Source organism: Pseudomonas sp. TH04, assembly GCF_016651355.1.
GTDB classification, from domain to species: domain Bacteria; phylum Pseudomonadota; class Gammaproteobacteria; order Pseudomonadales; family Pseudomonadaceae; genus Aquipseudomonas; species Aquipseudomonas fluorescens.
Window position 1 is genome coordinate 3,328,880 of record NZ_JAEKEA010000001.1, and the last position, 57,671, is coordinate 3,386,550.

At 60.7% G+C, this 57,671-nt stretch carries 35 protein-coding genes and 1 pseudogene (2 of these 36 running past the window's edge); 4 read left to right on the forward strand and 32 right to left on the reverse strand.

Annotated elements, in window-relative coordinates:
- The 3 genes and pseudogenes from JFT85_RS14980 to JFT85_RS14990 form a co-directional block, all read right to left on the reverse strand.
- A protein-coding gene (locus tag JFT85_RS14980; RefSeq protein ID WP_053253756.1) for a CsgG/HfaB family protein crosses the window boundary here: on the reverse strand, positions 1-117 show its beginning. Its footprint begins 564 nt before the window's first position; only the first 117 of its 681 coding nucleotides appear in the window; the start codon lies at positions 115-117; the stop codon falls past the left edge of the window.
- An 89-nt stretch (positions 118-206) separates the two neighbouring features.
- Entirely contained in the window at positions 207-371 is a 165-nt protein-coding gene (locus JFT85_RS14985) for a hypothetical protein (RefSeq protein ID WP_155512274.1), read from the reverse strand.
- A 1,623-nt stretch (positions 372-1,994) separates the two neighbouring features.
- A pseudogene (locus JFT85_RS14990) lies at positions 1,995-4,543 on the reverse strand (autotransporter domain-containing protein).
- Positions 4,544-5,221: 678 nt separating this feature from the next.
- On the opposite strand from JFT85_RS14990, the gene JFT85_RS14995 reads away from it, so the two are divergent.
- Entirely contained in the window at positions 5,222-5,476 is a 255-nt protein-coding gene (locus JFT85_RS14995; RefSeq protein WP_017136667.1) for a hypothetical protein, read from the forward strand.
- Between the two features lie 283 nt (positions 5,477-5,759).
- Here JFT85_RS14995 and JFT85_RS15000 read toward each other — a convergent pair whose 3' ends face one another.
- The 25 genes from JFT85_RS15000 to JFT85_RS15130 form a co-directional block, all read right to left on the reverse strand.
- Entirely contained in the window at positions 5,760-6,179 is a 420-nt protein-coding gene (locus JFT85_RS15000) for a hypothetical protein (RefSeq protein WP_017136666.1), read from the reverse strand.
- A gap of 75 nt (positions 6,180-6,254) precedes the next feature.
- Positions 6,255-7,043 carry a signal peptidase I gene (gene lepB / locus JFT85_RS15005; protein ID WP_053253754.1) on the reverse strand — a complete coding sequence of 263 codons (789 nt, stop codon included), beginning with the start codon at positions 7,041-7,043 and terminating at the stop codon, positions 6,255-6,257.
- Positions 7,044-7,169: 126 nt separating this feature from the next.
- Positions 7,170-7,766: an imm11 family protein gene (locus JFT85_RS15010; RefSeq protein WP_053253753.1), complete on the reverse strand. Its 597-nt coding sequence runs from the start codon at positions 7,764-7,766 to the stop codon at positions 7,170-7,172.
- A 490-nt stretch (positions 7,767-8,256) separates the two neighbouring features.
- Positions 8,257-8,742 (reverse strand): hypothetical protein, encoded by a 486-nt coding sequence (locus JFT85_RS15015; protein ID WP_053253752.1) that lies wholly within the window; start codon positions 8,740-8,742, stop codon positions 8,257-8,259.
- Positions 8,743-9,155: 413 nt separating this feature from the next.
- Positions 9,156-9,746, reverse strand: a complete 591-nt coding sequence (locus JFT85_RS15020) for a transposase (RefSeq protein ID WP_232005437.1) — start codon at positions 9,744-9,746, stop codon at positions 9,156-9,158.
- Positions 9,747-10,351: 605 nt separating this feature from the next.
- Positions 10,352-11,020, reverse strand: a complete 669-nt coding sequence (locus tag JFT85_RS15025) for a hypothetical protein (RefSeq protein WP_053253751.1) — start codon at positions 11,018-11,020, stop codon at positions 10,352-10,354.
- Between the two features lie 411 nt (positions 11,021-11,431).
- The gene (locus JFT85_RS15030) at positions 11,432-11,749 is read right to left on the reverse strand and encodes a hypothetical protein (protein ID WP_073637953.1); all 318 of its coding nucleotides are present in this window, start codon (positions 11,747-11,749) and stop codon (positions 11,432-11,434) included.
- Complete coding sequence (locus tag JFT85_RS28475) at positions 11,746-22,170, reverse strand: hemagglutinin repeat-containing protein (protein WP_242486540.1); 10,425 nt, start codon at positions 22,168-22,170, stop codon at positions 11,746-11,748. The genes JFT85_RS15030 and JFT85_RS28475 overlap by 4 nt, the downstream gene beginning before the upstream one ends.
- Before the next feature lie 31 nt (positions 22,171-22,201).
- On the reverse strand, positions 22,202-23,926 hold the full coding sequence (locus JFT85_RS15050; protein ID WP_069553215.1) for a ShlB/FhaC/HecB family hemolysin secretion/activation protein: 1,725 nt from the start codon (positions 23,924-23,926) through the stop codon (positions 22,202-22,204).
- A gap of 449 nt (positions 23,927-24,375) precedes the next feature.
- A complete protein-coding gene (pgaD, locus tag JFT85_RS15055; protein ID WP_201230071.1) occupies positions 24,376-24,858 on the reverse strand; it encodes a poly-beta-1,6-N-acetyl-D-glucosamine biosynthesis protein PgaD in 483 nt (160 codons plus the stop codon).
- A gap of 2 nt (positions 24,859-24,860) precedes the next feature.
- On the reverse strand, positions 24,861-26,201 hold the full coding sequence (pgaC, locus tag JFT85_RS15060) for a poly-beta-1,6-N-acetyl-D-glucosamine synthase (protein WP_017136591.1): 1,341 nt from the start codon (positions 26,199-26,201) through the stop codon (positions 24,861-24,863).
- A gap of 2 nt (positions 26,202-26,203) precedes the next feature.
- Positions 26,204-28,201 (reverse strand): poly-beta-1,6-N-acetyl-D-glucosamine N-deacetylase PgaB, encoded by a 1,998-nt coding sequence (gene pgaB, locus JFT85_RS15065; RefSeq protein ID WP_201230072.1) that lies wholly within the window; start codon positions 28,199-28,201, stop codon positions 26,204-26,206.
- A gap of 12 nt (positions 28,202-28,213) precedes the next feature.
- Positions 28,214-30,694, reverse strand: coding sequence for a poly-beta-1,6 N-acetyl-D-glucosamine export porin PgaA (gene pgaA / locus JFT85_RS15070; RefSeq protein ID WP_201230074.1), 2,481 nt, complete (start codon positions 30,692-30,694; stop codon positions 28,214-28,216).
- Between the two features lie 300 nt (positions 30,695-30,994).
- Complete coding sequence (locus JFT85_RS15075) at positions 30,995-32,491, reverse strand: YdgA family protein (protein ID WP_053253745.1); 1,497 nt, start codon at positions 32,489-32,491, stop codon at positions 30,995-30,997.
- 147 nt (positions 32,492-32,638) lie between these two features.
- Positions 32,639-33,271, reverse strand: coding sequence for a hypothetical protein (locus tag JFT85_RS15080; RefSeq protein WP_053253744.1), 633 nt, complete (start codon positions 33,269-33,271; stop codon positions 32,639-32,641).
- 96 nt (positions 33,272-33,367) lie between these two features.
- The gene (locus JFT85_RS15085) at positions 33,368-34,816 is read right to left on the reverse strand and encodes an efflux transporter outer membrane subunit (RefSeq protein ID WP_053253743.1); all 1,449 of its coding nucleotides are present in this window, start codon (positions 34,814-34,816) and stop codon (positions 33,368-33,370) included.
- Positions 34,813-35,721: an efflux RND transporter periplasmic adaptor subunit gene (locus tag JFT85_RS15090; protein ID WP_053253742.1), complete on the reverse strand. Its 909-nt coding sequence runs from the start codon at positions 35,719-35,721 to the stop codon at positions 34,813-34,815. The genes JFT85_RS15085 and JFT85_RS15090 overlap by 4 nt, the downstream gene beginning before the upstream one ends.
- Positions 35,718-35,927, reverse strand: a complete 210-nt coding sequence (locus JFT85_RS15095) for a DUF1656 domain-containing protein (RefSeq protein WP_016969155.1) — start codon at positions 35,925-35,927, stop codon at positions 35,718-35,720. The genes JFT85_RS15090 and JFT85_RS15095 overlap by 4 nt, the downstream gene beginning before the upstream one ends.
- A complete protein-coding gene (locus tag JFT85_RS15100) occupies positions 35,924-38,002 on the reverse strand; it encodes an FUSC family protein (protein WP_053253741.1) in 2,079 nt (692 codons plus the stop codon). The genes JFT85_RS15095 and JFT85_RS15100 overlap by 4 nt, the downstream gene beginning before the upstream one ends.
- Complete coding sequence (locus JFT85_RS15105; protein ID WP_053253740.1) at positions 37,999-38,418, reverse strand: MarR family winged helix-turn-helix transcriptional regulator; 420 nt, start codon at positions 38,416-38,418, stop codon at positions 37,999-38,001. Before JFT85_RS15105 ends, JFT85_RS15100 begins: the two co-directional genes overlap by 4 nt.
- Before the next feature lie 290 nt (positions 38,419-38,708).
- Positions 38,709-38,954, reverse strand: coding sequence for a DUF2789 domain-containing protein (locus JFT85_RS15110; RefSeq protein ID WP_069553223.1), 246 nt, complete (start codon positions 38,952-38,954; stop codon positions 38,709-38,711).
- A gap of 90 nt (positions 38,955-39,044) precedes the next feature.
- The gene (locus JFT85_RS15115; protein ID WP_069553224.1) at positions 39,045-40,559 is read right to left on the reverse strand and encodes a TolC family protein; all 1,515 of its coding nucleotides are present in this window, start codon (positions 40,557-40,559) and stop codon (positions 39,045-39,047) included.
- A gap of 41 nt (positions 40,560-40,600) precedes the next feature.
- Complete coding sequence (locus tag JFT85_RS15120; RefSeq protein WP_201230075.1) at positions 40,601-48,502, reverse strand: Ig-like domain-containing protein; 7,902 nt, start codon at positions 48,500-48,502, stop codon at positions 40,601-40,603.
- Between the two features lie 51 nt (positions 48,503-48,553).
- Positions 48,554-49,396: a sulfotransferase family protein gene (locus JFT85_RS15125; protein WP_053253796.1), complete on the reverse strand. Its 843-nt coding sequence runs from the start codon at positions 49,394-49,396 to the stop codon at positions 48,554-48,556.
- A 109-nt stretch (positions 49,397-49,505) separates the two neighbouring features.
- Positions 49,506-51,119: a glycosyltransferase family 39 protein gene (locus JFT85_RS15130; RefSeq protein ID WP_201230076.1), complete on the reverse strand. Its 1,614-nt coding sequence runs from the start codon at positions 51,117-51,119 to the stop codon at positions 49,506-49,508.
- 201 nt (positions 51,120-51,320) lie between these two features.
- On the opposite strand from JFT85_RS15130, the gene JFT85_RS15135 reads away from it, so the two are divergent.
- Complete coding sequence (locus JFT85_RS15135) at positions 51,321-51,908, forward strand: phage tail protein (RefSeq protein WP_053253731.1); 588 nt, start codon at positions 51,321-51,323, stop codon at positions 51,906-51,908.
- Between the two features lie 50 nt (positions 51,909-51,958).
- Positions 51,959-52,267, forward strand: a complete 309-nt coding sequence (locus JFT85_RS15140; RefSeq protein WP_053253730.1) for a hypothetical protein — start codon at positions 51,959-51,961, stop codon at positions 52,265-52,267.
- Here JFT85_RS15140 and JFT85_RS15145 read toward each other — a convergent pair.
- From JFT85_RS15145 to JFT85_RS15160, 4 genes are read right to left on the reverse strand one after another with little or no spacing between them, the layout of a single operon-like run.
- Positions 52,243-52,758, reverse strand: coding sequence for a GNAT family N-acetyltransferase (locus tag JFT85_RS15145; protein ID WP_187602488.1), 516 nt, complete (start codon positions 52,756-52,758; stop codon positions 52,243-52,245). The genes JFT85_RS15140 and JFT85_RS15145 overlap by 25 nt on opposite strands.
- Before the next feature lie 15 nt (positions 52,759-52,773).
- On the reverse strand, positions 52,774-54,870 hold the full coding sequence (locus tag JFT85_RS15150) for an HlyD family efflux transporter periplasmic adaptor subunit (RefSeq protein WP_201230077.1): 2,097 nt from the start codon (positions 54,868-54,870) through the stop codon (positions 52,774-52,776).
- The gene (locus JFT85_RS15155) at positions 54,870-56,189 is read right to left on the reverse strand and encodes an efflux RND transporter periplasmic adaptor subunit (protein ID WP_053253727.1); all 1,320 of its coding nucleotides are present in this window, start codon (positions 56,187-56,189) and stop codon (positions 54,870-54,872) included. The genes JFT85_RS15150 and JFT85_RS15155 overlap by 1 nt, the downstream gene beginning before the upstream one ends.
- Positions 56,186-56,959 (reverse strand): efflux RND transporter periplasmic adaptor subunit, encoded by a 774-nt coding sequence (locus JFT85_RS15160; RefSeq protein ID WP_069553055.1) that lies wholly within the window; start codon positions 56,957-56,959, stop codon positions 56,186-56,188. The genes JFT85_RS15155 and JFT85_RS15160 overlap by 4 nt, the downstream gene beginning before the upstream one ends.
- A 163-nt stretch (positions 56,960-57,122) precedes the next feature.
- Between JFT85_RS15160 and JFT85_RS15165 the strand changes: the two genes are divergently transcribed.
- A protein-coding gene (locus JFT85_RS15165; RefSeq protein ID WP_053253725.1) for a hypothetical protein crosses the window boundary here: on the forward strand, positions 57,123-57,671 show its start. Its footprint extends 1,608 nt past the window's final position; the window shows 549 of its 2,157 coding nt (coding positions 1-549); the start codon lies at positions 57,123-57,125; the stop codon falls past the right edge of the window.

Below are 57,671 nucleotides of genomic sequence, written 5' to 3' on the forward strand. Positions count from 1 at the left end.
GGCGCTGGCGACTTGTTCCACCGGCATCGCGCGATTGCTCTCCGTGGCGCAACCGGCCACGGTCAGCAGCGCTGCGGCGGCAACGCCCGACAGCAGGATTTTGGACAGTGTTTTCACAGGGTGCTCCTAGGGTGAGAGGTCCGTGGTTGCAGCAGGTGAACCAGCGGGAGGGACTGTTGTGTACGTCATCTACGCTGTGGCAGCGATCAGAATTTGCTGAAAAAATGCGCGATCTTGCCCAGCGCCGCAACATCGAACGTGTCGGGCCAGCAGGTAGGTGTTTTGGCAAGGATGACCGGCGCAGAACAGCCCGGTTGGACAGTGCAGCCCGCCATCAGGCAGGTGACTGGGAGAAAAGCAGAAATGCGCATTGCTTGATTCGTCCTTGAAAAATGCGGTGTAGCCAATGCCGCGACATTTTACGGGGTTGCCCGGTGTACTCAAGCGGTTTTGCTGCCAAGTGGGCGTTCACCGCCCAACGGCAACGCCCGCCTCGTCGGCGGTTCTAGCCAGGCGCACCAACATTTTGCGGTGGCCAACGGGCCGAACAACCTGCGGCCCCCCCGCGGCCGAGCACAGTGGAGTGCGGCCAATCTGACAGACACAGATACAAAAGTGGGAGCGGGCTTGCTCGCGAAGGCGGTGGGTCAGTCACGTGAGGTATCGACTGGTCTACCGCTATCGCGAGCAAGCCCGCTCCCACAGGGGTTTGGCGCTGGGGCTTAGAACGCGTAACGCACTGTCGACAGCTGCGCTGAAAGCAAACCCAAGCTACCTGAAACACCCACATCCAAATGTGGGAGCGGGCTTGCTCGCGAAAGCGGTGTGCCAGCCAATGCATAGATCGACTGACCCGCCGCCTTCGCGAGCAAGCCCGCTCCCACAGGGGTTTGGCGCTGGGGCTTAGAACGCGTAACGCACTGTCGACAGCTGCGCTGAAAGCAAACCCAAGCTACCTGAAACACCCACATCCAAATGTGGGAGCGGGCTTGCCCGCGATAGCAGTGTGTCAGCCAATGCATAGATCGACTGACCCGCCGCCTTCGCGAGCAAGCCCGCTCCCACAGGGGTTTGGTGGTGTTGGCTTGGAGCGCGTAACGCACTGTCGACAGCTGCGCTGAAAGCAAAACCCAGCTACCTGAAACACCTCTATCCAAATGTGGGAGCGGGCTTGCTCGCGAAAGCGGTGTGCCAGCCAATGCATAGATCGACTGACCCGCCGCCTTCGCGAGCAAGCCCGCTCCCACAGGGGTTTGGTGGTGTTGGCTTGGAGCGCGTAACGCACTGTCGACAGCTGAGCTGAAAGCAAACCCAAGCTACCTGAAACACCCACATCCAAATGTGGGAGCGGGCTTGCCCGCGATAGCAGTGTGTCAGCCAATGCATAGATCGACTGACCCGCCGCCTTCGCGAGCAAGCCCGCTCCCACAGGGGTTCGGTGGTGTTGGCTTGGAACGTGTGCCGCACTGTCGACAGCTGCGCTGAAAGCAAAACCCAGCTACCTGAAACACCTCTATCCAAATGTGGGAGCGGGCTTGCTCGCGAAAGCGGTGTGCCAGCCAATGCATAGATCGACTGACCCGCCGCCTTCGCGGGCAAGCCCGCTCCCACAGGGGTTCGGTGGTGTTGGCTTGGAACGTGTGCCGCACTGTCGACAGCTGAGCTGAAAGCAAAACCCAGCTACCTGAAACACCTCTATCCAAATGTGGGAGCGGGCTTGCTCGCGAAAGCGGTGTGCCAGCCAATGCATAGATCGACTGACCCGCCGCCTTCGCGGGCAAGCCCACTCCCACAGGGGTTCGGTGGTGTTGGCTTGGAGCGCGTAACGCACTGTCGACAGCTGCGCTGAAAGCAAAACCCAGCTACCTGAAACACCTCTATCCAAATGTGGGAGCGGGCTTGCTCGCGAAAGCGGTGTGCCAGCCAATGCATAGATCGACTGACCCGCCGCCTTCGCGGGCAAGCCCGCTCCCACAGGGGTTTGGCGTTGGGGCTTAGAACGCGTAACGCGCTTTGAGCATCACGCCATCGGCGTCAAAGCCACTGCGCGCCTGGCGGGTGTAGCTGGCGCCCACGGTGAAGTCCGAGACCTGGTAGTTCACGCCCACACTCGCCTCGTAGCTGTCACGCGCCACCGACGCGCCGGTGGTGGTGAACGCCGCACCACCCGCCACAAAGTTGGAGGTTTGCGCGACGCGATCACCCATCAGGTCGTGGTACGCCATCAAGGTCGCTTCCGGTTGCAGGCTACCCGCGCCCATCGGCAGGTTGCCGGCCAGGCGAAGACCGGCGCCCAACTCACCCACTTCATAACGCTGCGAACGGGTGCTCAGTGCCGCCGCCGAACCTTTCTCGTCGAAGCCATCCATGCGCACGTTGGCATAACGCGCCGCCACGCGCGGTTCGATTACCACGGCCTGCGACGGCTTGAAGCTGTAGCCGCCGATCACGCTGGCTGCCAACACATTGCTGTCGTAACTGCCCTTGGCCGTGGTGCCTGCCACATGGCGTTTGCTGTCGTTGTCGTTGTGGCCGTAGCTGAGGCTGCCGTCGACAAACCAGTTTTGCAGCGCCCAGTTGCCATACAGCGACAGCGCGTGGCCCTCGACGTCGGTCTTGTTGCCGAGGTCCGAATGGATGTTGGAATTGAGGTAGCTGTAGGCCATGCCCAAGGTGGTGGTGTCGTTCAAACGACCGTCCACACCCACCGCCATGCCGCTGCTGTTGGCCGAGTAGCCGTTGTTACCGCCGCGCCCGTCCTGGTCCATGTTGCTGCTCAGGCCCTGCACCCACACGCCGCCGGTTTGACGGCTTTCGCGCTGGTCGGTAAGGCGGTTGAAGATTGCGCCATTGATAACAGTCTGCCCCGACAACGCCACATCCAGCGCGCCACGGTTGACGTCCGGCTTGAGCTGCTCGCTCACTTGAGCAAGCTGTTGCGCAGTCCCGGCGTTGGCGAGGGACTGGAACACTGGGTCGTTCTGGTTCAGCCCGCCGAGCACCTCGTTCTTGAACGTATTCACCGCCGTGGCCGCTGCGGCGCTGGCACCTGCACCGGCAAGTTCCTGCTGCACTTGCTGGTTGTCTTTAACTGCGACGACAGCCTTGACCGTTTGCGCATCCGCCGAGTAGCTCAGCACGTTGAGCAGCGATGACGAACTGGCAACCGACAGGCCGTTGTTCTGCACACTGGTGGCCTGCAACAGGGTGTATTGAGTGCCGTTATTGGTGCGCGCAAAGTCGCCTGGCTGCGCACTCACCGTGAGCTTCGACGCCTGGGCGAAATTAGCCGTACCGTTGACCGACAGATACGGCGTGGTCGGCACCACGCTGTCGGCCAGGTGCATATCAATGCCCGCACCGCTGGCGACGTTAAGGTTGCCGCTGATCGTGGTACCGGGCGCGGCCAGGTTCAACGAGCCGGAATTAATCGAGACCGGCGCGATGATGCGCTGGCCGGCAAAATCAGCTTGGCCGGCGACATTCACCGCACTCAGGTTGAGCAAGTCGCCGGTGATTTTGCCGCCCGTCCAGTTCAGCGTGGCAAGGTTGGCGGCGTCGATGGCCGTGCCGGATTTGCTGCGGATCTCGCCTGCTTGCTGGTTGATCTCGAAGGGCGAAGTCTGGTCGCGGGCATTGACCAGGATCGCGGTGCTGTCGGCACTGATCAGACCCCGGTTGATAACGCCGCGCGCGCCCGACTGCGGGTTCTGGGTAAAGGTCGCCCCAGTCAGATGCACAGCCACCGCATTGGCGCCGTTGGCTTCAATCGTGCCGGTGTTGAGCAAGTAATCGAAGGTGCCGGAGTTGAACTGTACGGCCCTGGCCATACCACACCGCTGTTTTCTATACGCAGGTCACTGGTGTCGGTTTCAACTTCAATGCCCAACGCCTCTTCGCCCGTGACGCGGATGGTGCCGGAGTTGAGGATTTTGCCGCCGACGGTCACCGGCATGTTGTTATGGGTGTCCAGGATCAGGCCGTAGCCGTAGATGGAAGTGACATCAATCAGGCCGGAGTTGATCACGTCACCACCGACGGTCGTGCCATTGAGGTACATGCCCTCGCCGTCACTGTCCGACCCCGGCACGTCAACGGTGACGATAGTTCCGGAGTTGATCACGCTGCCGCCGATGTTCGCGGCGCCCACCTCAAAACCTTCGGCCCAGGTCTGGTTGGTGAGCCTGATCGTACCGGCCTGGATGACATCACCGGTGATCGTGCCGCCACGGGCAAGCAGATCAGAGTCCAGCGCGCCATCCACCACAAAACCACGGATGTTGAGGCCACTGCCATCGATGTTGTAGTCGGCGCGGTTGATCAGCGAACCCTGAACATTGGTCTCGGCAACACTGGCCCCATCGACATTACGCTGGGTAGCCACCACATTGCGCGACCCGACCAAGGTGACAGGCTCGTTGAACACCTGGCCTTTCCACTTGTTCTCGCCGCTGCTCACGTCGAATTCCACCGCAGCAACATGCGCGGCGCCTGCGCTGACCATCAGGGCCAGCAGGGTTTTCTGGAACGGCTTGCGCTTCATTTCAAACTCCATGAACTACAGTCAAAGCCGCCAATACGCCCGGCGGCTGTAGGTGTGCTGAGCGAGGGACCAGATGATCCGAATGTATTCCCCCAAGGCGCCCTGCTGAACCCCAGGCGCGAGCAATCGCACCGCAGCCGGTGGTGGCAGAAAAGGGATTGGGGAGGCGAAGTTCACATTAATCCTTAATGTCGTTTTAAAACGCTGCAGTCCATGCAGCCCGACCGGTTGCGGGTGGGCGGGGTAAAGACCCGGACTTGAGGGAAATGGTTCCTTTAGCGGTAGGACGCTTCCCCAAACTACCGAGGATTTGCCTGATATCCGTGAGCGGACGGCAGAATGCGTTGGGGATGGTGGGGTTGGGGATCGGCGAAAGGGGGTTGAGTCAGGGCGTTGGTGCCTTGCGTGGGTTTGGGTGGGGGGCTTATAGTCCGGCCCGTCGCCCAACAAGGGCGATCGGATTTGGCGATCCGTTGACCGTATGCGAAAGCTTTCTGCTTGCTTGCAGGGGCTTCCGTACCCGCATCGCTGCTTTATGGCAGCTGTGCGCGGGAGACCTTCGGGTCTGCCGGAACTCGGTCCCGGTTCGCCAACCTGCGTACAGCTGTCACCCATTCGTTTGGCGACGATAGGTGACAGCTTCACTCTACTGACCGAGGTTTCACCATGAACCAATACATGCCCCTAACGGGCCACGACTGCACCGTCCCCGCTCTGCTTATCGACACCAGCGCGCCCCTCGACGTACTCCACGACGCCGCCGCGTACCGGATTCGCGCCGTCACGCAACTGTTGGAAAACCTGGCCTTCCGCGAACAGCTCAGCAGCGATGCTGTGGTGCTTCAAGACTTCGCCCAACTACTGGCTATACCGCTGCGGGATGGGTGTGATTTGCTGGATGTCATTATTCGCAGGCTTAACAGCGTCAACTGACCGCGACAGGGCGGCTGACGAGTTGCCCTGTTAATGGTGAGGCAGTGAATAGGTGCGGGCCACGCTTGGGCAGTAAAAGTGGCCTGTCGCCTATGCAGCCTTGGCGCTGTGAAAAGCATGCACTGGGGGAAAAGGGAACGGATTTATTTTATAGCCCTTAAATAACTCTATCCGCTTTGTACCCTGATGCCGAAACGTTCGGTGGCAAGGGCCGAAATCAGAAAAAATGGCCACTCTACGAAGATTAAGTAAGTGCCATTCAAATCCGTGCCCTTTTTCTGCTCTATTTCCTCCCGGCGCAAATCTGCTCCCAGCCTTTCACGATGGTGCCGGTGTACTTGCCACAGGTCGCCCCTTCCAAATTCGCGTCGAGCGCGTCGCGCTCAGGCGCAAGCCATACCGCGTCGGCCAAGTACACCGCGCCCGCTGCCAGCAGCAGAACCACGGCCACCCGCGTCACCATGTAGCGCGCCGTGGCCCGAGGCGTGCGCAAGCGCTCGAACACAAATGCGAACAGCAGCCCAATGCCACACATCAGGAAACCGCCCAGCGCCGCTCCGAAAGCGCCGGCGGTAGAGCTGTCGAAGGAGCCCCACGCCAACATACAAACGCTTGCACTGACGAACATCAGCAGCAGGCACAACCCCTGCACCAACCGCCATCCGACTACCGCTAAACCTGCCATCTGAACCTCACGTGTCATGGGAACCTCGTACCTATATGCGCCGGCTCATTCAAAAAACGTGGTCTGACCCCAATATCTCACCAATATCTCTCTTCAAGGGAACGTGGTACCGATGCGCCCCAGGTCACCCGAGAACCAGATGCCGGTCACTTTGCCGACCACATCCTCATCGGCCACCTGGCCCATGAAGCGGCTGTCATTGCTCACATCGCGGTTGTCGCCCAATAAGTACACATGGCCTGGCTCGACGCGCAGAGGCGCCAGCGTAAGGGAATAGTCCTTTTTGACGCGCTCGGCCGGTGCATGGAACAACCCCAGGTTCTCGCCGTTGCGGATCAACTCGCCATTGACGATCGCCAGCGTGTCGCCGCCAATGCCCGCCACGCGCTTGACCGCCTCAGTGCCGTCCCAGCGGTACACCACGATATCGCCCACCTTGGGCGCACCTGGCCGCAGGTCAGAGATGATGTAGTCGCCAACCGACAGCGTAGGTGCCATCGAGCCCGACGGTATGAAGTAGTTTTTGAAGCCTAGCAGCGGCGCGCGAAACACCTCGAATAGGAGCAAGGTGATCACGATCAGCACACCCACGTAGAGCACATGGAAACGCTTGCGTGGCAGGCCTGGCGGGCCGTCGTAACGGCGGGCAAGCACAGCGGAGGCAATCGCGGTGGCCAGCTTGAGCGTGATGATAAAAGCGATGAATACATACAGCCCGACAGGCGTGGCGGCCAACCCGCTCACCCCCATCAGCACAACGCCGATATACATCAGCGCCGCCACCCGGATGGCCCATTTGATACGGCCGACGTACACCAACCCCCAGCCTGCAAACAAGCAGGACATCAGAAAGGCGAGGAGCGAGAACTTGCTGGATTTCATTGGTCATCCTTGATGAGAGGCGAAAAGGGGCAGATTTATTTAATTAACAAAGCACTCGAAAAATCAAATAAATCCGTCCACTTTTTTCTTTTGGCTGATGCCTATTTTTTGCTCTTCTGATTTTCTTTATGCAACAGTAACCTTATCGCCATTAACCGACTCAAATACCGCCCCCACCACTCCTGCTGCCTCAAATCGAAGTTTCACATCTTCGCTTACTACAATCGCGCCCAAATATTTTTTAATCCTAAAAATATGAAAATCACCTACTTTTGACTCATCTATGGCCAAATTATAAAACGCGCGGTATTGACCAGCCATGTCTGGGCGCACAGGATCATTCACTGAAAACTTTGTAAACCTTGAAGACTCTTCATCTACACAATCTATTTGTGTTTCTATGATCATTAGAAAATAATTTTGCGAAACGTGTTTCCCTTCGATATCAACGGGCTCAAAGACCACATTATGATAAGTTTGATCGACTTCAGACAAACCTATGAGTGAATTTCGAGCTCTCTCACTCAGAACAGGAACACTCGCGTAGCCCGCTAGAGAATAATCAATTTCAACGCCGTCGAACCTGACATCGAGCGTATATCTGCCAGGCTCCATGAAATTAAGGGGTGGATTACTAAAGTTCCAATTATCCACGTGCCTCACATCGCCGAGCACCCACTTTCCGGAAATAGAAAGATCCTGACGCAGCAAATAATATTTCATATCAATCCCTAGTCAGCTACTTATTAACTTCACTACCCACTATAGGAAATAGGGGTCAGACCACTATTCTTAAACTTTTAACACACACTTTTCCGGGCGTCCTGACACACTCGGCGAAACTCCTTTACCTAATATCTGCGCAATCTCTGACGCAAACTTCTGATCGCCCAAAACATAATTGCCGTTTGTAGAAGATCGAATTTGTTCTATCAACTCAGGTGAAAGCCGATCCAGGAATGTTGACCGGTAAGCTTCGGCTCGTTGCGCGGCGCCGCTACCTAAGTCGCTATAAACTGCATGCGGACTTATAAAGCCTGATAGCTCGCCCTGTGCGTTTGCCCTATAGCTGGTCCAACGGTAGTCGCCCGGATGAGCAACCATACCCGCTCTGACCGGGTTCATTTCGATAGGGCGGAAAGGGGACAGATTTATTTAATTAACAAAGCACTCGTAAAATTAAATAAATCCGTCCCCTTTCCCCTCCATCAAATCACACATTAGAAAGCTTCCACAGTATCGCGTAAGGCAGCTCTTCATCAACAATATCATGCAAGCGAAAATAATAAACAGCCAATGAGCTTTCTAAGCCCTTATGAACAAATGCACCATCAGACATAACACGATAGGAGGCGTACTCAATAAATTTGTCAGAACCAAGAGAGCCAAGAGCATTTTTTATCTGACTATAGGTCTCCCCCGCCCCAACTGGAAGCAATTCAGGCGGCGGCCGGCATACGGCCATGTCATCATTTTCAACATCCCTGTAGTAGGCTCTTCTAAATGCAGGCTCACTGCAGGCCCAGTAGAGGGATAGCAAACGAAGTTTTTCCTCTCCCTCATCAGAAAAAGCGTCAGCTAAAAAATACTGATCGTCTGAAATTTTGTATGCACCGTCGCCCATAGCGATAACGCATTGCTCCCGTTCAACAACGACGTCCCCTACCTTTGACTTGCACAGCGATGACCATTCTTTCATGTTAAATACCTCAAGCCTACTGTGGCCATTTGAATATTCGACCTTCGACCCTGCCAGCCTTAAGCGCGCTCTCCGCGGCTGCTTTGGCCGATCCCTCCGGCATATTTTTAACGGAGTTTATGATCTCTGACTGCCAGGCCTTTAACTTTGAATCTGGTAAGGAAGTCGGATAGCTTCCGCCAGGAGCACGATACTTGGCGTCCCAGACGATCACAGATCGCGATGATGGATCATACGTAATGTAATCTGCACCTGGAAGTGACGCTTTCCCAGGTCCGGAAATTGGTGTTTGCCCCGATTCAATAGCCTGACTCCAGCCACGAGCCTCCCCAATTGCTCCGTTTAACTCAGAATATGGGCTGCGTCCGTTATTAACTTTTGCAACGGAAAATAGGGGTCAGACCACTATTCTTCTATTCTTTTAACTCATACTTTTTTGGGCGTCCTGACACACCCTGCGAAACTCTTTTACCTAATGCGTGCGCGATCTCGGACGCAAACTTCTGATCGCCCAAAACATAATTACCGTTTGTAGAAGATCGGATTTGTTCTATCAGCCCAGGTGAAAGTCGATCATTGAATAAAGACCGGTAAGCTTCGGCTCGTTGCGCGCTGCCGCTACCTAAGTCGCTATAAACTGCATGCGAGCTTATAAAGCCTGATAGCTCGCCCTGCGCGTTTGTCCTATAGCTGGTCCAACGGTAGTCGCCCGGATGAGCAACCATACCCGCTCTGACCGGGTTCATTTCGATATATCGATAGCAAGCTAAAACATAGTTGTCTTGTTGAACCAAATAGGAGCGGAAACGGCCTTCCCACAACGTGACCGTACGTTGATATGTTCGATTGACATATTGAACGTAGCGTTGCCCCAGCCCCTTCATAAGCAGGCCAGCCCCCGCGCAGCAGGTCGGAGTCAACAACAAGTGAACATGATTTGTCATCCAGCACAATGCGTGAACTTTACAGCCATACAGTTCAGCAAGCACGGCTAATGTATCCATGTAAAAATATAGTCTTTATCTGAATAAAAACACGCAACCCGATTGTTTCCCCGCTGAATAATATGCAACGGGATATTCGGCATTAAAACCCTAGAACGGCGAGCCATATAAACCCCTAATTGGATAAGAGCTTACAGCTTAGTTGAAATTACTAGGCCAACGAAATAAAATAATCACAAAAAATAAATCATGCTTTTAAAAGAGCAACTCTACAAAACTCTAAAAAAGTAAAACCGTGGTCCACCCTATTTTCCAAAATATAAAACATATTTTTAAAGAACAACTTCACTGAACTCTAAAAAACTCAAACGTGGTCTAACCCCTATTTCCCCATCTGAAGGCGAAAAGGGTCAGATTTATTTAAGTAAAAAAGAACTTGGACAATTAAATAAATCCGTCCCCTTTTTCTACAGTCCCTTTTTTGTATGCTGCTGGGGTTATTAGGCCCTTGAAACATCCTTTAATCTTGGTCGACTGGTCTCGAGTTGTCTTACCAGTTTGCCAAGCGTGGAGGTCACGTGCGGACAGCAGGCAGGGCAACAAGTCGTCATTGTTGGGAGTGCGCCAGTTGGCCCCGGCTCTTCTGGACCTAGCCTCCCCTCGCATCACCCAACCAAAAGTTCTTTTAATCGCTCTCCAGCAGTAGCTATCTCGCTGGTGGTCAGCGGCGTATAGCTAACAACAATCAACACACCTCCGGCCAATTCCGAGGCCTCCTCAACGTGCCCCTTGAGACAGTTAATAATCTGTTGAGGGCTTTTCCCAAATGCGCGAAGGCACAATTTCTCATCAAAATAATTCGCCGCATTTATACGAAAAACACCATCTCTCCCGTTAACATCTTTTTTTGTAGCATCGCATGCAGCTACTACTGCCGGCCAGTCGCTTCTAGTGACAGACCAATCATGCAGTGCAGCTCTATAGGCACCAAAAGCCTCTACGTACGCAGGGAAAATTCTTTTCAACAAGTCCAAATAATCAATTTTAGCATTCGAAAACTCAATGAATATAGAGTCATCAAATTGAGCATCATCTTCTAGATATCTCTCGCTTCTAAGAGAATATGCAATTCGACCTTTTATTCCCTTTGGAAGGAATTTATCTAAAGAAACAGAAACAACAAGCTCGCCTTCAATATCGGGAACATCTACAGCACCGGCCAAATCCCATGGCGCACCTAAGCCGGACAACCTTTCGAGAAAATTTTCGTGTCGCTTTTCAATCGACTCTGAAAATTTTGGCCTATGACGAAATTCAAGCTTATGCGTAGCCATTAGGGTGCAACCCTCACAGTAATGTTTCTGATATTTTGCTCAATCAAAATATCAGTTGCTCTATCGGCCGCTTTTTGACTTGGAAATTCAAAAACGGCTTTGATACCGGGATTTTGTTTCAACGCATTCGATGAAATAGTGAAAACAGGGGTCAGGCCCTGAGGGATCCCAGCTTAGCCTTCGATCACTAGGCGGACAAAATAAAAATATTACAAAAATAAATTATGCTTTGAAAATACCAACTCTACCAAACTCTAAAAAAGCAAAATCGTGGCCCACCTTATTTTTCAAAAAATAAACCATATTTTTAAATAACAACTTCACTGAACTCTAAAAAACGCAAAACGTGGTCCACAAAACGTGGTCTGCCCCCATTTCCCTAGCCAGTTTGACACCACCTTTTGTACCAACTTAATAAATGAATTTGGTATTAGCCTTTCCACTAGGGTCGATAACCAGTACAAATTTTCTCCAATCACCACCTGTGTGCGATCTCATCAGCTCGTGCAACTTATGGACGTGACTAGAAGCTCTATCTTCAGGGTCATCCAAAAGCTCGCTGAAGAACAAGCCATCGCGAACGAATGAGTATTTAGAACCTACAGACCACCCTCCGTCATAAACTTCATGCTCAAATTCACAACGCATTTCCTCGTACGGACCATTCGCAGAGTCATGCATGATCTGCGTGAGCGCATTCAAGACCTGTACTTGTTGCTCAATGCTCATTGCCCGGCCTCATTCCTGAATGACTTGCGCATTTTTATTCCATTGATTGAGTAGTCAATAACTAATGAATCTGGTCTTGCCGACACAGGATCCGTTCTAGAAAAGCGCACTGTCACGGCGCCGACCTGATCACCGTTGTTCAACCCCTTCTTAATTTCTGTTTCCCACCGCTTATAGGCAGAGTTATTGAAATTACCATCCTGCGGAAAGAGGTTGAATCTGTCACAGGTACCACCAAGCTGACAACCCTGGATGTGCCCCCCCACATCCGTTGGCAATCCCTCTTTGCCAACTGCCGTTTGGCGTGCATCACGGACGCCTTTATCCAACGACGGACTGTAGGTAATTTCATCAACGTAACCGCTTGAATTGGTCTTAAATTCAGTGCCGTTGCTCAGCTTGACTTGGCTATTTGGTGGGGGCTCATTCAGTATTTTGTATTCAGGTGTTCCTTTACTGGCTTTGGTCACATCGACCTCAACACTAGCCAGTTTGACACCACCTTTTTCACCAGCCTCCTTTATCGGGTGGGCATAGGGCATGCCAGCCTCAGCATCCGGCGAGGAAATCGAGGTGTATGGCGCCTTTGCACCCTGAATCTCATTACTGGCGCTGCTAATCAGCTTCGATGCTTCGCTGATATCGCCCCTGTTCAGAGCTTTGCGTGCCATTTTCAAGGTGCCGGAAATAATCCGTTCACCTGGAATAAGTGATGCTGCTACCTCAAGGTAATCAAGTGCACTCTCAGCCTCCGCTACGCTTTTAACTGTGCCGACAACTGGTACAAAATTTGCGCCTTCTGACAGGGCATCTTTGAGCTCTTCACGCCGCTGAGTATACATCTTGACCGAGCACGCTTGCTCACTCATGCCAGCGCAGTTTTGCTCCTTGTAGTGTTGGTTTTCTGCTTTGACGCGGTCTTCAGCCTGCTGCTCAAGTGTCTTATGTGCGGCTAATGCTTCTGCAATATCACTGAGGGAGTTGTTCTCCACCGCATTGCTTCCCGCCTTTGCCCCAGTAACCGCACCGCCCAGATCACCACCAGCAATCCCCCCAGCCAACCCTGCTGCTAGACCCGAAAGTGCAACAACCGTCTCTCTCTCCTCCTCCGTCAACTCGATTGTCTTCCTGCCCGGATACAACTGATGGGCGATGAATTCACCCGTCGCCGCTCCCGCAGCCCCCGCTCCCGCAGAGTTGCCTTGCGCCTGCGCCACCACCGCACCCAATACGGCATGCGCCATGGTGTTGAGTACAGCGTTGTCTCCGGTGGTTTTCCTGATGACTTGCGCCATGTACGGCGCCGACGCGCCCGCAATAGCGGAACCGATATCGCCTCCCACCAACCCTTGCAATGCTGCTGTCACCGCCTGCGCTACACGTGGGTAATTGCCGCCGACCCCGTAGTCCGCCATGATCCGTTGATAAGCGTCAGTGGCAATCAGTTGTTTCTTGTAGGCATCGACGTCCTCTTTTTTGGCATCTTTTCCAGGGTCCTTGATGCCACGCTTATCAAGTTCAGCACGCGCCTCTTTATCAGCATCGATCTGGCCTTGGGTTCGAACGATGTCTACTGCCTGAGTACCAATATCCGCAATCAACTGCACCTGCCGCAGGCGCTTCTGCTCTTTCTCCTTATCAAAGATCGGGCTGATGCTGCCGTTGGCGTGTTCGACATCGTGGCTCAGCGTTGCCACATCCTGCTGCTGTTTGGCAGGGTCGCGAATATCTAGGGTACCGTTGGAAATGGCCGATGACGTGGTGCCGCTGTCACTGTCGCCATGATTGAACGCGATCAAGCTGCCGGAGGGCATATTGCTGATGAAGGCGTTCGCGCCGCTTGCGCCACTGCTGACGCTGGCGCTCTGCAACTGGCTTGTGTAGTCGGCTTTGTTCTTTAAAACGCTCCAGCCGAGGGTGCCGGTGCTCAGGCGGTTTTTGTCCGCTGTTGCAGTGCTGGCGATCACGCTGCCATCGAGTTGCGTGTGGTTGCCCACATCAATCTGGTAGCCGCCCTTACCGCCGAACAGGCCGGTTTGCTCCTGCACACTCTTATAGTTGGAGTCGATCTTGCTCTTGCTGATGCTGAGCGAACCACTGCCCGTCATGGTGCCAAACGTGAAACTTGCGCCACCGCTGACATCGGTTTGTTTGGACTTGTAGTCATCGGTGTCTTGCAGGCTTTGCAGCAAAAGATCGCGGCCTACCGCGGCCTTGATCTGGTCTGCACTGACCTGCGCACCTTTGAGGACGGTGTCTCGCCCACTGATCAGGCTGACTTGCTTGCCCGCATCCAGCGTCGTTTCCGTCCAGGTTGTGCCATTGCCCTTTTCGCTGCCGGTGCCTTTATTCGCATTAGCAAAGATACTCAGGCCTGCACCACTGGAACCAAACCCGAGGCTAACGCCTACGGCCCCGCCGCCACTGCTGTTCTTGCCATCGAGTTTTTGTGTGTTGGCGGCTGCTTCCAGGCGGATATCACGCTCTGCTGCCAACAGCATTTCATTACCGGCCTGGAGCTTGCTGCCATGAACGCGGATGTCTCCATCTGCGCCAGGCGTGCCGTTACCGGCGGCAACAATACTGAGGTTATTGCCACTGGTGAGGCTACTGCCTTGGCTTGCTGTCTGCTCCTGGGTCTGTTTGGAGCTGGATTTTTGCGAGCCAAGCGAGATGGCGATGCCGACAAATTCCCCGGCGTTAGCGCCGGTCATGCCGCCATTCTGCTGCGCCGCTTGCCACGCTTGCACGCCAGTCAAACCCGCCTTCACACCCTGCAGCGCCGAGAGGCGGCCGTCGTCCTCGTTCTTGGCTTGCTTGGCGGTCTTATAAGCGGAGTCCACCGCACTGCCCACGGTGCCGGACAACGCCAGGGTCAAACCACTGGTTTTGCTTTTGGAGGTCTGCTCGCTGCGGTTGTTGTTCTCGGAAGCCAGGATGCTGACATTTTGCCCAACCAGGCTGATGTCCTTACCAGCAACCACGTCAGAGCCGCGAATGGTCAGGTCTTTGCCAGCCTGAATATCCACGCTGCCCAGCACACTGCCGATGTTGCTGGCCCGGGTGGTTTCGGTGCTGCTGGTGAAGGTGTTCTGGTTGCTGCTTGAGCCCAACGTCACGCCGATGCCGCCGCTGCTCATCAAGCCCGATTTTTTGGTCGAGGACGAATGGCTTTGTTCAAAGGTTTCCGTTGCCCCATCAATCACCACATTGCGACCGGCAATCAGGCTGGTGGCGTTGGTGGAAACCACGTCGCTGGCGGTAGTGCCGATGTCACGGCCAGCACGCACGACCACGGTATCAGCGCTGATGGAAGAGCCCTGCTGGCTGATCTGGTTACTGCTGTCGATGCGCGTTTTCTGGCTGCTGGACAGCAACCCTTTGCTGGTTTTGGTTTTGCGGTAATAGCTGTAGTCGCTGTCTTGCGCGGCGTTCAGCGCCAGGTCATTGCCTGCGTACAGGTAGGCTTCCTTGCCGGCACTCGCACGGCTGGCGCTGACGACGAGGTCGTTGCCGGCACTCAGGGAGAGGTTCTCACCGGCCACCAACGATGTGCCCACTTGCTGGACGTGGTCTTCCTGGCTGGTGACCTTCTTGGAATTAAACGCCGAATGCTGTTCATTCGCCGCCGACGCCAGGTTCACATTGCCCTTGGCCACCAGCGCCAGATCACGCGTGGCATTGAGCTGGCTGCCGATGGCACTGATATCCCGCGCAGCCACCACCTGGAAGTCGCGCCCGGCTTCGATCACGGTGCCGTACTGGTTTGCGCTGCTGCTGCGCATGTAGGTGCTGACGGTGTTGGCATTGCGCTGTTCGGCGGTGGCCAGGTTCACGTCGCGCCCGGCTTGAACGCCCAGGTCGGCGCCGCTTTTGAAGGCGCCGCCGGTGCTGTTGACGTCGCGCCCGGCTTGCAGGGTGAGGGTGTTGGCGGCTTCGATGCGGGCGGCGTTGTCGACGAAGTCGGTGCGCTCGGTGCGGTAGCCGCTGCTGCTCTGGTGGCTGGTGACGGTGCGTTCGTTGAGCACATCGCCATTTACCGCGCGCACGCTGACGTCGCGCCCGGCGATGATGCCGCCGGCGCGGTTGGTGAGGGTGTTGCCGGCGAGCAGGTCGAGGCGGTTGCCTGCTTGCACAAGGCCGCCGTTGACCATGTTGCGCCCGGCGCTGGCAGCGAGGTTGTTGGTGGCGCGCAGGGTGCCGACGTTGTTGAGGTCGGTGCCGCTGACCAGGTTCAGGTCGCTGCCGGTGATGAGTGCGCCGTTGGGCGCCAGGCGGTTGTTGGCCTGGGCCAGGTAGAGCACGGGCACCAGCACTTGCTGGCCGGCGACGGTGGCGTTTTCCATCCACACGATGTCGTGGGTCAGGGCCGCCACTTGCTCGGCGGTGAGGCTCACGCCTACGGCCAGGTTTAGCGCCTGTTTGGTGCCGATGGCGTTGTCCATCAGGTACTTGAACATCGCTGTGTCGCTGGTCTGGCCATCGATGAAGCGCTGGCCGGTACGGGCGATCACGGCTTGCTGGATCAGGCGCTGTTCATACAGGCCGTCACCCAGGCGCTTTTGTGCCTGGTCCGGGTCGTAGCCCAGTTTGGACAGCATGTAATCGGAGCTTAAGAACTGGCTGAGGTTGGTCAGCAGCGGGTTGGTTTCGATCAGGTATTTCTGTGGGTTGGAGACGAACTGGCTGTCTGGCAGGCCTTGCACGCGGTTGATCACCACGCCGTCGGCCGAGGTGCCGCTGCCGGGCACGACCGGGCCGGTAACCGGCGTGCGATCGACGCTGCCGCCGCCCAAGGTCCAGCCTTGCGGGCCGGTGCTGGCCGGCGCGCTGGCGCTTTGGCCACTGAGGCGGAACAGCCCGCCTTGGCCGGTAGGCAAGGTGAAGCCGGGCAGGCTCAGCGGGTTGATCTGCTGTTGGGCCAGGTCCGGCGGCAGTTGCTGGTTGAGGGTGACGCGTGTGGAGTAACCGGCGGCGCCACTGGCACCGGTGGCGTCGGTGGTGGTTTTGGCGCCCGCACCGATGTAGCTATAGCCCAGGCGTACCACGCTGTTGTCGATACCGGCTTGTGCCTTGACGTCTACCGCGCCGCCCGCCTGAATCACGGCGGCGTAACGTTGGTCATCGCTGGCGATTTTGGTGACTTTGCCGAACTGGGTGCGCTCGATCTCCATCATGCCGATGAAGTTGGCCACGGTGGCCTCAAGGCCGCCGAGGTCATTGGGATTGTAACCGGCGCTTTTGTACCAGTATTTGTTGGTGAGTGCGGCGGCGGCACTGAACCAGCCTTCAGGGTGCTTGGTGCGCTTTGACGTGAAAAGACGATAGGTCTCGGTTTCGCCGGTTTCGATGCCGGTGTTGACCAGGTTGTTCAGGCGCGCGGTGAAGTTACCGCCGGCCGCGATCGAGCTGCTGCTGTTGAGCAGGTCGCCGCCCGCCAGGGTCATGTTACCGCCCGAGGTGATGCTCGAACCGGCACTGGCGGCGGTCACTTCCAGTTTGTCGCGGGTCACCAGTTCCCACACGTAGTTGCGCGGTGTGCCACCGGCGTGGCAGTCACCGGCGTTGACGTACTCAATGCACGTGCCTAGGGTGGCGGAGGCGGTGTAGACACCTGCGTCGTTGACGGTGAGTACCGCCCGTTCATTCTTGATCGAATTGGCGGACAGGCTGAGGTTGCCGTCACTCTGGATCGTCGACGAACTGTTGAGGATGCTGCTGGCCAGGCCGCCCTTGCCGTCGCGGTCAACGCTCAGGTTGCCCAGGCTGTAGAGGTCGGCGTAGCTGTTGTTCAGCGCATCGACACGCAGGCTCATGTCGCCGCCGCTGAAGATCAGGCCGTGGTCGTTGAGCAAGGCGCCGGTGGTGGCGACCAGCCGTTGGCCACTGCCCAGGGTCGCGTAGTTGTTGAGTGTGCCGGCGTTGACCACTAGGTCGGTGGCGGCGGTGAGGCGCCCACGGTTGTTGAGTGTGCCGGCGATGTTGGCGGTAGTAACGCCACCGCCGGCAATGCTGGCCGTGTCGCTGAGGGTGGCTTGGGCCGCGCTGAGGTTGAGGGTGCCCAGGCTGCTGATGCGCCCACTGCCGTTGAGCGCGCCGCTCAAGGTCAGGTCGAGCGCGCCGTCGCTGGCGATCAGGCCGTGGGTGGTCCAGTTGGCACCATTGCCGATAAAGCGCCGGGCGCCGAGCAGTTGGCCGGTGGCGGTCTGGTCGAGGTTGTCGACATTGACCGTGAGTTGCCCGGCCTGGATCACGCTGCTGTTGGTCCAGTTGCCCTGGGTGATGGTCAGGTCGCCACGGGTGACCAGGCTGCCGCCCACGTCGTTGAGGTTGGCGGGTGCAATGCCGAAATTACCGGTGCCCACGTGCAGGACATTGCCGCCCAGGTTCTGGAAGCTGCCGGCGTTGAGGGTCAGGTCGTTGTTGGCGGTTTCCAGCACGCCGTTGCGGTTGTCGAACAGGCCGCCGATGGCGAATTCGGTGGTGCCCGCCGTGCCCAGCGCACGCAGGCGCCCGGTCTGGTTATCGAGGCTGGCCGCGCGCACCTTGAGGGTGCTTTCGCTTTCGATAATGCCCAGGCGGTTGTTGAGCGCGCCGCTGAGGTCCAGGTCGATCTGTTGGCCGGCAATCTGGCCGTCGTTGTCGCCGCTGTTATCAAAGTCATGCCCGACCACGCGCATCAGGCCTTTGGCATACAGCCCGCCGTTGCGGTTGTCGAAATTGCCGGTGGTGACCAGTGCGTTGCCGCCCTGTGCGGCGATGCGCCCGCCGTAGTTGTCCACGCTGCCGGCTTGCAGGTTGAGGCTTTGCCCCTGCATCACGCCGCCCTGGCGGTTGTTGTTGAGGTCGTAACCGTTGCGCAGCACGCCGACCACTTGGGTTTGCAGTGCGGCCTTGAGGCTGGCGAGGGTGCCGCCACGGTTGTCGAGGCTGGCTGCGTTGATATTCAGGTCACCGGCCTGGGCGATCAGTTTGCCGCTCTGGTTATCCAGCGTGTCGGCCACGTTGGCGGTCATGCCGCCCTGGCTTTGCACGGTGCCTTTGCCATTGTCCAAGCGGTTGGCCGTGAGGCTGAGGTCGGCGTTCTGGCTGTAGATCAAGCCGTCGTTGCCGTTCTGTACCAGGCCGCTGGCGGTGAGGCTCAAGCGGTCGTTGGCAGCCAGGGTGCCACGGTTGCGGTTATCCAGGCCGCCGGTCAGCAGGGTCAACACGCCTTGGCTGGCAATCTGGCCGCCCTGGTTATTGATCTGCGCTGCGCGGCTGATCAGCAGCGGGCCGCCGCTGGCCAGTTTGCCATTGGTGTTGGTCAGGGTCGCGAGCAGGTCGAGGGTGGTGGCGGTGCCGCCACTGATGCTGCCGGCGCTGTTGTCCAGGTTTTGTGCGGTCAGCGTCAGGGCGGCGCCGCTGTCGATCACGCCGCCTTGGGCGTTGTTCAGCACACCGCCCACGGTGAGGCGCTGGCCTGCGGCGCTGGAGAGTATGCCTTTGTTGCTGTTGTCCAGTTCGCCGGCGCTGACGTACAGCGCCTTTTGGCTGACCAGTGCACCGGCCGCGCTGTTGAGCAGGCTGGCGGTCAGCGTGGCATTGAGGTCGCCGTAACGGCTCGACAAGGTGCCGCTGTTGCGGTTGTCGAGGTTTGCGCCGCTGACGGTGAGGCCCTGCCAGCCGGACATCAGGCCATTTTGGTTGATCAGGTTTTCGGCATTGAGCACCAGCAGGTTATTGCTGATCAGCTTGCCGTTGCTGTTGTTCAACGTGCGCCCGCTGAGGTTCAGGGTTTGCGCGCTGGAGAGCTCGCCACCCTGGTTGTTGAGGTCGCGCAGGTGGTTGATGGAGAGGTTGCCGGCAGTGGTGATCAGGCCACCGGTGTTGTTCAGGTCGCCGGTGGCGGTGCCGAAGTCCAGGGCAATCGCGCTGCCCAGCAGCGAGCCGTTCTGGTTGTCCAACTCGGCGCTGTTGAGCGTCAAGGCATTGCTCGCGTTGAGCAGGCCCTGATCGCGGTTGGCCAAGCGGCCAGCCACGTTGAGTACGGTGTCGCCACGGCTGGTGAGCGTGCCACCGCTGTTGTCGAGGTCGCTGGCCTGCGCATCGACCGAGGCGGCGGCAATCAGGCCTTTGACGTTGGCCAGGGCCTGGTCAATGCGCAGGGTCAGCGCGGCGTTGCTCAGCAGCTTGCCGCCGCTGTTGTCGAGGTTGTCGGCGGTAAGGGTGAACGCCTGGTTGCTGGAAATCTCGCCGCCCTGGTTGTGCACGTTCTTGAGGTGGTTGAGCATCAACAGCGGCGCATTGATCAGGCCGTTCTGGTTGTTGAACTCGCCCCGGTTGAGGTTCAGGGTCAGGGCCGCGGCGCTGGTGATCTGGCCGCCTTGCTGGTTGTTCAGGTCGGCGGTGCCGAGGGACAGGGCCCCGCGCGCGCTCAAGGTGCCGTTTTGGCTGTTGTCGAGGCTGGCGGCATCGAGGATCAGGCCACCGTCGGTGACCAGGCGCCCGCCTCGGTTATCCACCGCGCCGAGGGCGCTGAGGGTCAATGGGCCGGCGCTGGACAGCGTACCGGCGTTGTTGGCCAGGGTGCGCGCCGAAATGCTCAGCAGCCCTTCGCTGCTGATCAAACCCTGGTTGCGGTTGAGCAGTTGGTCGACATTCAAACCTGCTCCGGCGCCGGCAATCAGCAGCCCGCCGTCGCTGTTATCCAGTTGCGTAGCCGTCACCACCACGCCCGAACGGCTGGACAGCTCGCCGTTGCGGTTGTCGATGTTGACGACATTGGCCTGCACACCACCCACGCCTGCGACCAAGCCTTTCTGGCGGTTGTCGAGGCTGTTACCGGCCACGCTCACCGTGCCTTGGCTGGTGACCAACCCGGCTTGGTTGTTGAGGCTGCCGACGTTGAGGCTGAGCGCATTGCCCGCGGTGATGAGGCCTGCGACGTTATCGAGGGTCGCGACCGTGAGCGCTGCGGTGTCCAGGCTTGAGAGTTCACCGCCCTGGTTATGCAACTCACCGACGACGGCGGTCAGCGGCCCGTCGCTGGTGACCAGCCCACCTTGGCTGTTCTGCAGGCGATCGGCGGTGATGGCCAAGCCATGATTGCTGAGGATGCGGCCTTTGTTCTGGTTGTCGACTGCGGCAGCGGTTATCTGGGTGCGCTGTTTGGCGCCCAGTGTGCCGCCCTGGTTATTCAGGGCTTGGGCATCCACGCTCAACGTGCGGCTGGCGATGACACTCGCGCCGGTGTTGTTGATGGCCTTGCCGCGCAGGCTCACATCGCCTGCTGCGTTGCGGGTGTTGTCGGTGTTGACGCCCGCTTCGATGATGTCGCCGTTGGTCAAGGCGCCACCGGCGGACAGCGCAATGCGGTCACGGGCAGCCAGGCTTTGGCGGTTGGTGAGATCGCCTTGGGTGTTCACGTTCAGGGCCGTACCGGCATACACCGGCCCTTTGGCATCCAGGCTGGCGGCGTTGACGTTGACCGCGCCGCTGGCGGCGGCTTGCGCCATGCTCAAATGCCCATTGGCATCGAGCTGGATATCACCGCCACTGGCCGCCAGCGTGCCGTCGAGCTTCACACCCACACCGGCTTCGGTGCCCACCAGTTTGATCGCACCGGCGTACATGCCGCCCAGGGCGCTGGAGTCGATGGCCAGCTCGGGCTTGGCGCTGCCGTCGTCGGCACGCGCAGTGGCTTTCAGGCTTTTGGCGTCGACGTCGTTGCGCCCGGCGACCACGGCCAGCTCACGGGCGTTGATCTGTGCGTTGATCTTGGCCGAGCGGGTGATGATTTCGAAGCGGTCGACGTTGCTGGCGTTCAGGCCTTCGCCGTCGATGGTCACGGCGCCGCCGTCCACCTGGTAGTGGTCCAGGCGACCGACGTTGTCCATCATCGGCTTGCCGGTGGTCAGGGTCACGTTGGGCGTATTGATAAACCCGCAACCGCTGCACGTGATGCCGTAAGGGTTGGCGACGATCACCTTGGCCGACTGCCCCGCCACTTCGGTGTAACCGCGCAACTGGCTCGGGCTGCCGCCGTTGACTTCGTTGAGGATGACGTTGGCGGCGCCGCCCTTGAGGTTCGGGTTGCCGACGATATAACCGCCGAGCTGGGTGTTCTGCACCGCGCCGGTGGCGTTGTTGAGGATCACGCCGTTAGGGCCGACGTTGTAGTCCTTGAACTGGTTGTGGGACAAGCCACTGCCATTGGGGGTGGCGATGTTCACCACCGGCACGCCATTGCCGGCCTGGCCGACGCTGGTCGCCGGGTTGCTCACCACAATGCCTTCGGCCTGGGCCAGCAACGGCTGCCAGAACAGCGCGTTGACCAGGATCAGCACCAGGCCACGCTTGGGCAGGCCGAAGAACGCGTCGCGGCGCTTCAGGGCAGCAGAAGGTTGACGGGCCAGAAAGGCAAAGTGGCGAACATCCATGGTCAAATTCTCGTTGCAGCGGGGCGTTGAATTACAGGAAGAAATCCATGCGGAAGTAGATCGGCGCTTCGCGCTCCGTCACCACTCCCGGTCTTTCTAACGAATGGGCAAACGTCACGCTGGTGCTGACGTATTTGCCACGGGCGAACAGTTCCACGGAGTTGCTCGAAACGCGGCCGTGGTTGTCGCCGTTGTAACGGTCGTTGCGGATCACGCCCTGGTCGTAACCGAGGCTGGTGCCGTATTCCGCAAAGGCCGGGCGCAGCCATTCCAGGGTGACCGGGCGGGCCCAGCGCACTTCGTTGCGCCAGTAGCCACCGCTGTCGCCGGACAGCTGCTGATCCTTGAAACCGCGTACCGACGACGAGCCGCCCAGGCTGATGCGTTGCGGCGAGAACAGCACGTCTTCACTGCGTTGCCCGGTGGCCAGGCTGGTGAAGCTGAACGACTCGCCCCACAGACGAAACGGCTGCAAATAGCTGACGGTGGCGGTGTATTTGCGGTAATCCGGGGTGGGCGTAAGGTTGCCGAACTGATCGCGATGCTGGTCGTCACGCTGGGCGTCAAAGGCGCCGATGCCGTTCTGCACACCCAGGTCGACGTTGACGAACGCACTGCCGATGCGCCGGCCGTGGTTGATGCCAAACTGTAGTTCGCTGATGCGATTACTGCTGATGTCGAGGTGGGCGTCGTTGACGTAGTTGTTGGTGCGCAGGTGAGCCACCCCCACGTTGACCGAGGTTTTGCTCACGTCATCGCGGTGAATCACGCGCTCTGCGCGCAACTGGTGGTTCTGGTTGTCGCCCGACTGCTTGAACTTGAAGGTGTCGGTGTAACCCAGCGCGCGGTAATCACTCTCGCTGTAGGTGTAAGTGAAGTTCCACCAGCCCCACGGCACGTTGTAGTAGAGCATGGTGTTTTTCGAGGTTTTCTGGTGGTCGCTGATGGCGTCGTGGCCACCGCGCAGCACCAGTTGATCGGCCAGGCCCAGCGGGCTGTCCCACTCCAGGCCCGCGCCCCATTGCTGTTCGCCGGTGCTGCGTTGCCCGTCGTTATTGCGCGACAGGCTGGCGCGCCAGGGCTTCTGTGGGGTGTTCTTGACCACCACGTCGCTGCCGCCGACCTGTTTGCCGGGGGTCAGCTCCATTTGTGCCTGTTTGGATGGCAGGCGGTTGAGCTGGTCCACCAGTTGCTCGACTTCACGCAGGTTCAGCGCCTCGCCGACCTTGCCGGGAAACGCCATGGCCAGCTCGCGGTCGGTCACGGTGCTGCCTTCGGCGCTTCGCAACGCTTCGAGTTTGCCCTCGACCACCAGCACTTGCAGGTGGCCGCTGCCGAGGTCTTGTTGCGGCAAGTAGGCGCGGCTGGTGACGCGACCTTTGGCGATGTAATAGTCGGTGATGACCTTGAGCAGTTCATTAAGCTGCGAGACGCCCAGGCACTGGCCGACATAAGGCTTGAGCAACAGCGTGCGGTCGCCGGCGGGCAGGCTGTCGGCACCTTTGAGTTCGATGTCTTTGATCGGGAAGCAACGGGTGTCGGCAGGCGTGGCCGGCGCTTGGGGCTTGGCCGCTTTGCCGGGCAAGTCCTGCAGTTCTTGCAGACGCCGGCTTTGCTCTTCGAGCAGACGGTTTTGCCGGTCGCGGATCAAGTCTTGATCCCCTGGCGTGGGAGCGGCCGTGGCAGTGTTCAGGCTCAAGCAGGTGAGCAGGAAAGTGCACAGCAAATACCGAGTCCGTGGCAATAACAGAGACATGTTCGATCCATCGAAAATCAAGGGGCGGCAAACTAACATCGAACTCGCGCTAGCCCAAGAAACCGGGGCCATTGCACATCCGTACTTATTAAAGCCGCAACTTATTGATTAATAACAAAAAAGAATAATCAAACCGCGCTGACGCTGGTCGTAGACAAGTTTATTCCGACAAGCGGCAACTCTATTTGATAGTCATCCAGTAAATAACCGAATAGAGGCCATTATTTAGCCATCAACTACTAACTGAGTTAGGTTAGTGCGGGGGAATACAAAAAAGTTCGCGGCAGTTTTGTGAATTGGATCCCATTTATCGGAATTCCAAGCGACGCAGGTGGAATGCGGGAACTGGCTTGCCTGCGATGGCGGTGTGTCAGGTATTGACTGGGTGTTGGCCCACCGCTATCGCAGGCAAGCCAACTCCCACAGGGGTCTTGGGTGCTGTGGAATATCTAGCCGGCGTCTTTGTCTTTTTCTGCGCCGGGCACCAGGGTCAGGCCCGGGCGCTCCACGTCGCGCGAAACATGCGCCTTCACGTCTTCCACACCGCCGTCATCGTCGTTGTGGATCACCAGCACACCCGGCTTGCGAAACTGCTCCAGGTGGCCGTCGCCGAGCTTGAAACTCTCGCTCAGGCGCTGGTCGCTGAGGGCATTGGCCTCGGCGCGGCGCTGGGCGAACTTGCGCCCGCGACGTTGTTGATAGCGCGCCCAGCTGATCAGGATCAGCGCATTGAACAAGGCGATCCACAGGTAGATTTGCAAGGTGTTGAGCGCGGCAAAAATCGGCGCCTCAATGCGTGGGCCGCCATGGGTTTCCAACATCGCGGTCATCCCGCGCGCCAACAGCCAAACCAGCCCGCCCCACGCCAACAGCGTGAGCAGCACATCGATGATCCACATCAGGGTGTTCTGGCGAGTTCTGACCAGTTTCATGATCACGCCTCCTCTTCACTGGGTTTGATACCGCGGTCCGGGCTGACCCAACGTGCACGCTTCTGATGCTGGTTAAACAGCACCTTGGGAAAGCTGACCAGGGTGGTGAGCAAGCTGACCAGCCAGAACACCATCGGGTACCACACGGTCCAGAACAGCGTTTTCCACAGGTCTTTTTCGTAACGCCGGTCGATCAGGATGCTCACCGCAAACTGCAGCAGGCAGACCATTGCCAGCACCAGGCCGGTAAAGGCCGGTGGCACCAGGGAGTCGACGGCGATCGCCTGTGGCAGTACCACGAACTTGCCCACGCCCCAGAAAATCACCGAGAGCAGGAAGGTGAAGGCCCAACCGGTGGACAGGCAGTATTCGAACAGCAGCGGCCACAGGTAGCGATGGCGCCATTGCCAGATGCCACGGATGTTCTTGAACAGCACCTCGGCGCCGCCCTGGGCCCAGCGCAGGCGTTGTTTCCACAGGCCGCCGACGGTTTCGGGCATCAGGATCCAGCACAGGGCGCGGGGCTCGTAAAAGATCGCCCAGTGGTCGAGTTGCAGCTTCCAACTGACATCGATGTCCTCGGTGATCATGTCGGTGCTCCAGTAGTCGATGCGGTCCAGGGCTTTCTTGCGAAACGCCACCACCACACCCGACACCGTGAAGATCCGGCCGAACACGCGCTGGGTGCGCTTGATCAAGCCGATGATCGAGGAGAACTCGCCCACCTGCACGCGGCCGATCAAGGTCGAGCGCGTGCGGATGCGTGGGTTGCCGGTCACGGCGCCCAGGCGCGGGTTGTCGAGCATCGGCGCGACCATATACGCCGCCGCGTTTTTATCGAGCAAGGCATCGCCGTCGATGCACACCAGGTACTCACTGCGCGCGGCCACGGCGCCCATGCGCAGGGCCACCGCCTTGCCCTGGTTCTGCGCCAGGTGCAGCACCCGCAGGCGTGGGTGTTGCAAGGCCAGGGCGTCGAGCACCGCTGCGGTGTTGTCCTTGGAACCGTCGTTGACGGCGATGACTTCGATATTCGGGTACAGCTGGTTCAGGGCCGCATGAATGGTGTCGGCGGCGTTATCGCCCTCGTTGTAGCAAGGGATGATGATCGAGATCAGCGGATTGCCGGCCAGCGTGGGGGCTGGCGTGTCTTCTTTCCACGGCCAGTGACGCTCCCAGTGCAGCCAGAAATACAGGCCGCCGGCGATCCACAGTGCCGACATGAACAGCGGGTAGAAAAACACGAAGTCCATCAGGAACTGCCCGGTGACCAGGAAAATCAGGCCTAGGGGCACGCCCAACACCAACGCCAACACGAATAAAGCCAGGATTCTGTCGAACATGGTCAAGGGTTCCATTGGTTGGAAAGGGCCGGACGTACTGTCTTCAGGTCCGGTGAGTTTTCCAGGAAGTTATCCGGGTAGTAGCCGAAGCTCCTGACCCCCTGGCGTTTGAGCACCCCCATCCATTCAGCCATCTGCGTGCCGCTGATATCGGGCGCTTCTTTGGTCCGCCAGTCTTTGGCTTGCAGTTCGAACACGGTGCGCTGCAACGCGTCGGGACGCGCCTTGACCGTGGCCACCAGCTTTTCCAGCCAGGCATTGGAGTTCTTCAGCGTCTCGCCTTCCATCAGCGGCATGGCCATCGGCGCGGTCCAGTCGTAGGTCTGGAGGAAGTCATCGAGGTTCTGCGCGAACCAGCTTTCGCTGCCCGGGTTGAGCATCGGCTCAGCGAAGATATTGCGCGCGGTCTGCACCTGCGGCCCGCGAATGGCGCGGACTTTACCGGCCAGTTCCTGGGTGAAGTCGATCAGGTAGCGGCTCTTGAAACGCGTCCAGCGCTGCATCACGGCCGGGTCGGCGCGCAATGCGCCAATGCTGCTCGGCAGGCCGTTGGCGGCATAAGCTTTGAGCGCGGCCGGGCTGGCGTCTTCGAAGTCCGAGAAGAGCGCGTCGTCGTGGAACAGCACGCCATCGATGGCGGTGTTGCGCGCCAGGTCTTCGTAGATCTCGCCGATCTGCTGGCGCACCTTGGGATCAAACGGTGACAGGCGCTTGTACTGGTCGGGGTCGATGCCCACCTGGCCGGTCTGCGGATCCCAGCGGGTAACGCGTGGCAACGCCGGGTCGAGGGCAAAGCTGAGCACCGGCATCCAGGCGAAGATGTTCACGTGGCCACGGGTGCGCAACTGCCAGGTCACGCGGTTGAACAGGTCGCGGCGCACCGGCAGGTGGCGGTTGGGGAAGTACAACGAGTGCACCAGGCCATCGCCCTTGGGGTCGGCGAAGGCTTGCAGGAACACGGTGCTGGCGCCCATGTCGACCACGCGCTGGATCAACTGGTCGAGGTTGCGCGCTTCCTGGGCCGGGTCGGGGTCGTAGACATTATCCAGGTCGACGTGCAGCACACGCATCGAGGTCTTGGCCTGGGTGCCGACAATCGCATTGGCGTAGTGCTCGCCATCCGGGTCGGACGCCACCAGGAAACGCGGGCTGCTCTTGAGGTTGGCGAGGTCGTCGAGGCCATCGTCCAGGGTCAGGGCCATCTGGTAGCCCTGCTCACCCACCACGGCCAACGACGTGCCATCGGCCGCGCCGTAAGGCCACACCCACACGCGCGGAGCCTTGCCGGTGACGGCCCGCAGTTTGTTGGAAATGGCGGTCACGTCGGCGCGCATCCGCGCCTGGAACTGGGCTTCGGTTTCGTATTTGCCGGTGGCAGCATCGTATCGACGAGTCGCGGCGGCCGGCTCCAGGTTGCCCTGCGGGTTGGCCAGAATGCCCATGTGGCTGGCGTCGGTGTGCGCGGCGATTTCCACCAGGTTCGATTTGGAAACTTCGCGCACTTGCTCCCAGGTCAGGAAGTCGGAACGGGCGCGCGGCGTGCCGGCAAAATCCACCGGTTTGTTCAAGGGCGTGTCGATCCAATACCCGACCGGCGCCAGGATGACCGGCCAGTTATAGGCACGCAGAATCGGCATCACACGGGTATAGAAGCTTGAGTAACCATCGTCGAAGCTGAGCATGATGGCTTTGGGCGGCAGCTCACGCCCACCACTGCGCGCCGCCAGGATCTGGTCGACGCTGACCGCCTGGTAACCGTTTTCGCGCAGCCAGGCCAACTGGTCGATCAAACGCTCGGTGCGCACCGCCACCACGGCCTGATCGGGGTCGCGGTCTTCGACGTCGTGGTAGGCGATGCCCAGGAAATGGTTTTTCGGCCACGGCGCTTCGCGTGCCGGTATCGGCCGCTCGGCGGGGGGAGTATAGGGCGCGGGTTGCTGGGCGCAGGCACCTGCCAGCAATACACCCAGGACCAACAAGCAACGGCTGAGGACAGTCATGGTCAGGCTCTTTTAGAAACGGTAAATGAGGTCGACGAGCAGGCGCAGATCGCGTTCGCGAACGCCGTCGTAAGGTCGGCTGATCAGGCTCAGGTTGGCGCCGGCTTCGAGTACGTCGTTCCAGCGAACGCGTTGGCCGTAGCCGATCAAACCAACGCCACCGGTGGAGTAATCCCGCTGGCTATACGTGCCTGCACCGACCTGGAACTGCTGACTCCACTGGGTCTCGTAGCGGTGATAGAGCACATGGTTGACCGTGACGGTGGGCAACACGCTGAAGTCCGATTTGGGGTTGAAATACACCACGTCTTCCTTCGAGTTGCGGCTGGCGCCGACCTCCAGGCCCAAGTCGACTTGCACGTGCGGCGAGCTGTAGATGCCCTCGCGCCCGGTGAGCAACGCTTCGAGCCGGTTGTTGCCGTCGCTGAAACGGGACGGGCTGAGGGACAGTTTCCATTCGCGGCTTTCATTCGCACGCCAGCGGATAAACCCGCTGCCGCCGTTGGCCGTGACATCGGCATTCAAGGCCCGCAGCGGCGTGCTGGTCAGCAGGTAGCCGAGGCTGCCGCCGTACTGCCAGTTGTCGTTGATATCGCGGGCAATCGACACGCTGGCGCCTTGTTTGGCGCCATAGCCGTAGGAGTGGTTGGAGACTTCGGCTTCAAGGGTCATGTCGCGGGTGCGCCGCTCCACGCCGACGCGCTGCCAACGGTGCTGGCCGGTGCCTTCGGTAAAGTCGGCGGTGGCATAGCCAGCTCCGGCGAAGACCCGCCAGTCTTCGTCGATGGGCGGGCTGTAGAGCACGCTTTCGATGCCCCAATCACGGCTACCGGCGACCGCGCCGACGTCGCCGTTATTGCCCCCGCCGTAGCTTTTACCGGTGTAGGCCTCAACGCGCAGTTCAGCCATGTCGTGCACATCGCGCAGACGGCTGAGGCGCTGCACCTGGCGGCTGTCCGGGTTGCGGGCCAGCACGTCATCGGTCAGCGCGTCCATTTGGCGCCATTCCTGAAGGTCCATGGCGGTGTAGGCCTGGGACACTTCCAGGCCGATATCACGCGGGACTTGGGTTTCGGTTTCCTTGAGGGCGCCTTCGGCGCGGCGCGGCCAATCACGGGCGCGGTACATATCCGCCTGGGCCAGGCGCAAGCCGACATTGCCCGGGGCTTTTTGCACCAGTGCCTCAAGGCCGGTCTCACTGCCCGGCAGGTCACCGCCGTAGGTGCCGGCCTGGGCCGCCAGTTGTTGCGCGTCCATCCAACTGTCGTTGGGGTTGCCAATGGGCAAGCCCTTGAGTTCGACGCGCGGTTTCTGGGTGGTGGCCAGGCTATTGGCGACGTCGCGCGCTTCCATCACTTTGTCGCTTTCGAGCAGGGCATAGAACAACGCGGTGCTGTCTTCGACGTGATCGCCAGCGTCGGCATCCGGCGCAGTCAGCGCCTGGCGATACAACGGCTCGGCTTTTTCCGGCTGGCGCTGGTCGAGGTAAGACGCGGCGACCCAGCGCACGGCATAGGTCGGCAATTGCACGCCTTCGCCGTTGAGGGTTTGGTACTCGCGAATCACATCAGCGGTGCGTGCCCGCGCCTTGAGCGCGCCCAAGCGATCGATGCGCCAGCGCACCACGTCGTCATGGGCGCTGGCGTCCGGGGTCCAGCGCGCGAGCAGTTTGTCGTAATCGTTGAGGGCGCGGTCGGCGACCACGTAGCGTTCTTTTTCGGTACGCGTGGCGAACTCGGCCATGCGCACACGCTCGGCGGCGAGGTCGCCTTCCAGACGGCGCTGGGTGACCGCGTCGAGCACGCCCGGATGTTTGGCCGACAGGCGCAGCGCGGGCTCCGGCAAGCGAGCCTTTTGCAGGGCGATGATGTATTCGCGGACCACTTCGGGCTTGTCACCGGCGCGGGTGAAGGCGTGGTCGAACTCGAACAGCGCGTCGTAGTTCAAGCCCGCGCGGGTCAGTGCATAGCCCAGGGCCATGCGGCGGTTGGGGTCATCGGGTTGCGCCGCCACCAACGCGCGCAAGCGTTGCACCGCCTCGGCCGTTTGACCGCCGTCGGCCTGGGTCAGGGCCTGGCCCAGTTGCAGGTCGATATTTTTCGGTTCGCGCAACAGTGCCTGCTGATAGACCGCCAAAGCTTGCGGCCACTGCTTTTGATTGCGATACGTGCGCGCGACCGTGGCCAGGGCTTGGGTGGTGAGGTTACGGTTTTTGCCCTGAGCCTCGTACACCTTGAGCACTTCGGCGTCTTGACCGGCCCAGCCGGCAATCACCAGGTGGTCGCTGATCTGGCCGGGGGTCTGGCGCTCGGCGGGCAGTTGGCGCAATTGGGCAAGGGCGGGCGTGAAATTGCCGTTACGCGCCTGGATGATCAGGGCATCGTAGGCCGGGTCGGCCAACGCGAGGCTGGGCATCAGCAGTTGGCTGCACAAGGCGGCCCCGATGAGCAGTCGCAACCGGCCTGAAGCACTGATGGGTAGGTTTCGCAGCATATCGAGAGCTTCCTTACACAAGGAAAGCTGTAACGATAGGTGGTCCTGAGCGAAACGCATCAGGGTGCCGGCGTCTAGTGACCCGGCCTAGCTTTCCTGTAGGAACTATCCCTCAGTAAAGTAGGCAGAAGGCCAATTGATAACAATTGTTCAGAATTGCAGGGCCTGCCGGAAATATGAATGTGGGAGCGGACTTGCCCGCGACGATGAGGTATCAACCGGCCTTAACGCCGGTCGTTTGACCCCTGTCGCGAGCCCTTCGGCTCCCACATTATTTATTTCTTACTGATGTAAGAAATCTTACTGGGCGCCGCTGACCGCACCCATTTTGGCCATGACAAAACCAATGAACTGCTCAACGGTCATCTTCTGGCCGTTGAACATCACTTCATTGTTGGCGTAGTGCAGTTTGGAGACCACGTCGGTGCCCACCAGGGTCGCCAGTTGCGTACCGACCGCCATGCCGCTGACCATCTCGGCAGCCATCTGCGATTGCTGCTCGATGGCTTTAGGGTCGGTCACACCGCCCACTTCGGCTTGCAGGGCGGCTACATCGCCAATCATTGGCTTGGACAGGGTCAGGTTGGCATCCAGCAGGGCGATGACTTGTTTGCCCAGCTCAACCGGCGGCAGTTCCATCGACGCAGGCTTGGTCAGGTCCAGCACCAGGTTGAATTTGCTTTCGCCGTGGGTGGTTTTCAGCGACAGGTTTTCCACCGCCAGTTGCGGCTTGGCGGCCAGCACCTGGTTGACGTTCGCCTCTGCCAGGGTCTGCTCGGCTTCGCTCAGCTGCAGCTCAGGCACGGGCTGGCCGGCCGCCGCAGCGGCTTGCACCGGTTGCATCTTGTCCTGGTAAAGCTTGGTCAGCACCAGCATCGCCGGAATGTCGACGTTCTTCATGCTCAAGGCCATGGCCGCCGAGCCGACAGGCTTACCCTGGTAACCGATCTCGTCGATTTTGTAGTCGACACGGCCGGCCAGGTTGTTGTCCTTGGTCTCGCTGGTGTCTTTCTGCTCGAAGCCCTTGAGGGTCAGCACCGCTTTCTGCGGGCCGAAGGTGACCTTGGTGTCGGTCAGCTCAACGGTGTTTTGCCCGGTGTAGAAACCGAAGGTGGATTTTGCCAGGTTGCTGGCCACGGTCAGGCCAGACAGCTCGGCTTCAAACGGCGCACCGTTGGCATCGATCGCTGCGACCTTGAGGCTGTTCATGTAGCCGTCGGCCTTGACCTTCTGGCCTTCGGCGGTGCTGTCGAAGTCCAGGTTGGCGCCGGAGAAACTCACCGAGGACTTGTCGTCCTTGAACTCCAGAGGCAGCAACTCGACGTTGCCGTTGACCGAACGGTTGTAGCCGATATTGGCCACGCCTTTAAGCGGCGACACGTCCTTGCTGGCGGCGAACCACTTTTCGGTGGTGGCGTTTTTTTCCAGCGCGTAGTGACTGGTGGCCATGACCGGCAGCCATTTCAGCGACACCAGGCGGGAAAACGGCAGCGGGCCGTGTTCGATATGGTCGACAAACAGCAGCTCAGGGTTGGGGTTTTCTTCGCCGAAGACGCTGCCTTGGCCCTTGAGGCGGTAATGGGCGGTGCTGCTGAACAGGCCACGGTCCAGGGAGACCAGCTCCAGGTTCACGGTGCCGTCGACGCCGGCCATGGAGGTCTGCAGTTCCTTGTTGGCGTTCTGGATCGCGGTTTGCAGCACCGGCTCCAGCTGCTTACCGGTGTACCAGGCGCCGCCTGCACTGACGACGCCGACGGCGACAACAAAACCCAAAAGAACAACTGCTGGCTTATTCATGAAGTGACCTGATCAAATCCTGTGAGAAGTGGGCTGTCTTCCTTGAACCCCGAGGGGGTTGGCTCAAGCCCGCCGAAACGGGGGGAAGATTAGCACTGGCAGCCGCGAACGGCTCAGCTTTTCAGAGGGGTCAGGTCAGCAGATGGTTCACGAGTACTCCAATTCGACCTCATCAAGTTGGTGATCGAAACGCTTCAAACGGGCCGTCCAGGTGTACACCAACACCTCAAACTCGCGGTGTATGACGGCATTGCCGGGGGTGTCGGCCTTGGGGTCACAGAAATCCAATTGGTAACGTTCGCGGGCCATGGCGTTGGCCACATCGGACAATTCCCGTGCGTTATTCAGCCAATGCCTGCCATCAGCGACCTGCTGGTCGAGCAGCACGCATTGTTTTTTCAGGGCTTCGAGGCTTTTTTCCAGAGGGGTGCCGGTGAGTTCGCCCATCACCTCCTGGAAGGTGCGGCCGGGCTGCCAGTAGCTGCCCCAGAAATAGCGATCGAACACGGTTTCAACGCGGCGTAACGCGACCTTGGTGTCCCAGATCGCTACGCGTGTCTTGCCTTGCTCAAGCAACTTCTTCTTCACCCGTTGGTTTTGATATGACGCCCACGCCACCACACCAATGGACAACGTGCCGATCACCAGGCAGGCGCTGTCGAGAAAGACCATGGCCTTGTCGATTTGGTGGGCGAGCATGACGCCGTAAAAATAAGCGGCCGATAGCAACACCAGTGCGAAGAACACGCACCAGAAAGCGGGAGCATAAGGGTTTTTCATTATTGGAATCCCCATGAGCAAACGCGAGCAGTGACAGGTAAGTCGGCCCTCAGGCGAAGAGCATGGCGACTCACCAGTCAAAGCATAGCTTTTAGCTCAGGGTTTGCCGGATTGTGACGCTTGCGTTCGTCCGCTTTCCCAACCACCGCCCAACGCCAGGAACAGATCGATCTGGCTCATGGCAACCTGGGTGTTCGCCGCGGCCAGTTGCGCGCGCACATCCGTGTAGGTGCGGGTGGCTTGCAGGTCGGCCAGGAACGACGCACGGCCGGCCTGGAAGAAGCGGTGCGTCTGCTCCGATGCTTCTCTGGCGGACTCGCCGGCATCGGCCAGCGCATCACGGCGTTGCAACTGTGCGGTGTATTGCGCAAGGCCGGTCTGGGTTTCGCGAATGGCGTTGAGCACCACGCCGTCGAAGTGTGCCAGGGCGCCCTGGGTCGCGGCTTCAGCTTCGTGGATTCGCGCACGCGCACCGTTGGTCGGCACAGACCAACTGATCAGCGGGCCAAAGCCCCATCGGTTAGTGGCCGGCGTGCCCAAGTCATCGAGAAGACCGACGGTGCCTACCGTGGCCCCAATGCTGATGTCCGGGTACAACGCGCCGGTGGCCACGCCGATACGCGCAGTGGCGGCGGCCAGTTGGCGTTCAGCCTGGCGGACGTCCGGGCGGCGTTTGAGCAACGCGGCGCCGTCGCCCACCGGCAGCAGTTGGGCGATGTGCGGCAGCTCGGCGCAGGTGTTGGTGCCCGCTGGCAACTGGTCCACCGGCTTGGCGAGCAGCATCGACAAACGGAACAGGCCCGCCTGGCGCGACGCTTCATAGCGCGGCATGTCGGCACGCAAGGATTTGTATTGGGTCTGCGAGCGGGTCACCTGGGTTTCATCACCGCGCCCGGCGTCGCGCAGGCGCTGGGTCAGCTTAGTACTCTGGCCTTGCAGGTCGAGGGATTGGTTGGCAATCGCCAGCTCTTCGTTGGCGGCGCACACTTGGGTATAGGAACGCACCACGTCCGCCACCAGGGTGATTCGCGCGACATCGGCAGCCGCCTGCGCCGCGTCGGCGCTGGCCTGGGCGCTTTCAATGCCGCGTTGCAAGGTGCCGAACAGATCGAACTGATACGAGGTGCTGATCCCGACGCTGCCGATATTCCCTACCGGGACTTTTTCCGTCAGCAAAAAGGCCTCACCGGATTCCTGCAGGCGCTGGGCTTCGGCCTTGACCCCGGCGTTCCAACCCCCGGCGGATTCAGCCTGTTGCGTCTGGTAGCGGGCGCGTTGCAGGTTGGCCGCAGCCACACGCAGGTCGGTGTTGGAGGCCATGGCCTGGCGCACCAGCTCATCCAGGCGCGGGTCTTTGTAGAGTTTCCACCAGTGCGCCGGCACCGGCGCCGACACGACGTTGCTGCCTTCGCCCGCAATCTGCCCTTGCAGGTCGCCCCGGTTGATCGCCGAGGTTTGCGGCAATTTGTAGTCCGGGCCTACCACCTGGCACGCCGACAGCAGCACACCCAAGCCGGCCGTGGCCAGCAACGCCGCCGGTTTCATGGCTGTTCTCCCTGCTGCGCGCGGTCTTTGGCAGCGCCCCGGTCATCGATGATCGACACCGTGGCCGTGCGCCCGGCGATCATGCGAAAGTCAGCCGGCACATCATCAAAGGCGATTCGCACCGGAATCCGCTGGGCCAGGCGCACCCAACTGAACGCCGGGTTGACGTTGGGCAGCAGGTTAGAGCCGCTGGTGCGGTCACGGTCTTCAATACCGGCGACGATGCTCTGCACATGGCCGTGCAGGCGGGTGTTGTCGCCGATCACGCGGATATCCACCGGCATGCCGACGTGAATGCCGTCCAGCTTGGTCTCTTCGAAATAGCCGTCGATGTGGAAGGAGTTGCTGTCCACCACCGAGAGCACCGGGCGCCCGGCCGTGACGAACTCCTGCGCACGCGGCGCACGGTCGTTGACGTAGCCATCGACGGGGCTGCGGATCACCGAGCGGTCGAGGTTGAGTTGGGCCGCGTCCACAGTCACTTGCGCCTCGGCCAGGGCCGATTGGGCGCGAGCCACGCGGGACTGGCTTTCCTCCAGTTGCTCACTCGGCACCAAATTGCCGAGGCCACGGTTACGTTTGTATTCGCGCTGGGCCTGGGCCAAGGTTTCCTGGCGGTCAGCCACGGCGGCCTGGGCTTGGCGCAGGGCCAGCTTGAAGCGGTCCTGGTCAACGGCAAACAGCACCTGACCCTTGGCTACCAATTGGTTGTCGCGCACGTCCACTTGCTGGATCAACCCGGACACGTCCGGGGCGATCTGCACGATGTCGGCACGGATATGCCCGTCACGGGTCCAGGGCGCAAACATGTAGTACATGACCATGCGCCACACAACGACGACCGCAAACGTCACGATCAACAGCGTGAGAACGACACGGCCGATGGTCAAAAAAGGTTTTTTCATGTCATCAGGTATCGACTGAGTGAGTCCACCGCGCCCAGCAACAACGCGTAGAGCCCCACATTGAACAATGCCCGGTGCCAGACCAGGCGATAGAAGTGAATGCGCGTCAACAGCCCGTGCACCACCAGAAACAACACATAGGTAATGCCCATCAGCACCAGCAGCGTGGGCAGGAATACCCCGCTGATATCCAGATCACCGATCATAAAGGCGCTCCATCAGGTAACGGCGCTTCCCGCTCGGTGCCGTCAATAAATTCCACGCCAGGCAGCAACGACAGGCGCAGACCCGCCAATGCGTGCAACAGATGCAGGCGGGTGTCTTCTTCGTTTTGCAGGCCCTGGCCATTGAGGGCGCGGCGTGTGCGGTCGAGGGTCATCAGCAGACCACCGGGCGCGGGCAAGCGTTCACCCGCCTTGAGGCAGGCCTTGAAGTAACCGCCCACGCCTTCGACCACCTGGTTGAGCAATACCCGTGGCACGCCATAGATGCGTGGCGAATAGGCCAGCAGGTCGAGCAGGTTCAGCGCCACACGCAAATCGCGCAGGGCACTGCCGGTGTCCTGGCCGATGAGGGCCAGGCGCGGCAGGTGCTGCATCAGGCGGTCAAGCATTTGCACAGCCATGTGGCGGTGTTCGGCCAGGGTTGCGGGCTCGGTCAGGCTGACAATGTCGCGCCAGCTGAAACGGGTCAGGCGCTTGGCTGCCAGTTCGGCGCCGAACGGCCGTGCGACCAGCGTCCACACAAAGGCAAACAACAGGCCCACCGGCCCGGCCAGGTTGACGTTGGCGAAGTTCAGGAAGTCCGCGTCGTAGGCGCCCTGGATGCTGATGAACGACGAGGTGTTGACCAGCGTCAGCAGCATGCCGAGGTAGAAACGCGGCTGCACCGTGAGCGTGCCGATGCAGATGAACGGCACCGCAAACGCCAGCACCAGCATCGGGAAATCGTGCAGGTTGGGCAGCACCAGAAACAGGTACAAGCTGGCGAACAGCACCGACATCGCAGTCCAGAAAAAGAACCGGTAGATCTGCGGTGCCGGGTCGTCCATCGAGGCGAAAAAGCTGCACGCCACGGCGGCCAGAATCACTGCGCTGCCGCCATCGGTCCAGCCCAGCAAGATCCACAGCACCGAGGCGACGATGATCGCGGTGACCGTGGAAAACGCGGAATAGAACATCAGCCCACGGTCGAGGAACGGCGTCAGCCGGCCCAGGCGCCAATGGCGGTAGACGGCGCGCCAGGTGTCCTGGCTTTCGCACTGGATGGCGGCTTGCAGGCTGCGGCAGTCTTGCCACAGATCGACCCATTCGCCGAGGCGATAAAGGGCGTTGGAGTACAGCAGCGTGTGGCGGTCGTCCAGTGCTTCGCCGCGGGGTTGGGCGGCGTCGATCTTGTCGCGCAGCACGCGCCAGCGCTCCAGGGGCGCTTGCTCGGTGGTGCTCTCCAGCCAGGCGTTGGCTTCTTGCAGCAACGGCGTGAACCGGTCGAGAAACTCCGGGGCGCGGTGTTCAATGGCGTAGATCGCATCGTCCAGGGCATCGATCACCGGCAGCAGGTGAATCATGCGCCCGCGCAGTTCCTTGGTGTTGCGCACCGTCTGCGGCCGTGCGCCCTCGTGGGGCAACTGGCCGATCATCAATTCCAGGGTGTTGAAGGTGGCGACCATGCCGCCGCGCAAGGTGCTGATTTCTTCGGGCGCAACGTTACGGGTCAGAAAACGCTGGCTGTAGACCTGGGCATCGGCAAACCACTTGGCCACCGAGCCGTCGAACACCGGCATCAGGCGCCGCGGCCAGAACATTGCGCCGACTACGGCGGCCACCGCGATGCCGAGGAAAATCTCTTCGGTACGCGCCTCGGCCACATCCCACACCGCCAGCGGGTTATCCACCACCGGCAAGGCGATCAGCGGCAAGGTGTAGCCGGCCAACATCAACGCGTAGTTGTTCGCGGTGCGCAGGTGCATGGACAGGAACAGCAAAATGCCCGTCCACAACGCAATCACCACCACCAGCACATACGGCGACTGCACAAACATCGGCACAAAAATCACCGCCGCTGCGGCGCCCATAAAGGTGCCGATCGCGCGATACAACGCCTTGGAGCTGGTAGGGCCGACAAACGGGCTGGAGACGATATACACGGTGGCCATCGCCCAATACGGACGCGGCATCTGCATAAGCATGGCGATGTACAGGGCGATCATCGACGCCGCAAACGTACGCACACCATAGAACCAGTCGCGGGCCGGCGGGAAGCCGGTAAAAAATCCGTTCAAGGCGTTGCAACCTCAGCCGCTTCAAACGCGCGCAGTACGCGCAGCGCAGCTTCAAGGTCGCTGTGGGCGATATCTGCCAACACGTCCTTACGCAAACGCACCAGTTGCACTTCCACCGCCTGCACCAGCTCACGGCCGCGCTCGGTAAGGCTCAAGGCCTTGGCGCGGCGGTCGTGCACGTCTTCGGTACGGCACACGTAACCGCCACTGCAGAGTTGGTCGAGCAGGCGTACCAGCGACGGGCTTTCCATCCCGGACGCCTGGGCGACTTTGACCTGGTGCACACCGTCGCCCAAGCGGCCGATCATCAAGAGCGGCACCGCGCAGGCTTCGGAAATACCGTAGCTCACCAGCGTGGTCTGGCAGATTTTGCGCCAGTTACGGGCGCCCACCACCATGCTGCTGCTGAGGTTCATCTGGAGTTGTTCGAGGGTTTGAGGCACTGGATTGTTCGCATACAGTTAGTTTGCTAACTATCAATATGGTGGATGGAACCAGAGCAGTCAAGTTTTGAAACAAATTTGCGGATGGGTGGCCGGAAGTGAAGATATGTAAAGCGGGTTTGAGCGCGAGCGTGGGTTTTTCAGCACCAGGATTGCGAGGTCTGCCACACCGACGAGTCCCCGTGGGAGCGGGCTGGCCCGTGATGACGGCGGTTCAGTCGATGCAGATGTCGACTGTCACTGCGCTATCGCGGGCACGGTTTTTATAGCCCGCGCCCCTTACGCAGCAACACATTCAACTCATCCACCACCTCTGCCCAATCCGCGTCGTCCAGAATTTCCTCGCGTAAAAACGCCTTCTGGCTGTCCGTCCAAAAGAACGCATCCGCCAGATGCAACTCCGGCTTGAGCGGCGAATGCACGGCCACAAACTGCTCAATGCTGACCGGGTCGTCCGGCAGCCCAAGCTGTTTGAACAGTGACGGCAGGTTGTGCACAGGCGATTGCATGGCGAACTCCTGGGAAGACGTTTCCCAACAGTCTAGTCCACGCGCCCGCCAGACTGACGACGAGTGAGGCCCGTCGTCAGTGCTGCCAGGTTATTTGGCGACCGCGCGCGGTGCAGGCGTGCTGATGTTGCCGGCCGCCCATGCCGATTCGCGGCTCGCCAACGCCGTGGCGATGGCTTGCACGCGGTCGGAATCCAACTGCTCGGGCAGCGGGTCGAGACCCGCGCTGGCGAAGATCTGGCCGTAGGCGTTGCGCAGGTCGGCGTAGGCCAGGTCGCGGCGCAGGTCGGCTTGCAGCGTATTGAGTTCGCCCTGGATCAGGTCAAGTTCGCCGAGACCAGCGGCTTCGTGACGGTTGCGCAACTGGGTGAGGATCTGCCCGTCGATGTTGGCCAATTGGTCGTTGGTCCTGAACTGCCGCACGGCGTCCTGGTAGTTGGCGTTGGCCACGTAGATTTGTGCCAGCACGGCGATGGACATCGCCTGGCGGCGCGCGGTGGCGACTTCCTCACCGGCCTTGGCAACGTCGATGGCAGCGGGTGCGGAAATCACATTAAACAGGTTCCAGGTGATCTTGGCGCCGTAGTCGGCCCAACGGTTGTCGGTCAGGAACGAGTTGCTGTCGTAGTGCCCGCCGGCCGAGAACTCCAGGCCCGGCAACAGGCGCAGCATGGCTTTGCGGGTCTCGGCGGCGCTGATGCGGGTCTGGTAGTCCTGCTCGCGTAATTCCGGGCGGTTGGCCAGGGCTTCCTGTTCCAGGCTGGCCAGGTTGACCTTGAGCTCGGGCACGCTGTAGTTGTCCGGCGTGGCCAGCTTGAGGTCGGTGCCCATGGGCAGGTTGATCAGGGTTGCGAGCTCAGTCTTGGCCAGGGACAACGCGCGGCGCTGTTCCTGCAATTGGCGTGTGGCTTCGATCAGCGCGCGCTGGTAACCGAGGGCTTGCACCGGGTCGCCGATGCGCTGCTCGCTCATGCTCTGGCTGTTGGTCTGGGCCTGGTCGACACGCGCCATCAGGCTATCGATCTGGGTCAGTAAACGTTCGGCCGCCACCGCTCGCCAATAGGCCGAGCGCACGTCCTGAACAATGGTGTTGATCACCTTGCGCCGACGTTCCTGGATGATCAGACGCTGGTCGCCTTGCTGCTTGGCGCTGATGTAGCTGACGCCGAAGTCGAGCACGTTCCACACCATGGTCAGGTCGGCCACGCGGCGGTCGCGATCCTGGGAAGTCGACGGTTCCAGGGATTGGGTGCCGGTGCGCACGCTCTGGCTGCTGGAGGCATTGGTGTTGTTGCGCCCGGCGTAACCCGCCGAGAGTGCCATGCGCGGCAGCATGTCAAAACTCGAGAGGTCCGACTGGCGTTTGGCCAGGGCCTCTTCCATCACTTTCAAACGGCCTTCGAGGTTGTATTTGACGGCACGGGCCATGGCCTGGTGCAGCGTCAGCGGGCCGCTCAACGGCTCCTGGTCCTTGTACATGCCTTGCAGATCGCTGCGGGCTCGCTGCTCACTGACACTGCGTTCAATCGGCTCACTGGTGACCGCACAACCGCTGATCGCCAGCGCCAGCAAGCTGGCGCCGAACAACTTATGACGTGTTTTCATCCTTGGACTGCCCCTGTTACCGCGCCTTGAAATAAGTATGTTCAAGCCTGCATTTCGCTGATGCCGACTTGTTGCAGTGCCTGTGCCAGGTCCATCACCTGGCGGTGTTCGATGTCTTTGAGTTGCTGTAATTGCTGGCCGAGCGTCGGCGCTCCAAATACCCCGCGCAGCCCTTGGGCCGGGTCGCCCTGGCCTTTGATCGAATGGCTGTCGAAAGACTTGAGTGAGCTACCGTCGCCGCCGGTTTCACGGTTAAACAGGCTGGAGAAGGTGCTTGTACCAAACATCCCGCCATCGCCGCCGCCAAACCCGAGGAAGCCCTTGCCGGAACCGTCTCCAACGTTATCGCTGCTGGTGAACACCTGGGCGATAAAGCTCGGGCTGGTGGCGCCGTTGTTGATAAAAATGTCCCCCAGCGGGCGAATACCGTCGCCCAGTACGCGCTGCTCAAACAGCGGCGCGAACGTCAGCGGTGAACCCAGGTTGCCGCTGGGCGGAGCGAAGACCCCCGGTTGCAGCGGCAGGTTCGGTATGTCGGTCACCGGTCTTGCGACAGCGCCGGTGAGGGTCAGAGGGTCGGCCGTGACCGTGACGCTATTGATCGCGTAGGCGTTGGACTGGCTGATGCCTTCGCCGACGTTACCGGCCAGGTCACGAATCGTGCTGTTGTCGACCGTGATGATGTTGGCGCTGACATTGACGTTGTTGTTCGGCGTCAGGGTCGCGGTCCAGTAATAGCCGCCCTCGCCACTTTGCAGGTTGGACAGCGTGCCGTTCGGCACCTTCAGGCTGGACAGGTCAAAGCCGCGCACCGGTTCGCTGAACCAGATAAACACCTGGGTGCCCTGCCCGGCCTTGAGCTGGGTGTCCGACACTTCGATGTACACCTGCGGGCCTTGGGTATCGACGGCAAAATAGTTTGAATAGGCATACGTATCGGCTGATGAGTTGCCTGCCGCGTCCGTCACGCCTTGGCCATTGAGCACCAGCGTGCCATACGCATTATCGAGGTGGTCTTTAGGCGTCAGCGTGGCCGTCCAGGTCATGCCGCCATCCAGGCTTTTCAAGTTGCTCAGCACGCCGCTGCCGACACTCAGGTTTTCCAGTTTCAGACCTGAAACGGCCTCATTGAACGTAATCGTGACGTTGGCCGTTTCGCCCGTGGCGAGCACGGCCTTATCAACCACAATCGTGGCAGTGGCCGGGCGGGTATCGACCGCGTAGTTGTTCGACGTACTGGTGCCCAGCCCTGCGTTGCCGCTGAGGTCATGCACTTGGGTATTGTCCAGGCTCACCACATTGCTGGTGTCTTCGATGTAGCGCTGCGGCGTGAGCGTGGCGGTCCAGGTGATGCCGCCGTCCACACTTTTCAGGCCGCTCAGCCAGGCGTTCTGCGCCTGTGGGCTGTTGTAGAACTCAACGGCTTCACTGAAGGTAATGGTCACTGTCGCCTGCTCGCTGCCGCCCAGGCTGGTCTTGTCGACCACAATGGTGGAGGTCGGGCGTTGGGTATCGACCGTGTAGTTGCGCGAAGTGGTGATACCGGCGCCGGTGCTGCCGCCGTAGTAGGTCACACCGGCGTTGTTGAGCCGCACCACATTCTGGGCACTGGTGGTATTGGCAAATGGCGTCAGTGTTGCCTGCCAGCTGATACCACCATCACTGGTGCGCAGGTTGGACAGCACGCCGTTGTCGGCACTGAGGTCGCTCAGGTCAAAGTTGCTGACCGCCTTGTTGAAGTAGATAGACACCGTGCTCGTTGCGCCGACCGCCAAACGCTCGGAGCTCAGGTAAACATTGGAACTCAGCGGTGTGTGGTCGACCGTGTAGGTGATCATTGAGCCGGCATCGAACGCGTAGTTGGTATTGCCGGCCCTGTCTTTGACGTAAGCCAGGGACAAACCAATGAGGTAGCTGCCCGAGGAACCCGCGCCCGGCGTCGGCGTCAGTGTCGCCTGCCAGATCCTGCCACCGTCGAGGCTGTAGAACGGACTCAATGTGGCCGCTTGCAGGTTGACGATTGCGCGGTTGTCGAACCCGGTGACCCACTCGGAGAAGGTGACGGTGACGGTGGCGGTCTCGCCCGGTTCCAGCAACTTATCGGACAGCGTCCAGGTCGCCGTGGGTATAACCGTATCGATTGCAAAAACCGGCGACAGCGCATTCACAACGCCTCTATTACCGAAGGCGTTTTGAACGCTGCTGGTGTCCAGCGTGATCAAATTGGCCGGGGCCGTCACGTTTGCATTCGGCGTGAACACCGCTGTGTAAAGCGTATCGCTGTAGCGGGTGAGTTGGCTGAAAGTGCCGTCCGGGGCATGCAGACTGCCAAGGTTGAAGCCCTGCACCGCCTCGGAGAAACGCACCGTTACGATCTGTATTTCGTCCTTATTGATAACCGTGTCGGAGATCTCGAGGGTCGCGGTAGGGTGTGAGGTCTGGACGTTGAACGCATTGGAGCTGATCCAACCCCAACCGCTGTTGCCTGCAAGATCGCTCACACCGACGTTGTTCAACGAAATGGTACTGCCGCTGGCCTGAATGCCATCGGCGGGTTTGAATACCCCGGTCCAGGTGCGCCCGCCATCGCTGGACGTCATTCTGCTGATGCTGCCGGTGGTAACGATCAGGTCGCTGTTGTCGAAATTCGTCACAGGCTCCGAGAACGTTACCGTAAGGAGGCTGGTGCTGCCGGCCGTCAGGAGCGGGTTGGCAATCACGACGGTGGCAGTCGGCGGCTGGGTGTCGATGCTGTAAGTGTTGGAGTCTGTAGTACCCGTGCCCGCGTTGCCCGCCAGGTCGTTGACACCCGTGTTGTTCAACGTGATCAGGTTGCGGGTGGCCGTGATACCGGCAGCCGGTGCGAACATTGCGGTCCAGGTGATACCGCCATCCCTGCTGCTGACTGCGCTCAAGGTGCCATTGGCGACCGTCAGGTCGGCGTTGGTGAAACCGGTGACCGCCTCGGAGAAAGTAATGGTCACCAGCGAGGTCTGGCCGACGCCGAGGGCCGCATCCGCGACCACGAGGGTGGCGGTCGGGCGCGCCGTATCGATCGCGTAATTGTTGGAGTTGGTGGTGCCGGCGCCCGCATTGCCCGAGGCGTTTTGTACGCCGCTGTTATCCAGCGTGATCAGGTTGGTGGTGTCGGTGATATTGCTGGTCGGCGTGAAGCTGGCCGTCCAGGTGATACCGCCGTCGCTGCTGCTGACCGCACTCAAGGTGCCGTTGGCGATGGTCAGGTCGGCGTTGGTGAAGCCGGTGACCGCTTCGCTGAAGGTGATGGTCACCAGGGATGTCTCGCCGGCGTTAAGGGCGTTATCGGCAACCACGATGCTGGCGGTCGGCAACACCGTATCGATGGTGTAGTTGCCTGAGTTGGTCGTGCCGGTGCCGGCGTTACCCGCAATGTCGCTGATGCCGCTGTTGTTCAAGGTGATCAGGTTGGTGGTGTCCTGGACGCCGACCGTCGGCGTGAAGGTCGCGATCCAGGTGATGCCGCCATCACTGCTGCTGACTGCACTCAACGTGCCGTTGGCGACGCTCAGGTCGCTGTTGTCGAAACCGGTCACCGCTTCGGAGAAGGTCACCGTGACCAGGGTGGTTTCGCCGGCCTTCAGGGTCGGGTCGGCAATCACGACGGTCGCGGTGGGCCGCTGGCTGTCGATTGCATAGTTGTTGGAGTCGGTGGTGCCGCTGCCGGCGTTGCCCGCCTGGTCGGTGACGCCGGTGTTGTCCAGGGTGATCAGGTTGGTGCTGTCGGTGACGTTGCTGGTCGGCGTAAAGGTCGCGGTCCAGGTGAGGCCGCCATTGCTGCTGCTGACCGCGCTCAGAGTGCCGTTGGCGATGGTCAGGTCGGCGTTGGTGAAACCGGTGACCGCCTCGGAGAAGGTGATGGTCACCTGTGACGTCTCGCCAATCGCCAATGCGCTGTCGGCGACCACGATGGTGGCCGTGGGTCGCTGGGTATCGATCGCGTAATTATTGGAGTTGGTGATGCCGGCGCCCGCATTGCCCGAGCCGTTTTGTACGCCGCTGTTGTCCAGCGTGATCAGGTTGGTGGTGTCGGTGATGGCATTGGTCGGTGTCAGCGTCGCGGTCCAGGTGATACCGCCGTCAGCGCTGCTCACCGCCGTCAAGGTGCCATTGGCGACGGTCAGGTCGGCGTTGCTGAAACCGGTGACAGCCTCGGAGAAGGTGATGGTCACCAGCGAGGTCTCGCCGATGGTCAGCGAATTGTCCGCGACCACGATGGTTGCAGTCGGGGCCCTGGTATCGATCACGTAGTTGCCGGAGTTGGATGTGCCAAACCCACCGTTACCCGCCAGGTCACTCACGCCGGTGTTCTGCAGCGTAATGATATTGGTGGTGCTATGGATATTCGCCGTCGGCGTGAAGGTCGCGGTCCACGTGATGCCGCCGTCGGCGCTGCTGACCGCGCTCAAGTTGCCGTTGGCAACGGCCAGGTCGGCGTTGGTGAACCCGGTGACCGCTTCGGAAAAGGTAATGGTCACCAACGAGGTTTCGCCCGCGCTCAGCGTTGGGTCGGCCAAAATAATGGTCGCGGTCGGGCGCTGGGTATCGATGGCGTAATTGTTGGAATCGGTCGTGCCGCTGCCGGCGTTGCCAGCCTGGTCAGCAATGCCGGTGTTGTCCAGGGTGATCAGGTTGGTGCTGTCGGTGACGTTGCTGGTCGGCGTAAAGGACGCGGTCCAGGTGACGCCACCGTCGGCGCTGCTCACAGCGGTCAAGGTGCCATTGGCGATGGTCAGGTCGGCGTTGGTGAGGCCGGTGACTGCTTCGCTGAAGGTGATGGTCACCAGCGAGGTGCCGCCGATTTTCAGCGCGTTTTCGGCCAGCACAATCGTTGCCGTTGGCCGTTGCGTGTCGACCGCATAGTTGTTGGAGTCGGTGGTGCCGGTGCCGGTGTTGCCGGCCGCATCGCTGACGCCGGTGTTATCCAGGGTGATCAGGTTGGTGGTATCGGTAATGTTGCTGGTCGGTGTGAAGGTCGCGGTCCAGGTGATGCCACCGTTGCTGCTGCTCACGGCGGTCAAGGTACCGTTGGCGATGGTCAGGTCGGCGTTGGTGAAACCTGTGACCGCTTCGGAGAAGGTAATGGTCACCAGCGAGGTTTCGCCGAGCTTCAATGCGTTGTCGGCGACCACAATGGTTGCGGTCGGCCGCTGCGTGTCGATGACGTAGTTGTTGGAGTCGGTGGTGCCGGTGCCGGTGTTGCCAGCCGCATCGCTGACGCCGTTGTTGGCCAGGGTAATCACGTTGGTAGTGTCGGTGATGCCCGCGGTGGCCGCGAGTGTGCCGGTCCAGGTTACGCCGCCATCGCTGCTGCTGAGCCCGCTGACGGTGCCGTTGGCAACGGTTAAATCAGCCGAGGTAAAGCCGGTGACGGCCTCGCTGAAGGTGATGGTCACCAGGGAGGTACCGCCGATATTCAGCGCGGTAGTGGCCACCACGATACTGGCGGTCGGCCGCACGGTGTCGATGACATACGCGTTGGACGTGGTCGTGCCGCTGCCAGCGTTGGTCGCCGCGTCGGTATACAGGGTGTTGTCCAGGGTGATGACGTTGCCGCTGGTATTGTTGCCGGCGGTGGGCGTCAGGGTGGCGGTCCAATGGATATTGTCGCTGGTGGTCAGGTTGCTCAGGGTACCGTTGGACGCCGTCATGTCAGACAGGCTGAAACCGGCCACGGCTTCGCTGAAGGTAATAGTCACCGTGCCGTTGGCCGTGGTGCTCAGCGTAGGAGCGCTGACCGAGAGCGTCGCGGTCGGCCGCACGGTATCGATGGCATAGTTGTTGGACGTGGTGGTGCCAACCCCCGCGGTGCTCGTCGAAACGCTGCTCACACCGGTGTTGTCCAGGACAATCTGGTTGGTGGCGCTGGTGGTACCCGCACTCGGGGTAAAGGTCGCCGTCCAGGTGATGCCGCCGTCGAGGGAGTTGACCGCACTCAGGGTGCCGTTGGCAATCGTCAGGTCGGCGTTGGTGAACCCGGTTACGGCCTGGTTGAAGGTAATCGTCACCGGTGACGTACTGCCGATATGTTGGGCAACAGTGCCGACCACAATGGTCGCCGTCGGCGCCGGGCTGTAAGCCGTGTTCGCGGTTGCGCCGATATCGTTGAACAGCCCGTTGACGGCTGTCGGCTTGTTGCCTGGCGAGGCGGCGGTGGCCAAGCCACCGTTGCCACTGGCACCGGTGTTGGACGTCCCCCCCAGGGTCGCGAAGTTAGCCGCCGTGATCAATACCGCGCCTTTGTTCCAAATGGCACCGACCCCCAGGCCACCGTCACCACCATTGAACGTCGTGCCGCTGCCTGCCGCCGAACCGCCACCACCGCCGCCGCCGGCACCGATGTTACCGGTAATCGAGCTGGTGCCGACGATGGTCAAGGTGGCGCCGCTGGCGTTGTAAATACCGCCGGCCGCTGCGCCGCCCTTGCCACCGGCCGCATTCCAGCCGGAACCACCGCCGCCGCCGCCGATCGACAAGCCGCCAGAGGCTGCTGTGCCGCCAGCGGAACCGTTGGTATAGCCGTAGATGCCGGTCGAACCGGCACCGCCGGTGCTCGAACCGCCGATACCGCCCATGGTGCGATAACCACCGCCCGTACCGCCCTGGTTGGCGGTGCCCGCGGTGCCGGCGTAGATACCGCTCCCGTTGCTGGTAATGCCGCCATGCCCACCGGTGCCGCCGCCCACTGCGCCGCCCCCGCCGCCACCACCGCCGACATCGCCACCGGCCACACCACCACCGCCACCGCCACCCGAGGCTGCGTTGGCTGTCACGGTGACGTTATTCAACGTCAGGTTGCCGAAGTTACTGATCCCGGCCCCGAGCAAATTGGCCGCGGTCGTCGCGCTACCGCCAGTGCCGCCGTCGCCGGCCTTCAGGCCCTTGGTAATCACCAGCCCGTCCAGGGTCGCGGTAACCCCGGAATTGACCGTGAGCACCTGGGTCTTGTACTGCCCGCTGATGGTCACATCCGGCGTGCCGTTGTGGTCGAGGTCGCCTTCGATGGTGAGGTTTTTGGTAATCACCAACTGCGAGTTGAGATTGACCGTCATGCCTGGCGTGTTGAAGGTAACGGTATCGCCCGCCACCGCACTGCCCAGGGCCGTGCGCAGCGAACCGACGCCGCTGTCCGCCCCGCTGGTCACCGTGATCGTCGCCAGGCTGTATTGATACGCCGACATCGACTGATACGACAACGCGGTGTGGTTCTCTATAGAGCCCGTGGCAATCTCCAGCGTCCAGTCGCCGCCCGCGCCGGTGCGGTTGCTGGACGCGGCAATATCACGCCCGGTCAGGCTCGCCAGGGAGTCGACAAAGCTGATGCCCTTATCGCCCTCTGCCGTATTACAGGCATAGATCAGGATATCGCCACCGACATTCATGTCCTGACCGATCTGCGCCAGCACTGCGCTGCGGGCCGCGACGTTATCGGCCGACAGGTAAGTGCTGCCCAACCACAAGTCGCCCGAATTACCGTGAGCGACTATCTGCACCGAACTCACGCCCTGGTGGCTGCCCAGGTAATCGGCAATCTGTTGCAGACCATCTTTGCTGGCATCCAGCTGCACCACCTGGGTACCGGGAGCGACGCCTTTGAGCAGGTCGGCGGCGTCCTTCACGCGCGCATCGACGAACACCACCGCCTGGCCTGGGACGGCAACCGGTGCCGGTGTGGCCGGCGCGTCGGTTTGCGCGTGGGTGTCCTGGCTGGCCGTCGCGTGATCCGCCGTCGACGCCTTGGCCGCCGCATCCGCAGTGGCATGGCTGTCCGCCTGGGCGGCATCGACCACTGTGGCCGCGACCGCGCCGTCAAACAGCATGCGGGGTTCAAGGAACATGATCATCGGCGATGCCGGGGTGGTGGCGCCTGTTGTTGCCTGCCGTGCCTTACCTTTGCTCCACCACATGCTGCTCACCCGCTTGTCGAAGACTGTTACTCGAAACGAAAAAAGCCGCAATCAGCTGATTGCGGCGTCGGCCTTGGTACGAATGACATTGGCGGCGCTCAACGAGCCATCCCGCCAGAATTCCATGTGCGCATACTGCTCGAAGAGGTCAGGCGGCAGGATGGTGCGCCGAGGCTGCAACGCGACCTTGGATTTGACCCGATGCAGCCCGCTGACGCCCAAGGCGTCATCGAAGTCCGGCGCGTCATAACTGAGGTTGTCGAAATCATGCTCGAACCACGGCTCGCCGATAAATTCGTAGACGAGGCGCATCACCCGCTCAGGCGCCTGGGACAGCAAGTCGTAGTCAACGACCAGCATGGAATCGGCGTTTTCCCCGTAGTACGCCTCTTTGAGCGCCGACCAGGCATAGCCCACCAGGCGATTGCGCTGGCCCAGCGTTTCAACACGGCTGTAGACCGTGTTGCGCTCGACGTCATCGTTGAACAGCTTGGTGTTCTCGAACGGGTTGGCGCGATACAGCCGCTCAAGGCTGTCCATGATCCAGGCCACATTGCGCACGCAGGCGATCACTTTGGCCTGGGGGAACAGGTCATGCAGCGCGGGCATGCGCGCGCACCATTGGCGGTTGGTGTCGAAGACGATCGGGAGAGCGGTTTTGTCGGCGTAGTACGAATCGAACAGGCCGCGCAGCAAACGGCGCCGGGTGTCGGCGTCAATCACCGAACCAAACTCACTGCCGGCGCTGCATTGCCCCAGCACGCCGTTGAACAGGGTGCCTACGGGGCTGCTCATGCCGGCGTGAAACCGCGGGTTCTGCAACAGAATCGCAGACAGCAAAGTCGAACCGGAACGCGGTAATCCGGAGATAAAGTGATACTGCAATCCGTTCACCACTTTGTAGGACGAAAATCCATTTATGGGCGAAGCGTAGCTGAGGATTACAGTGTCGACTAGTGGTTATTTGCCACCATTTCGGCATTCGTCCAATGCCGATTAGAAATTAGTGGCAACCCTCTGGTTGCAAAGGCTCTGGACCGCGGCACAGCACAAACAACCGCGCGCGTGCCCCGCCGCCATCCTGGCGCAGAAGCTCGCGCCAGCCATCAGGAATCGGTGCGAAATCATCCGGCGGCTCGGTGCTGCTGACCAGCCACACACGGCGCGTATCGGCCGGTAATGCCGACAGGCGGTCAAGGTAAATACGCCCACCGTCCTGGTCGACCAGCGTACCGAATCCATAAGCGTTGGGTCGGGTCGACGTGCCATCCGGTTTTGGCGGCGTGTAGAGCTGCAATTGGGCGTCGGTCTGGTCGTAATACACGTAGCTGAGGTACCACAACATGTCGCTGAGGACGATGCGGTCGTCTTCCTGGTAATTACGGTTGATGAACTCCACCGGGACATTGAACTGGTCCTGCACGTCCACGGTGGCGTTGTTCTTCAGCCCCAACAATTCCACGCCTGCGAACACCACGAACAGCGCCGCCCCCAGCCACGAAAGGCGCGTCGGCAGGCGGTCGATGGCCACTGCCACGAGGATCGGCAAACCCAGTGCGTACACCGTGAGGTAGCGCTCGATAAAGACCGGTGAGATGAACGACACACCGTATACCAGCAGCAGCGGCAGCAGAAAGAACGCGGCCAGCAGGCAAGCCGGGCGATAACGCTCGCGGTCACGCCAGGCGGTGAGACCCACCACGGCGATCAACAGCAGTGGGAACAGCCAGAACAACGGCGGCCAGAAACCGATGCCTTCGTCCTGAAGCACGAACTGCCAGATCATCGACGGCACCGAAATCAGTGAAACCGGGTCTTCCCAGCCGATGTCACCGCCGACCTTGAGCTGCTCGACATGCTGGATCAGGTCCAGCAGGTTCGGCAGCCAGGGCAGGTACAACGCCACAATCAACGCGTTAGCGCACCACCAGGACGGACGAAGTATCAGGCGTTGGCCCCGCGCTTGAGACGTACACAACACGCCCAGCCACGCCCAATGCACCAGCACGCACAACGCGGTGAAGTAATGGGTGTAGAAAGCGGCCGCCATCAGCAGCGAATAGGCCGCCAGGTAGCGCGTGCGTTGAGGCTGACGGACCCAATACACCAGCGCCAGCGTGGCGCCCAGCAGCCACACGGCCAGCAGCGAATACATGCGCACTTCCTGGCTGTAACGCACTGCCGTCGGAAACAGCGCCAGCAGGACACCCGCCAGCACGGCCGCGCGACGGGTCGATAACTGTCGTGTGAGCGCGATGCCAAGGCCCACCGCCACCACGCCGGGAATGGCACTCATACCGCGAATCGACCAGATGCCATCGCCAAACAACCCGATCCACCCGCGCAGCATGAAAAAGTACAGCGGTGGGTGCACGTCATGGGCCGCGTGAAACCACAGGTCATCCATGGCGTATTCACTGAGCAACAGGCTCGAGCCTTCGTCGGCCCAGATCGCCGAGGCGGTCAGGCCATAGAAACGCACGGCCATCGCCAGCGCCAGGATCGGCACCCACCATAAGCGGGCCAGCCAACCGGCACCCTCCCAGGCGGCCGAGAGGCGATTGACTGCGGGAAATGCCCCCACTTTGTCGTCTTGCTCTACCACAGACCGTCGCACCTCAAATCCCCTCATACCGCCCATTAACCGGGGCGAAACCTGCGCTCGCGCAAACAAGCGCCACTCTAGGACAAACGCCCCGGTTTCGCTCGCTGTTTTACAACCGCCAGGCGCCGCGCAAAACCGCAGACTACGCTCTGCGATGACACCAGATCGATTGGCGTCACACCCACGCAAATCCCACCACAAGGATGAAAGAGCATGGAAGTATTCATCGGCACCATTCAACCCTTTGCGTTTAACTTTGCCCCGCAAGGCTGGGCCTTGTGCGAAGGTCAGATCCTCTCACTCAATCAATACCAGGCGCTGTTCGCCCTGATTGGCACCACTTACGGCGGCAACGGCAGCCAAAACTTCGGGTTGCCGAACCTGCAAGGCCGCTTGCCCATCGGCCAGGGCAACGGCGTAAACCTGTCACCGCGTGTTATCGGTGAGTTTTCAGGCACCGAAAGCGTCACCGCCACCCAGGCCAACCTGCCCGTCCATACCCACGCCACCACAACCCTTGCGGCCAGTACCTCAGTGCAACTGACCAGTGCCGTCAGCAACCCGGTGACAACACCGACCGCCACCAACGCCTACATCGGTGCATCCGGCACCGGCCCCGGCAGTGCTTCGATCTACTCCGACCAACAAGGCGCCAACCCGGTGGCGCTCAAAGGCGTCAACACCACGTTGACCGGCACGATTGCGCCGGCAGGCCAGGGCTTGCCGATGGGCACGATGAATCCGTTTCTGGTGATCAACTTCAGCATTGCCCTGACCGGACTCTTTCCATCACGCGGCTAAATACTCGGCCGGGGCTCACGGGCCTCGGCACTTTTGAACGGGAGCCTTCTATGTTGAACCTGGTTACCTCTGAGCATTTTCGACCGCTGCTCAATTGCAGCAGCATGCTGTACCTGCCCGACGGCTCGGCGCTGCCGATCCAGATCCAGCACCTGACCGAAGCCCCCAAGGCCACCCTGCCGGGCAGCCCACGCGGGGCATTCAGTGTGTTGTTCGAAAGCCTTGGGCCCACCGACTTCGTCGACGGTTTATGCCGTTTGCCGTTGGTGGACACCTGCCTGGAACAGGTGTTCGTTTCCCGCGAGCCCGCCATGGGCCGTGATGAGCAACGCGGTTACTTCTGCATCGTGTTCAACTGAGACGGGTACCACACCAACCGCTGCGCAGCGGGCGTTTCTTCTTCCACACGAAACCCCAGCGCCAGGTAATGCTGGCGCGCATGGGGGTTGCTCGCCCAAACCACCGTGGCCACCGGGCAAAACACTTGGGTGGCCGCCTGCTGCACACCTTGCAGCACCGCACGGCCAAAGCCCTGGCCACGCGCGGCGGGGATGAATGCCAGGTACAACACGCGGATTTCATGGGCGCCGAAATCCGCACTCAAAGCGCCGATGGGCGTGCCCAACTTCTCGATCACGTAATGCAGGGCGCCGGGGAAATGCGCGTCCAGGCCCTGTTCCTGCACGTGGAATTGCTGGGCAATCACGTCTTCCACCAGCGCCTGCTCGCCGTCGATCCACTGCAAATCCGCACGCGCCGAGCGGTACAGGCGCTGCAAAAACGGCCCGTCGCTGCTGCGTGACGGGCGTACCACCAAGCCTTGCGCCAAGGCGCCATCCTTGTTCAACATTGCGTTCAACTCCTGTCAGAACCCGCTTTCCCTCACACCCAACGCGGCGGCGCGTCGCCAGGCCACGCCCAGCACCGACTCACTGCGGCCTTGCAACACCACCAAACCACGCAACGGCTGATGGGGCGTATCGATCGGTTGCTGGCTTTTCAAGCGCGCACCGTACTGGGCCTGCAACGGCTGCGGGCGTTGATTTTCATCGCGGCGCACGGCAATCGGCCCGTGGTGGTCGGACGTCAGCGCCTCTTGATCCAGATAGGCCACACCGTTCGCGTCGATGTCGGTCAACTCCACCGGGATCGCCGCGCGCATGGGGTCATCGGCGATAAAACGTCCCGTCGCGCCCGGCGCCACCCGCCACAGTTCGGCTTCGGCGAGGTAACCACGCAACCGCGCGCCCTCTTCCACCACTTGCGCCAGCGGGTCTTTGGGCGACAGCCAGCGGCCCACACTCAATTGCGGCAGTAAATCGCGTACGGTGCCGGCGTGAGGCGCCCGTAACAGCAGGCGCTCGCGCTGCGCCGCCAAACCTCGGTATTCGGCCAACGCCTGGGACAGACGCTGATCATTGATCCCGGCGTCCGCCGCCGTTTCGCTGCGCCCGGCCTGGCGGCGCATCTGCAACTGCAGGATGTCCACTTCACGGCGCACGATGCTTTGCCGCGCATCCAGGTCCGGTGATTCCAGCTCAATCAGCACCTGGCCCTGGGTCACCACCTGCCCGTCCACCACCGACAAGGCCTTGACCCGCGCTGCCACCGGCGCATGCAGCGCACTGGAGCGCCCGGCCTCAAGCATGGCCGGCAACTCCACGGCGCTGCGCCACGGCAGCACCAGTGCCAGCACGATCAGCAGTAGCGCCAGGCCGCTGAGCAGCACGCGGGGAGCATAGGCCTGGGTGCGGCGGCTCCACCACTCGCGCCACTCCTTGAAAATCGGCAGGAAGATGAACCACACCAACTCGACCAGCATCAGGAAGATCCCGAGCAGCTTGAAGAACAGGTGATACACCGCCAGGGCAATCCCCAAAAACAGCGCCGCCCGCCACAACCACGCCAGGTAGCCCCAGCCCAGCAGTCGCCGTTGCATCTTCGGTGACCACGGCTCCGGCGCCGGCTCGCCATAGCCGAACAACAGCTCACGCAAGCGCCAGCGGCACAGCGCAAAAGCACGGCCTTGCAGGTTATCGACGCCCCACCAATCACTGATCAAAAAGTAACCATCAAAGCGCATAAAGGGGTTGAGGTTGATGGCCAGCGTGGTCAGCCACGTGGCGCTGGCCAGCATGAACGCCGCCGTGCGCGCGGGGCCATCGGGCAGCAGCGACCAGGCCAGTAAGGCAATGCTCGCCAGCAGCAATTCGGCCATCACCCCACCGGCGCCGATCATCAGCCGTGCGCGGCGATCATTGACCCGCCAGGCATCGCTGACGTCGGTGTAGAACATCGGCAGCAACACCATGAACGCCACCCCCATGCTCTGCACCCGGCAGCCGGCGCGCTTGGCCATAAAGGCATGGCCGAACTCATGGCACAGCTTGGCAAAGAACAGCGCCACGCCAAACGCCAGGGCGCCGCCGAGGCTGAACAGGTGCGGGAAAGTCGCCAGAAAACGCTGCCAGTCGCGCGCGACCAGAAACACCCCCAACCCCAGGATGATCGGCAGGCCGTAACGCAACAGCCCCGGCCCGAACCGCGCCAGCCAAGGCCACGCCCGGTTGAGAAACGCGTCGGGGCGCCAAAGCGGAATACGGAAAAACAGATACTGGTGCAGCAACACCTGCCACAGGCTTCGCTTTTGCGCGGCGGCTTTATGGAGGTAACTGGCGCGCTGCTGCGGGTCGAAGGCGGCGATCAAGTCATGGGCGCGCAGAAAGCTCAGCAACTCCTCGACTTCGCTGCCGCCCAACGGCAAACCCGGCTCTCGGTTGGCCGCCTGCAGGACGTGTTCCGGGTCGCCCAGGGACCAGTGGCGCAGCAGGCGAATGGCGGTCGCGCCGAGTTTGAAATAGCGCCCGCGTACCGGGTCGGCCAGGGTCCAGCGCGGCGAGCCGTCCAGGGCCGCGCCGGCACTGGACAGCTGCAGGTCTTCACGCAGTTTGGGCAGGCTCATCAGAGGCCAACGCTCTGGCGCAGGCCCGCCAGCGGCCTACGTAACAAATACAGGGCCAGCGGCGCACGCTCACCATAGATTTTTGCCGTGCCGCGCAGGCCGATACGCGGCGGCGCTTGATCAAACTGTGCATCGAGTCGATAAGCAAGCTGGCCGCCGGGCGTGGGCTGCGCTTCATACGCCGCACGTTGCAGGGTCGCCAGATGGCGTTGCAACGGGTCGCTGTCGAGGAACAGCGCCACTTGGGCGTTGGGCGCCAGGGCAATCGCGTCACCCACGGCCAGCTCGATGCGCAACTCGGCTTGAGCCGGGTCGGCGATCTGCAACAGGCGTTCGCCGGTTTGCACGGGTTTGCCGGTCCAGCGTTCGGCGTCGGCAAACACGGCGATGCCGTCGCGCTCGGCGCGTACCTCGCTGCGTTTGAGCAGTTCGCGGGCGTAGTCGCGTTCGGCGCGTTTTTGCTCGACCCTGGCCGCCAGCAGGTCGATGCGCGAGCTTGATTCGGCATCCGCAAACGCTCGCTGGGAATTGGCCTTGAGCTCAGCCTCGGCCACGCCCAGTGCGCGTGCCGCCACATCCGCCTGGGCGGTGAGCGTGGTGCTTTCGAAGCGCAGCAGCAGGTCGCCGGTTTTCACCGCCTGGTTGGGTTTGACCAGAAACTCGGCAATCACCCCGTCCAGCGGCGCCGCCACCACTTGCCCGGCCAACGGCACCACTTCGGCAGGCGCCAGCACCGATTGGCGCACGGGAATCAGCAGCAGCAACAGCAAGGCGACCACCACCAGCACCTGGCGTTTGCGCGTGAGGCGCAACCGCCACGGCTGACGCGGTTGCAACGCGTGCCAGGCGTGGCTGTAGGTATCGCCCAATTGCGCCAGCAACACCTGCTCGGCCGGGGCCCACGGCGTATCCCGCGCCAGCCACAAGCCGCCGAACACCCGGCCGTGGGGATCGATCAACGGCAGCCAGAACACATGCCCGGCGGACAGGCTTTGCCAGTCGGCCTGCACCGCGCCGCTCAACTGTTCGGCGGGAACGACACGTGCAGTCTGGCCCAGCGCCTGCTTATGCAACTGCGCCACCGCTTGCTCGACGAAAGCCACAAACGGCGCGTTCGGGTCGACGCTGCTCACCGCCGTCACAGCCTGTATCTTGCCGGCGATCAACAGCGCCGCATGGCGATAACCAAATAGCGGCTGGCCGTCATTGACCAGGCTGTAGGCCAGTTGCTCGGTCGTGCGTGCGGCGCGAGTCTGGCGTTCCAGCTCCAGAAACTGCGCGAACACCCGCTCGATATGCCCCGGCATCGGTGCGTTCATTGCAGTTGCGCAAAGTGGGCGGTGCCGCTCATGCCGGCCATCAAGCCAGTGGCGCTGGGCAACGTGGCGACCAGCAGCAGGGTTTGGCTGCCCTCGTCGATGCGCGCGCCAAGGCGTTTGACGGTGGCGCTGAACGCCTTGCCGGTTTCGTCCGGAGTGAACTCGAAGGTCTGGCCGGGCTTGAGTTTGCCCATCCAGCGCGACGGCACCAGCAGGTGGATTTCAAGGCTGTGGTTGTCGACGATTTCCAGCAGCGGCGCCCCGGCCGACACGCTTTCATAGCGCTGCACCTTGCGTTGCACCACTTGGCCGTCAAACGGCGCCAGCACACTGCAGCGTTTGACCTGCACTTGGTAGACCTGGGACTGGGCCTGGGTTTCGGTGAGCTTGGCTTCGGCACGCGCCACTTCAAACCGGCCAACCGAATTGAGCGCCGCCAATTGCTTGTTGTGGGCCAGCTCTTCATTGGCGCCGCGGCTGGCAGCCTGGGCGGCATTCAGTTGGGCCTGGTAAGCCGAACAATCGAAACGCGCCAGGGTGTCGCCTTTCTTGAACGACTCGCCCTCACTGAACGGCAGTTCGACAATACGCCCCGACAACTCGCTGGCCAGCATCGCCTGGTCGCGAGCCCGTAGCACTCCGCGTGCTTCACTGCCGTTGCCGGCATTCGCCTCGGGCGGGTGATCCAACAGCGGATCGTCCGCCATCGCCAGTTGCGCTACGCCAATCAGACACGAAATCCCAAACATCCAGCTACGCAACTGCTCCATACGTTTACCACTCCCTGATGATGCCGGCAGTCTAGGGCAGCAAGGTCAAATTGCCACTACCCACAGCCGACAAATCTGAATTTATTGTAGGGCGCCGCCGACGTATTTGCAGGTGTGCGTTATTATTGCGGCCTTCCAAGGATCCAGGATCAAGGACACGCTCATGCGCATCGGTTTTCTGTCACCTCTGGCCGTGGCATTGCTCGCCGGCCTTTCGTTCCAAGCCCAGGCCAGCGGGGATGACTCGTGCTACCCCGATTGGCGGGTGTCGCGCGACAGCCTTGAAGGGTGCAGCAACCTGCCCTTCCTGAGCCCGGGCAATGACAGCCGGGTCAACCTGCGCCTGTTGCTGGCGGACAAGCAAGTCGCGCCGCTGACGCCAAGTGCATTGAGCGAAACTGACCTTGAGGAAGGCTTCGGCCCGGTGCCGTTCCCGGTGTATCGCCTCACCCCAATGACCGACGCAGCCGTCGAAAAACCCGAGGCGGCGCCTACGCCCAGCAAACTCGATGAGCTGCTCGCACCGCTGGGCATTCAGCGTGAAAATGACAAAGCGGCAGGTGACGCGTTCCTGACCGGCGAAGGCAGTCGCTGCCGCAGCAACGATGACAGCAGCGCCACGGCGTTTATCAGCCAGGTGGTCAGCGCCGACCTGCCTGAAGCGGAACGCCGACTTTTGGTCACTGGCCGTCTGAGTCTGCTGGGCGCCTGT

Coding starts and splice junctions, on each gene's coding strand:
- JFT85_RS15025 (WP_053253751.1), bottom strand. CDS start 11,020: ATGGCTACGCATAAGCTTGAATTTCGTCATAGGCCAAAATTTTCAGAG.
- JFT85_RS15115 (WP_069553224.1), bottom strand. CDS start 40,559: ATGAAAACACGTCATAAGTTGTTCGGCGCCAGCTTGCTGGCGCTGGCG.
- JFT85_RS15120 (WP_201230075.1), bottom strand. CDS start 48,502: ATGTGGTGGAGCAAAGGTAAGGCACGGCAGGCAACAACAGGCGCCACC.
- JFT85_RS15080 (WP_053253744.1), bottom strand. CDS start 33,271: ATGAAAAACCCTTATGCTCCCGCTTTCTGGTGCGTGTTCTTCGCACTG.
- JFT85_RS15150 (WP_201230077.1), bottom strand. CDS start 54,870: ATGAGCCTGCCCAAACTGCGTGAAGACCTGCAGCTGTCCAGTGCCGGC.
- JFT85_RS15090 (WP_053253742.1), bottom strand. CDS start 35,721: ATGAAAAAACCTTTTTTGACCATCGGCCGTGTCGTTCTCACGCTGTTG.
- JFT85_RS15095 (WP_016969155.1), bottom strand. CDS start 35,927: ATGATCGGTGATCTGGATATCAGCGGGGTATTCCTGCCCACGCTGCTG.
- lepB (WP_053253754.1), bottom strand. CDS start 7,043: ATGAAATCCAGCAAGTTCTCGCTCCTCGCCTTTCTGATGTCCTGCTTG.
- JFT85_RS14985 (WP_155512274.1), bottom strand. CDS start 371: ATGCGCATTTCTGCTTTTCTCCCAGTCACCTGCCTGATGGCGGGCTGC.
- JFT85_RS15105 (WP_053253740.1), bottom strand. CDS start 38,418: ATGAACCTCAGCAGCAGCATGGTGGTGGGCGCCCGTAACTGGCGCAAA.
- JFT85_RS14995 (WP_017136667.1), top strand. CDS start 5,222: ATGCCCCTAACGGGCCACGACTGCACCGTCCCCGCTCTGCTTATCGAC.
- JFT85_RS15000 (WP_017136666.1), bottom strand. CDS start 6,179: ATGACACGTGAGGTTCAGATGGCAGGTTTAGCGGTAGTCGGATGGCGG.
- JFT85_RS15110 (WP_069553223.1), bottom strand. CDS start 38,954: ATGCAATCGCCTGTGCACAACCTGCCGTCACTGTTCAAACAGCTTGGG.
- JFT85_RS15030 (WP_073637953.1), bottom strand. CDS start 11,749: ATGAGCATTGAGCAACAAGTACAGGTCTTGAATGCGCTCACGCAGATC.
- JFT85_RS28475 (WP_242486540.1), bottom strand. CDS start 22,170: ATGGATGTTCGCCACTTTGCCTTTCTGGCCCGTCAACCTTCTGCTGCC.
- pgaB (WP_201230072.1), bottom strand. CDS start 28,201: ATGACTGTCCTCAGCCGTTGCTTGTTGGTCCTGGGTGTATTGCTGGCA.
- JFT85_RS15020 (WP_232005437.1), bottom strand. CDS start 9,746: ATGGATACATTAGCCGTGCTTGCTGAACTGTATGGCTGTAAAGTTCAC.
- JFT85_RS15145 (WP_187602488.1), bottom strand. CDS start 52,758: ATGTTGAACAAGGATGGCGCCTTGGCGCAAGGCTTGGTGGTACGCCCG.
- pgaA (WP_201230074.1), bottom strand. CDS start 30,694: ATGCTGCGAAACCTACCCATCAGTGCTTCAGGCCGGTTGCGACTGCTC.
- JFT85_RS15085 (WP_053253743.1), bottom strand. CDS start 34,816: ATGAAACCGGCGGCGTTGCTGGCCACGGCCGGCTTGGGTGTGCTGCTG.
- pgaC (WP_017136591.1), bottom strand. CDS start 26,201: ATGTTCGACAGAATCCTGGCTTTATTCGTGTTGGCGTTGGTGTTGGGC.
- pgaD (WP_201230071.1), bottom strand. CDS start 24,858: ATGAAACTGGTCAGAACTCGCCAGAACACCCTGATGTGGATCATCGAT.
- JFT85_RS15050 (WP_069553215.1), bottom strand. CDS start 23,926: ATGTCTCTGTTATTGCCACGGACTCGGTATTTGCTGTGCACTTTCCTG.
- JFT85_RS15160 (WP_069553055.1), bottom strand. CDS start 56,959: ATGGAGCAGTTGCGTAGCTGGATGTTTGGGATTTCGTGTCTGATTGGC.
- JFT85_RS15075 (WP_053253745.1), bottom strand. CDS start 32,491: ATGAATAAGCCAGCAGTTGTTCTTTTGGGTTTTGTTGTCGCCGTCGGC.
- JFT85_RS15010 (WP_053253753.1), bottom strand. CDS start 7,766: ATGAAATATTATTTGCTGCGTCAGGATCTTTCTATTTCCGGAAAGTGG.
- JFT85_RS15015 (WP_053253752.1), bottom strand. CDS start 8,742: ATGAAAGAATGGTCATCGCTGTGCAAGTCAAAGGTAGGGGACGTCGTT.
- JFT85_RS15155 (WP_053253727.1), bottom strand. CDS start 56,189: ATGAACGCACCGATGCCGGGGCATATCGAGCGGGTGTTCGCGCAGTTT.
- JFT85_RS15135 (WP_053253731.1), top strand. CDS start 51,321: ATGGAAGTATTCATCGGCACCATTCAACCCTTTGCGTTTAACTTTGCC.
- JFT85_RS15140 (WP_053253730.1), top strand. CDS start 51,959: ATGTTGAACCTGGTTACCTCTGAGCATTTTCGACCGCTGCTCAATTGC.